Here is a 57,671-nt window from a genome sequence, read left to right as displayed (position 1 = left end):
GCCGCGCGCCCTTGCTGGTCGAGGGTGACCAGCACGAAGGCGGTGCCGGGCAGGCCCGCTTCCTTTTCGTCCACCAGCATCACGTAGCGTGCGATCAGCCCGCGATCTTCCAGCAGCTTGACCCGGCGCAGGCAGGCCGAGGGCGACAGGTTGATCTGGGCGGCCAGCTCCAGGTTGGTCAGCCGGCCGTCGTCCTGGAGCAGGCGGAGAATGGCCCGGTCGCGGTCATCGAGGATTGGATCGTGGCTTGGCATGAAATTTCAGCAACCCGGGATTTTTTCGCCAGAGATTCGAAGATGCATCATAAAGCATCGGCAAATCGGCGACCTATTGCACGAAGCTTCAATCATACTTCGCCGCCAGCCCCCTTCCCCCGGGGCAGTCCAACCTCAGCTAGAGAGAATCGCCATGCGCATCGGTGTGCCGAAAGAAATCAAGAACCACGAGTACCGCGTGGGCCTCATCCCCTCGTCCGTGCAGGAACTCGTGCATCACGGCCACCAGGTGCTGGTGCAGGCCAGCGCCGGTATCGGCGCAGGCATCACCGATGAAGACTACAAGGCCGCCGGCGCCACCATCGTCGAGGGCGCCGACCAGGTCTTCGCCGAAGCCGACATGATCGTGAAGGTGAAGGAGCCCCTGGCCGTCGAACGCAAGAAGCTGCGCAAGGGCCAGATCCTGTTCACCTACCTGCACCTGGCCCCGGACCTGGAGCAGACGAAGGACCTGATCGACTCGGGCGCCGTCTGCATCGCCTATGAAACCGTCACCTCGCCGAACGGCTCGCTGCCGCTGCTGACCCCGATGTCCGAGGTCGCCGGCCGTCTCGCCCCGCAGGTGGGTGCGCATTCGCTCGAGAAGGCCCAGGGTGGCCGCGGCGTACTGCTGGGTGGCGTCCCGGGCGTGCCGGCTGCCGAAGTCGTGATCCTGGGTGGCGGCGTGTCCGGCACCCACGCGGCCACCATCGCCGTGGGCATGGGCGCCAAGGTCACCGTGGTAGACCGCTCGGCTGACGCGCTGAAGCGCCTCGCCACGCAGTTCGGCACCTCGATCTCCACCGTGTTCTCCACGCGCTCGGCCATCGAAGAGCTGGTGCGTCGTGCCGACCTGCTGATCGGCACCGTGCTGGTCCCGGGTGCCGCCGCGCCGAAGCTCGTCACCCATGACATGGTGCGCACCATGAAGCCGGGTTCGGTCATCGTCGACGTTGCCATCGACCAGGGCGGCTGCGTGGAAACCTCGCACGCCACCACCCATGCCGACCCGACCTACGTCGTCGACGGCGTGGTGCACTACTGCGTGGCCAACATGCCGGGCGCCGTCGCCCGCACGTCCACCTTCGCGCTGAACAACGTGACCCTGCCCTACACCCTCGCCCTGGCCAACCACGGCTGGAAGAAGGCGCTGGCCCAGGACGGTCACCTGCGCAACGGCCTGAACGTCTGCGAGGGCCAGGTCACCTGCGAACCGGTCGCCCAGGCACACAACCTGCCGTACGTGAAGGCCGAGAGCTTCCTCGCGCAGTAAGCCGCAACACCATCGCCCGGGCGCAATGCCCGGGCGATGCCAACATGCCGAAACATCCAGCATAACGACCATCGTGACCATCCCTCACGTCGTTCCTGCGAAAGCAGGAACCCAGGGCGGTACGATCGGTTTTAGCGAGAGGGCGCCTGCACACGAGCCGATGAGACATGCTCGTGTTGACTGGCGAACCGGGGCGCTGGATTCCAGCCTTCGCTGGAATGACGGGTAGACAGGTGGCGGGGATTGTCCAGCCACGGTCAGAAAGCTGACGCGCCTGCGGCATGCTGCTGAAACGCCCTCGCGGTGTCGTATGACGACATCCAGCAGGGAGATTGGCATGAGCAGCATCGACGACGTCAAGCGACGCAGGTTTCTCAAGATGACAGCCGCCTCGGCAGGCGGACTGGCCGTATCCGTGCTGCCTCCGGCGATCCGGCAGGCGCTGGCGACACCGGCGGCGACGGTCACCGGCAGCATCCAGGACGTGCAGCACGTGGTGATCTTCATGCAGGAGAACCGCGCCTTCGATCATTACTTCGGCAGCCTCGCCGGCGTGCGCGGCTTCGGCGATCGCGTGCCCGCTCCCCTGCCCGGCGGCACCGCCAACGTATGGCAGCAGCCCTACGGCCAGGGCCGCATGCTGCCCTTTCACATGGATACGAAAACCACCAGCGGCATCTGCATCAATGCACCCGCCATGAGTTATCCGGTGGACACCGCCATATGGAACAACGGCCGCTTCGATGCGTGGAACACCGCACGCTCGCCGGGCCTTGGCATGGGCTACTTCACGCGCGACGACCTGCCGTTCTACTACGCCCTCGCCGATCAGTTCACCATTTGCGACCAGTATTTCTGCTCCACGCTCACCCAGACCAACCCGAACCGGCTGCATCTGTTCTCCGGCAGCAACGGGCTCTCCGTGGGACAGACCGCCGTGCTGGACAATACCGAGCCCGCGGCCGGATTCAGCTGGATGACGTATGCCGAGCGTCTTCAGCAGGCCAACATCAGCTGGAAGGTCTACCAGCAGAGCAACAACTTCGACGACAACGCGCTTGCGTGGTTCGCATCGTTCAAGAAGGCCAAGTCCGGACAGCCGCTCTACGATCGCGGCATCGCCGTGAGCACCGACCTGGTGAAGGCGTTCGCACAGGATGTCGCCAACGATACCTTGCCCAAGGTGTCGTGGATCGTGGCGCCGGATTACCTTTCCGAGCATGCCAACTACAAGCCGGCCTACGGCGAAGACCTGAGCGCACGCCTGCTTGCCGCGCTGGTGGCCAATCCGGCGGTCTACGCAAAGACCGTGTTCATCCTCAATTACGACGAGAACGGCGGCTTCTACGATCACGTTCCCCCGCCGACACCGCCTTCGTCGTCGGCCAATGGCTTGTCCACGGTAAGCACCAAGGGCGAGATCCAGGACGACAAGCCGATCGGCCTGGGTTTCCGTGTGCCGATGACCATCGTCTCGCCATGGACGCGCGGTGGCTGGGTCTGCTCGGAGGTGTTCGACCATACCTCGGTACTGCGATTCCTCGAGGCACGCTTCGACGTCAAGGAAGACAACATCAGTCCATGGCGCCGGGCCGTCTGTGGCGACCTCACCTCTGCATTCGACTTCAGCGGCGCCAGTACGGCATGGCCTTCGTTACCCGATACCAGCGGCTACACGGCGGCTGCCGATACGCAATGCAAGAGCCTGCCATCGCCGGTGGCACCCGCCACGCCTTCGATGCCGCAGCCCGAGTCCACGCGTACCCGGCCTGCCCGTGCCCTGCCCTATGAGCTGGATATCCAGGGCCATGTAGAAGCATCGACGGGGCGTTACGTGCTGGAATTCCTCAACACGGGAAGTGCGGGCGCGGTGTTTCAGGTCTATGCAGCCAATCGCGGCGACGGGCCGTGGCGCTATACGGTCGAGGCGCGCAAGACGCTGTCCGACTACTGGAGCGCGAAGACCTATACCAAGGGCATCTACCAGCTGGAAGCACATGGCCCCAACGGCTTCCTGCGCGTTTGGAACGGCCAGGTCGCCACGGCGGCCACCATGCCGGAAATCGTTCTTGCCTATGACCCGGCAAACGGACGGTTGAAGCTGACCCTGACCAATGCGGGTGACGGTCCGTGCACGTTTACCGTCAGCAATGGTTATGTGGCGGAGGATGTGCGGATCTATCCGGTGCCCGCGCGGGGTTCGCGTGGGGACAGCTGGGATATCGCAGACAACGCGTGCTGGTACGACCTCACAGTAACGGTGGCCGAAGTGTCCGGATGGTCGCGACGCGTGGCAGGCCACATGGAAACCGGCGCCCCCAGCACCAGCGAACCCATGTAGGAGCGCGCCTTGCGCGCGACAGGATGGTGCGTTATCGCCTCATCGGGCAGTCGCGCGCGAGGCGCGCTCCTACAAAAGCATTGCGTTCACAGGTCGCCCTACACCCCGAGTAAAACCCTGTAGGAGCGCGCCTTGCGCGCGACACCTGCGGAGCCATGAGGTCATCGGCTTCGTAACGGTCGCGCGCAAGGCGCGCTCCTACAGGGGGTGTTACGTTGTGCCGCCGCCCAGGGCCTTGTAGAGGTTTACCGTGTTGGTCAATGCCGCACGACGCAGGTCCAGCAAGGACTGTTCCGCCGCGTAGCGTTGCCGCTGCGCGTCGAGCAGTTCGAGACGGCTGTCCTGCCCGGCCTCGTAGCGAAGCCCGGAGAGCTTCGCCCTGCGCGTGGCGCTATCCACCACGCGCTGCTGTGCGCCCAGCTGGTCGCCGTAGGTCGCCTGCCCGGCCAGCCCGTCGGATACCTCACGAAAGGCTACCTGCAAGGCCTTTTCATAGCTCACGATAGCGCTGGACCTGCGGATCTCGGCCAGACGAAGCTCCGCACGCAGCTTGCCGCCCTGAAAAATCGGCTGGGTGATCTGCGGCGTGAACGACCACGTCTTGCTGGCACCCTTGAACAGGCTGCTCAGCTCGCCGCTGCCAAACCCATAGGAACCTGTCAGCGTAATGCGTGGAAAGAACGCAGCACGTGCCGCGCCAATATCCGCATTGGCCGCCTTCAGCTCATGCTCGGCCTGCGCCACGTCCGGACGCCTTGCGAGCAGATCCGACGGCAACCCCGGAGGCAGACTTGCCACCACGGGCCGTGCATCCAGCGCCACGGGTGCGGGCAGATCCGCTGGCAAAGAAGCGCCGACCAGCAAGGTCAATGCATTGTCAGCCTGTGCCAGCTCGCGCTCGCGCGCACGGATATCGGCTTCGGCCTGATCCACCTGCCCTTCGGCCTGGGCGAGGTCGATGCCACCCACCTGGTCGGCACCATGCAGTGCGCGGGTGATGCGCAGGGACTCCTGCCAGTCGGACAAGGTACGCCGCGACAGTTCCAGTTGCTCGGCAGCGACACGCTGCTCTACATAGGCCTGCGCCACCCCGGATACCAGCGTGATGCGCGCCGCACGGGTGCCCTCCTCGCTTGCGAGGTAACGCTCCCATGCAGCATTTGACAGCGAACGCACGCGCCCGAACAGGTCCACCTCGTACGCGGCCAGATCCAGCGTGGCGCTCTTCTGGTCCAGTCCACCGGGCACGCCGGGTTGCAGCGACTGCTGCCCGCTGCCACCGCTGCGCTGCAACTGGCCGGTAGCGCCGAGCGACGGCAGTCGCGCAGAACGCTCCACGCGAAACTGCGAATGCACCGCCTCCGCATTCAGCACGGCAAGTTTCAGGTCGCGGTTGTTGACCAGCGCCAGGTCGACCAGCGAGCGCAGGCGCGGGTCGGGCATGACCTGCTGCCAGCCCAGCGTGGAAGCATTCTCACCGCCACCGGCCGGATGCTGCGCATACACGAGCGGCAAGGGGCTGTCGGGCCGCACGTAGTCCGGGGCCATGGAGCAGGCGGTGGCCGTGAGGGCCACCGCGAGCAGGGTCGTCAAACGGAACATAGACATCGGATCACTCTCCGGGCAGGCGTCCGGCCTGCGCCTCGGGTGTGTTGCGCTTCCTGCCAAAGCGATCGGCAAGGCGCTGGACCACCATGAAAAACACCGGCACCAGGAAGATCGCCAGCAGGGTCGCGGTGACCATGCCGCCGAACACGCCCGTGCCGATCGCATGCTGGGTCTCCTGGCTCGCGCCACGGGCCAGCATCAGCGGCACCACGCCAAGTGCAAAGGCCAGCGAGGTCATGAGGATCGGGCGCAGGCGAAGCTTCGCCGCCTCGATGGTGGCCTCGACCAGACCCTTGCCTTCACCGCGCAACTGCCGTGCAAACTCCACGATGAGGATCGCGTTCTTCGCCGAAAGACCGATCACCGTGATCATGCCCACCTTGAAGAACACATCGTTCGGCAGCCCTCGCACAAGCACGGCGGCGATTGCGCCGATGAGGCCCAGCGGTACAACCAACATCACGGAGAACGGGATCGACCAGCTCTCGTAGAGCGCGGCAAGCACCAGGAACACCACCAGCATCGACAGCAGCATCAACGCCGGGGCCTGCGCACCGGCCTGTTTCTCCTGCAACGACTGGCCCGTCCACTCCACCGCATAACCCGGTGGCAGTTCCGCCACCAGTCGCTCCATCTCCTCCATGGCCTGGCCACTGGAATATCCAGGTGCGCCAGAGCCACTGATGCGGACTGCCGGATAGCCCTTGTAGCGAATCATCTGCAAGGCCGTCTGCTTCCAGACCGGATGCACCACCTCGGACAACGGCACCATGCCACCGCGATCATTGCGCACGTAAATCTTCAGCACGTCGTCCAGCTGCATGCGGAAAGGGGCATCCGCCTGCACGATCACCTGCTGCATGCGGCCATGGTTGGGGAAGTCGTTTACATAGCTCGAACCCATGGCCGCCGACAACGCGTCACTGATGACCGTGAAGTCCACACCCATAGCCCGGGCCTTGTCACGATCGATATCCAGCGAAATGCTGGTACCCGGTGGCAGGCCCTCGGGATAGACAAACGCCAGTTTCGGGCTTTGCGCCGCCAGTTCCAGCAGCTTCGTCTGCGCCGCTTCCAGCTCGTCATTGCCACGATTGGCGCGGTCCACCAGGCGCATCGCGAAGCCGGAGGCATTGCCCAGGTCGTCGATAGCCGGAGGCATCAGGCTCATGATGGTGCCTTCCGGCGCATCGGCCATGGCCGCCTGCGCCTTGGCCACTTCCTCCTGCGCCGTCGCGCCGTCGCGTTCGCCCCAGTCCTTCATCATCGTGAAGGCCAGCGCCGCATTCGGGCCGGAACCGGCAAAGCTGAAGCCCAGCACCGACTCGTTGTTGGCGATACCCGGTTGTGCATCTACATGCTTCTCGTAGCGCTTGATGATGTCGAGGGTGCGCTCGGACGTGGCATCGGATGGCAGCTGGAAGGAGGTGATGAAATAGCCCTGGTCTTCCTCGGGCAGGAAGGCCGAAGGCAGCATGTGGAACCCGGCCACCAGCAGCGCCACGATCACCGCAAAGCCTGCCATCGCACGCCCTGCCCGTTTCAGCACACCCCCCACGATGCGGCCATAGCCCGTGGTCATGCGTTCGACACGACGATTGAACCAGCCGAAGAAGCCACGCTTCTCGTGATGACCCGGGTCGACCGGCTTGAGCAGCGTGGCGCAGAGCGCCGGCGTCAGGCTCAGCGCCAGGAAGGCCGAGAAGATGATGCTCACCGCCATGGAAATGGTGAACTGCCGGTAGATCGCACCCACCGAGCCGCTGGCAAAGGCCATGGGAATGAACACGGCCGTGAGCACCAGCGTGATACCCACGACGGCTCCGGTCAGTTCGCGCATGGCGCGCGAGGCGGCTTCCTTCGGCGACAGTCCTTCACTGGCCATCAGGCGTTCCACGCCTTCCACCACGACGATGGCATCGTCCACGATGATGCCGATGGCCAGCACCATGCCGAACATCGTCAGCACGTTGATCGAGAACCCCGCGATGAGCATCACCGTGAAGGTGCCAAGCAACGCGATCGGCGCGACGATGGCGGGAATAAGCGTGTAGCGTACGTTCTGCAGGAACAGGTACATCACCAGGAAGACCAGCACCATCGCTTCGAGCAGGGTATGCAGCACCTTCTCGATCGACACCTTCACGTAGGGCGAGGTATCGAAAGGAATCGAGGCATACATGCCCTTGGGCATCGTAGGCGCCAGTTCGGCGAGCCGCTGGCGAATCGCATCAGCCGTCTTCACGGCATTGGCACCCGGGCTCAGCTGCACGCCGGCACCCGCCGAGGGGTGACCGTGCTCGCGCACCGAGAACGTGGTGGTCTGTGCGCCAAGCTCCACGCGCGCGACATCTCCCAGCACCACCTTCGAGCCGTCGGCATTGCTGCGCAGGACGATGCGGGAGAATTCCTCCGCATTCGTCAGCTGGCCCTGGGCCAGCAGCGGCAGGGTTACGCGCTGGCCGGGCACCGTCGGGTTGTCGCCGATGCGTCCCGGGGATATCTGCACGTTCTGCTGCGCGATGGCCGCGGTGACGTCGCCCAGCGAGATCTTCAGTGCCGTGAGCTTGTTGGGATCGACCCAGATGCGCATGGCCCGTTCGGAACCGAACAGCTGCACGCGACCCACGCCATCGATGCGGCGCAGTTCTTCCACGACGTTACGCGCCATGTAATCACTGAGCGTGAGGTCGTCGATCCTGCCGCCTTCGGAGTTGAGGCTCACCACCATCAGGAAGCCCGAACCCGACGATTCCAGGTTCAGGCCGTTCTGGCGCACCGACTGCGGCAGGCGCGGCTCGATGGTCTTGATGCGGTTCTGCACGTCGACCTGGGCCAGTTCCGGATCGGTGCCGGGCTTGAAGGTCACGGCGATTTCCGCCGAGCCCGTGGTATCCACCGTCGATTCGAAGTACAGCAGGTTCTTTACGCTGGACAGCTCGCGCTCGATGAGTCCCACGACGGCATCGTTCAGCGTTTCCGGCGTGGCACCCGGATACGTGGCGTAGATGGTGACCCGTGGCGGCGCCACGGTGGGATATCGCGCGATCGGCAGCATCGGAATGGCGATGAGGCCGAACAGCACGATGAAGATCGCGATCACCCAGGCGAACACCGGGCGATTGATGAAGAATTGCGGCATGGTTCAATGCTCCGCGACAACGGCCTGGCCGCCCGCATCGGCGGGCTTCCAGGGGCTGGCGTTGACGACGACGTCGGCCTGCAGGCGATCGAAACCTTCCACCACCACGCTTTCGCCGGCAGCGAGGCCTTCCTCGATCACGTACTGGCGATCCACGAGCGGTCCGAGGCGGACCGGGCGCGGATGGGCCTTGTGCTGGGCATCGACGATCCAGAGGCTGGGATTGCCGGCGGTATCCCGCGCCACGGCTTCCTGCGGCACGCGCAGCATCGGACGTGGCGCGCCACGGGGTACACGTGCACGCACGAACATGCCGGGCAATAACAGGCCCTTGTCGTTATGCACGGCGATACGCATCACGACGTCGCCGGTCCCCTCATCCACACGCAGGTCGGAGAACAGGATCTGCCCTTCCAGAGGCATGGGTTCGTTGCCATCGCCCAGGAAATGAGCCGTGCGCGGCGTACCCTGGTCGGCCTGCGCACGCACGGCGGCGAGCATGCCGGCAGGCTGGCGCACGTCGACATACACCTCGTCCATCTGCTGCACGCGCGCCATCGGCTGGGCGTCGGACTGCGAAACCAGCGCGCCTTCGGTCACCAGCTCCTGGCCGATGCGGCCCGAGATGGGCGACCGTATGGTGGCGAAACCGAGATCGACCTTGCGCCGTGCCAGGTTGGCCTGGGCCTGCGCGACCTCGGCCGCCGCCTGGTCGCGCTGGGCGACGGCGTTGTCGTACACCTGCCGGCTGATGGCATCGGCATCCACCAGTCCGGTAAGCCGGCGTACGGTGATCTCGGCCTGCGCAAGGGCCGCCTGCGAGCGCTTCAGCGTGGCCGCCGCGCTATCCGCTTCGGCCTGGAAAGGCGCCGGATTGATCTGGAACAGGGGCTCGCCGGCCTTGACCTCGCTGCCCTGCTCGAACAGGCGGCGGGTGACGATGCCACTCACCTGGGCACGGATTTCGGCCGTGCGACCCGCGACCACACGTCCGGGCAGATCGTCGGTCACCTGCGTGACGACCGGTGCAACCGTGGTCACCGTGACCACCGGAGGTGGCACGGCAGGTGCCTCCTGCTTGCCACAGGCAACCAGCAGGGGCAGCAGTAACAGGTACGCCAGTCTCCATGGACGACGCGAAAAGGGCTTCATGCTCATTCGTGGGGTGGGATCGGGTGGAAAACCATGCATCCTAGGCGCCTGTCTTGGGCTTTCCGTGGGTAGTTCGTGGAGATACGATGGAGAACCCCGGTTTTCGTCCGTGCATTTCCGCCATGGCCGCTCCCTCTCCCACACCGGGTCATCCCGAACCGAACGACCGGCTGCGCGCTGCGCAACTCGTGCTCGTGGCGGAAGATGACCCCGACATCGCGGACATCATCCGCTCCTACCTCACGCGCGACGGTTATCGCGTGGTGCATGCGGCGGACGGACAATCCGCGCTCGACATGCATCACAGCCTGAAACCCGACCTCATCGTCCTGGACGTGGGCATGCCGCACGTCGATGGCTGGAACGTGCTGTCGGAAGTGCGTCGTCGCGGGCAGACACCAGTGATCATGCTCACGGCCTACGACCAGGACATCGACAAGCTGATGGCCCTGCGCATCGGTGCGGATGATTACGTGGTCAAGCCGTTCAATCCGGCGGAAGTCGCGGCGCGTGTCGGCGCGGTGCTACGGCGCAGCGGCCGTAGTGAATCATCAACCGTGCAGCAGCATCGCGTCGGCCCCGTCGAGATCGACCTCGAAACGCATTCGGTGTACGTGATTCAGGGCGAATCGCGCCTGTCGCTCACGCTGACGCTCACCGAATTCAAGCTGCTTGCCCGCATGGCGCGCACGCCGCAGCGCGTGTTCAGTCGTTCCGAATTGCTGGCTGCCTGCCTTCCCGAAGGTGACACGCTGGAGCGCACGGTGGACAGCCATGTCAGCAAGCTGCGCAAGAAACTGGAGGATGCCGGCGTGCCCGGCATGCCGGTGAGCGTGCGTGGCGTGGGCTATCGCCTGGAGTCGTCGGGCTGATGCAACGACGCAGTCTCAGCCGGCAGATCGTACTGTCCACGGGCGCCGTCGTACTGACGGTGATCGGCCTGTTCCTGGTCACCTCGTACGTGCTCTACGCCTTTCTGTTCGACGACATGATCGTGCCCGAGCAGACGGAAAACGACTGGCTACCCACCAATACCGAGCTGGTGTGGATGGGCACGGTCACCCTGGTGGGCCTCATCCTTGCCACGCTTTCGGCCCAGAAACTCGCACGGCGTATCCTGAAACCCCTGAATTCCGTCGCCAGCAGCATCCGGCTCGCCGCTTCCGGCGATCTCAGCGCGCGCGCCGATGCTGGCGACGAGTCCCTTGGCGAAACCGCCGAGCTCGTACGCGACTTCAACGCGCTCGCCGAGCGCCTGGAGCGTATCTCCTACGAACGCACCACCTGGAATGCCGCCATCGCGCACGAGTTGCGCACACCGGTGTCGATCCTGCGCGGCCGGCTTCAAGGTCTCGCAGAAGGCGTGTTCGAGCCGGACGAAAGCCTGTTTCGCAACCTGCTTGTCCAGGTGGAGGGGCTCTCGCGCCTCATCGACGACCTGCGCGTGATCAACCTCGCCGACAGCGGACACCTGGGCCTGCAACTCACCGACGTGCACCTGGCGGAGGAAGTCCGCATGCTCGTCGCCCTGGTGCAGCCCAGTTTTTCCGCGCGCCAGCTGGAATTCGACCTGGACCTCGACGAGGACACCATCCACTGCGATGGCGTGCGTATCCGCCAGGCCTTGCTTGCGGTGCTCGACAATACCGAGCGCTATGCGTCACCGGGAACGGTGTGCATCCGTCTGCGCATGCAGGACGACGCAGCGACGATCTGCGTGGAAGACGAGGGCCCGGGCATGCCTGCCGAACTGCGTGACCACGTCTTCGATATCTTCCGGCGTGGCGAGGAATCGCGTGGGCGCCACAGCGGTGGCAGCGGCCTGGGCCTCGCCATCGTTCAGGCCATCGTGCAGGCCCACGGCGGCTATGCGGTATGCGAAGAGGGCCGCAAGGGCGGCACCGTCTTCCGGCTCAACCTGCCTCGTGGCCCGGCGATCGAGGATGTGTTCGCGTAGCGGAGGCACGCGATACGGCGATGCGTCCGTTGGCAAAATAATCGCGCAGCAGGTGCACGGCCTCCTGTGACTCGATTTCGCCCCGGGAAAACGACAGGCACAGTTCCAGCGTATCGCTGAAGAACATGGCGCTGACCGGCACGTAATGCCCCTGCACGCTTTCACCGGCCCCGGCGTGCTCCAGCGTCGCCACGGCCTGGCCCAGCGCCGCGTACTCGGCGCGATATCTGCGCATGATCTCCAGCAGCTGGCCGTCATCCCGGTGAAAACTTGCCGCCGTGATCAGCGCCCGGGCCGGTTGCCCCCCGCGATGCAGCGCCGTGGCCAGCCGGATGTGCCGTGAGCGGCGCATGGCCCGTATCGCAAGTTTCAGGAACGACATCATGGAGTGGAAGCTTCCTCCGGGAGGGCAATGGCACCACGCTGCCAAAGGAAGCTGAGGCGGACCTTAGGAAGATAGCCGCCCCACCCCGCCACGGGAAGACCCACCCCCACCATGTAGGAGCGCGCCTCGCGCGCGACCGGTTGGAATGGTGTCGCTCCGGAGTAAAGCAGCCCTTGTGGTGTTTCGCTCCGTAGCAAGGGCTCGCCTATCGGCCTCGCGCTCGGCGCTGGTACGTGGCGTTGCAGAGGCGACGGGGGCGGCCCTTGGCGCTCCGGCCTACGGTGTCCCTCGGGAAAGGAGGAGCCGCTGCGCGGCTCAGTGTCTTATGGCTTGCGCCCCTTCGGGCACGGGGAGCGGGCGGGGTTTCCTGACTCGACATCCTGTCTCGGCAGGAAAGGCCGGCCTTCCTGGCCGGCCCCGCTACGCGGCCTTATCCGCCCACTCCCCTCACCTCCATCAGTCGCGCCAAGGGCCGCCCCCGCCGCCTCTCCCCATCGTGACCGCAGGCTGTTGTAGGAGCGCGCCTGCGCGCGACCGGTTGTCGCGAATACCTTCATCGATTCGATCCCACCGGTCGCGCGCAAGCACGCTCCTACAGGGGGCGGGTTGTAAGCAAACTTTCATCTGCCCCACAGCCGCAGCTAAGGATGCCCTGTCATCGTTGCCATACGCCCGGATGGCCGGGTGGTTCCGGATTGTCATGTCGCCTGCGATTCCGCTTGCCCGCCCTGAATCCCCCACGAAACGCGTGCCCTTTCACGGGCGCTTGCAGGCCCTTCGCCGCAAGGCCATGGGGTGGATCGTCCAGCGGATGTTCCCCAGCCAGGGCAACATCGTGGGTGCAGGCACCCTTCCCCGCCATGGCATCCAGCGCATCCTCGTCTGCCGGCCCAATCACCGGCTGGGGAACACCGTGCTGATGACGCCGCTGATGCAGGAGCTTGAGCGGCATTACCCCGGTTCCGAAGTGGATGTGCTTGCCACCGGGCAGGCCGCCCGCAGCATTTACGGCGGCTTTGCCACACTAGGCGAATTGCTTTTGCTTGATCGTCGCGCCTTGCGGCATCCGCTCAAAACGCTGAGTGTCCTGAGCCGCCTGCGCAGTCGACGCTATGATCTGGTGATCGATGCCGCCGCGGGTTCGTCATCCGGACGTATCGCGGCTGCGACGGCTCGTGCCCGCTACCAGTTGCGAATCGGTGATTTCGAAGACGGCATGCCCGTGCATTTCGCAGGACGGGCCATCCATGCGCTGCGCCGTGCATTAGGCGATGAAACCGTCACTGCGCTGCCCCGGCCCGACCTGAGGCTGAGCGACAGCGAGCGCCGCCACGGTGTCGACACGTTGCGCCGTGTTTTGCAGGGACACGATGACACCTTGCCCATCCTTGCGATCTTCCCCAATGCCACCGGTGCCAAGCGCCTGGACGAAGCATGGTGGCGCAGTTTCCTTGATACGCTGCTTGGTGAAACAGGCCCTCGGCGTATCGTGGAACTGGTGGCCGCCGACGGCATCTCACGCGTGGGCAACGCCTATCCCACGTATTTCACCAGCGATCCTCGCAAGCTTGCCGCCGTGATTGACGCGGCCGGCATGTATATCAGCGCCGATTGCGGGGTCATGCATCTTGCCGCTGCGACCAGCGCCACGACGATCGGCCTGTTCGGCGCGACGGATCCGCAGCGCTATGCGCCGTACGGCGGTGACAACATCGGTTTCACCTGTGACGATGGCTGCCCCGTGCGTACTGCGCGACGTGTTGCCGCGCATCTGTCGTCGCGAAAGCAGGCCTGATCCGAAGCAATCAGACCGGCGTCAGCGGAATCATGTAGCCGAAGCCACGCACCGTCTGGATTGCTTCGGCGCTGAGTTTGCGACGTAGCGCATGCACGAGCACTTCGAGGGCATTCGTGCCCACATCGGTTTCGCTGCCGTAGACGGAGTTCTCGATGGTTTCCCTGCGCACGATACGGCCTGCACGCTCCATGAGGATGCGCAGCAGGGCGAATTCGCGGCGGGTGAGCTCCACGCGTTCGCCGCGATAGTTCACTTCGAACGAGGCGAGATCCACGCGCAGCGCGCCGGCCTCGATGACGTTGTCGGCATGGCCCTGCGCGCGGCGTGCCAGTGAGCGGATGCGTGCCGCGAGTTCGTCGAGGTGAACAGGTTTCACGACGTAATCGTCGGCTCCGGCATCGAGACCTTCCACTTTCGATCGCACGTCGTCGCGTGCCGTCATCACGAGCACCGGCGTGCGTACGCCGAGGCGTCGTGCTTCGCGCAGTACTTCGATGCCATCCTTGCGTGGCAGGCCCAGGTCGAGCAGCACCAGGTCGGAGGCCTCCTGTCGCAGGGCTTCCAGGGCTTCCGTGCCGGTGGTGAGCCAGGTCACGTTGTAGGACAACCGCTCCAGCGCGCGTTTGATCGCTGAGCCGAGCGGCACGTCATCTTCCACGATTACGATATTCACAGGCACCTCCGTCGATTTGCATTGTGCGTGAATACGAGGCCGATGTCCTGCTTTCGCAGGAGCGTGCCTGCGCGTGGCATGGCGATGATTCACATTTTTCGGCACAACGGGTCGCGCGCGAGGCGCGCTCCTACAGGGAGGCAGCGATCAGGCAGCAGCCCCCTTGCAGGAGCGCGCCTTGCGCGCGACCAGACAGGCCAAAGCGCCGGAAATGACCATTCCAAGACAACGATCTACCCAATCGCGCCAGAACACACCCCGACACCTCCCTAGCATGGCCTCACTCCCTCAAGAGAATGCGAGCCATGCTCCCTCGAACATGGCCTGTCGCGATGCTATGCGTCGCGCTGGCCGGCTGCGCTTCACAGCCTCCCTTGCCCCCGCACACCACGGTGGCGCTCCCCGTCTCGACATCACCCGCTGCCGACACGACGCCCGATCGCTGGTGGACGCTCTATCACCTCCCTGCGCTCGACGCAGCCGTCGCCGAGGCGCTGGCAAACAATCGCGACCTTCGCGTGGCCGAAGCCAACCTGCGCGAAGCACGTGCCGCCCTGGGCCAGGCGCGCCGCGAACGACTGCCTACCACCACGCTTACCGCAGGCGCGGGATACGGCAGCGCGCTTGAAGACCAGATCGAAGCCGCCCTCAAGAACCAGCAGGCCATACGCACCGGCACACGCTATACGGCGGGCCTCGACGTGGAGTGGGAGGTTGACCTGTTCGGACGTCTTCGCCATGCCATCGGTGCTGCCCAGGCTCAGTCAGGCGCCATGGCCGCCGCCGAGGACGGTGTGCGCATCGCGGTAGCGGCCGAAACGACGCGGGCGTGGCTCGGCGCCTGCACCTACGGACATCGCCTGGAAATAGCTCGTCATTCGCTTGCCCTCGTCGAACACGGGCGCGATGTCGCGCGAAGCCGCAGGGACGCGGGCGATGGCGTGTTGCTGGACGTCGTACGCGCCGAAGCGCTGGTCGAGCGCACGCGGGCATCGCTCGCACCGCTGGACGCCGCACGACAGCGCTCCTTAGCAGAGCTGGCCACGCTGATGGGCCGCACGCCTGATCGCGTACCCGGTGAAGCCTCTGCCTGCACCGCCCTGCCCTCGACGACCCTGCCGCCTCCCGATGGCGACGCCACGGCCATGCTTCGCCGCCGCCCTGACGTGCGTGAGGCGGAATACCAGCTTGCGACATCAAGCGCCCGCCTGGGTGAGATTCGCGCGGAACTGTGGCCGAAAGTGAGCTTCGGCGCGAGCATCGCGGGCTCTGCGCATCACCCGGATGGGCTTGACGATCATGCCGCGCGGATCTGGAACATCGGGCCGCTGCTTTCCTGGCAATTTCCAAATATCGCGGTCGTCCGCGCGCGCATCACCCAGGCTGGCGAACGGGAGAACGCTGCCCTCGCCCACTTCGATGCCAGGATCCTCGATGCACTGAAGGACACACGTCAGGCCCTGCTCTCCTACGAGGCTGCGCTACACGAGCGCGAAGCGCTGGCAAGCGCAGCCGAACGCAGTGCCACGGGCCTGCATCTCGCGGAAGCCTCCCGTGCCGCCGGTGCGATCGGGGCCCTGGAGCATCTGGACGCCCAGCGTGACGACGTGTCCGCGCAGGCCGCCCTGGCCGAATCGGATGGCCGTGTGATCGACACGCAGATCGCCCTGTTCAAGGCCCTCGGCGGCGGATGGCGCGATGCGCCACCCGTCGCGCTGCCTCACCCCGAGCGGGCCACGGCCTACCTTTCTTCCGGAACCACACCATGACCGACGCCACCGTCAATGAAGCCGCGATTGATCGTCGCGCCCGCCACCGCGCCATCGCCATCTACGCCGGAGGCTTTCTTGCCGTGGCGATTCTCGCCTGGGGCGTTCACTGGTGGCGTACGGGTCGTTTCATCATTGCTACCGACGATGCCTACGCCCGGGCCGACATCGTCACCGTAGCGCCCCGGGTGCCCGGCTATCTTGTCGAGGTAGACGTGCACGACAACCAGCCGGTGAAAGCAGGCGACGTGCTGGCCCGCCTTGATGACCGCGACTACAAGGCTCGCGTGGAGCAGGCTGAAGCCGCATTGGCATCGGCAGAAGCCGAAGCGCGCGGCCAGGAAGCGCGCATTGCCAATCTCGATGCGAGGCACAGGCAGCAGCAGAGTCTCGTGGACGAAGCGGTCGCCAACCTCACCGCGGCTTCGGCCGAGCGCGAACGCGCAGCTGCCGAGGATCGCCGCCAGGCCACCCTCGTGGCGCAACAGGTCAGCAGCGAGCGCCAGCGCGAAGTAGCACTGGCCGATACACGCCGTGCAGGTGCAGGCGAGGCCTCTGCACGTGCCGCGCTGGAAGCGCGTCGGCAAGCCTTGCCCGTGCTGGATACCGAGCGGGCCAGCGCCGAAGCGGAGCACGCAAAGGCCCTCGCCGCACTGGCCGGCGCGAAGGCCCGCCTCACCCTGGCGACACTGGACCTGGAACACAGCGTGATCCGCGCCCCGCTGGATGGCACCGTCGGCCAGCGCAGCCTGCGTACCGGCCAGTACGTCGATGTGGGTACGCCCTTGCTCGCGGTCGTGCCTAACGAGCGCTATGTCATCGCCAACTTCAAGGAAACCCAGGTCGAACGCATGAAGCCCGGCCAGCCTGCACACGTGGACGTGGATGCCTATGGCGGCCTGAGCGTGCCAGGACACGTAGACAGCTTCGCCCCCGCATCCGGCGCGCAGTTCGCCCTGCTGCCACCCGACAACGCCACCGGCAACTTCACCAAGATCGTGCAGCGCATGCCGGTGCGCATCCGCCTCGATGCCTCGCGCGAAACGCTGGCCGGCATCCGCCCCGGCATGTCGGTGATCGCCACCGTGGACACCCACGATGAGTGAACAGGATCAGGAGACCGTATCGCTACGCACCTGGGTGGCCGTGCTGGGCAGCGTGGTCGGCTGTTTCATGGCGGGCATGAACGTGCACGTCACCAATGCCTCGCTGCCGGACGTGCGCGGCTCGCTCGGAGCCACGTTCGAGGAGGGCTCGTGGATCACCACCGCCTATCTCGTCGCCGAAATCGTGATCATCCCGATGACCGGCTGGCTGGTCTCGGTGTTCACGATGCGCCGCGTGCTCATGGTGGGCACGGCGGGGTTCGTGGTGTTTTCCATTGCCTGCTCGCTGGCACCCAATATCCAGACGATGATCCTCGCGCGCGCCCTGCAGGGTGCCTTCGGTGGCGTGCTCATTCCCTTGTCGTTCCAGCTGATCGTGGCAGAGCTGCCAGCGGTGAAACACCCGCTGGGCATGGCCCTTTTCGCCGTGGCGAACAATGTGGCGCAGGCCGCCGGCCCCTCGCTCGGCGGCTGGCTGACCGATGCTTACTCATGGCGCTGGATTTTCTATCTCCAGATCCCCCCGGGCCTGCTCCTGCTGGCGGCCATCGGCTGGTCCGTGCGTCCGCAGCCCACGCATGTCCATCGCCTGCGGCAGGGTGACTGGGGTGGCATCGCTGCCATGGCCATCGGGCTGTCCGCCTTGCAGATCATGCTGGAAGAAGGGGGGCGCGAGGACTGGTTTGCGTCGTCGTTCATCGTCTGGTGCACGGCCATTGCCGTGATCGGCATCATCACCTTCGTCGTGGTGGAACTACGTCGCAAGGAGCCTTTGCTCAACCTGCGTCTGCTCACCAGCTACAACTTCGGCATGGCAAGCCTCATGCAGTTCACCTTCGGCGCCGTCGTGTTCGGTGTCGTGTTCCTCGTGCCGAACTACTTCGCGGAAGTGCATGGCTATAACGCCCGGCAGATCGGCCTGCTCATGATCCCCTACGGCCTCGTCCAGTTCGTGATGTCGTTTGCCACGCCACGCCTGATGCGCCTGACCAGCCCGCGCACCGTCATCATTGCCGGCTTCGCCATGACAGCCCTGGGCTGTCTCATGAACATCCATCTCAATCCGGATGCTTCCGCCAACGTGATCGTACCGTCGCTGGTCGTTCGTGGCGTGGGCCAATCGCTGATCGTGGTAGCGCTGGGCGTGCTCGCCATCCAGGGGTTGCGCAAGGAGCAGCTGGGCTCGGCATCCGGATTGTTTTCGATGGTGCGCAACGTCGGCGGCGCCATCGGTATCGCCATCTCCAGCCAGCTCGTGGTGGAGCGCACGCGCTTCCACGCCCAGCGGATCGGTGAATCGGTAAATCCGTTCGAGCCGGCCACCCGCGAGCGCATCGCCTCGTTGTCCCACATGATGGCCAATGCCGGTGGCGAGGGGACCGCCCTGCTGCGCCAGCGTGCCCTGTGGCTGATGGATCGCCTGGTGCATCGCGACGCCACCCTGCTCGCCTATAGCGACACGTTCTATCTCGCAGGCATCGCGATGCTGGTCTGCGTCGGTGGCGGTTTCATGCTGCGGCGGCGCTAGCGATAGAACGCCGACGGCGACACGCCGAACTGGCGCTTGAACACGGCAGCGAAGGCGCTCTGGCTTTCGTAGCCGTGCTCAAGCGCCACGCGCAGCACAGGCAAGCCTTCCGCCAGTGCCTCCAGCGACCCCAGAAGGCGAGCCTGCTGGCGCCAGCGCCCGAAGGTGACGCCGGTGCCACGCAGGAACTGCCGGTGAAACGTCTTCGGACTCATGGCCAGCCGCAACGCCCAGCTACCCGCCGTGGTTTCGTCGGCCGGATGGCTGACCAGCTCCGTACAGACACGACGTATGCGCGGATCGTCAGGCCATGGCAGGTGCAGCGGCAGCAGCGGCGACACCCGTAGTTCGTCGAGCAGCAGGCGCATGACGCGACCGTCCCTGCTGTCCGCGTCGCGTACCTGCCCCGCCTCCGTGGCCGCGAGGATCAACTCGCGCAGCAGCGGCGACACCTCGATCACGCAATCGCGCACCGGCAGGCCCGGCGCGGCATGGGCATCGACGAATACGCTGCGCATGCGTGCCTGCCCGCGCATGCGCACCGAGTGCGCCACGCCTGCCTGCAACCACACGCCACGGTTGGGCGGCACCACCCAGTGCCCGGCATCGGTCACTACCACGAGCACCCCTTCCACCGCATAGACCAGTTGGGAGCGTGCGTGGCTGTGAGGCGCGATGACGTGCCCGTTGGGGTAATCGACAGCGACACCGCTGACCGGCATCGCCATGGGATCGAAATGGATGTCCATGGCACCTTATTGCAATTGCGAGTCATTCTCAACAAGGATACCATGTGGGTATCCGTCCACTACGAGGCCAGAGGATGCCTGACCGTGACCCGGACGCCACGGGGGCGCCGACGTTCGCCGCACTGCTGGAGAGCCGATACGGCGAACTGAGGCAGTTTGCCCTGCGCCGGGGCGGTTCGCCCAGCCTCGCGGATGACGTGATACAGGACGCATGGCTGCGCCTGTCCGCCGAACGCCAGTCCCGGGCCGACAGCCGTGGTGTCGGCAATCCCCTGGCCTACGTGTACCGCGTCGTGGCCAATCTTGTCATCGACCGGCAACGCCAGGGCATGCTGCACGACCGACACTTCCACGACGATGCCCCTGCCGACCAGGTGGCCACCCCGGCACCATCGCCCTTCCAGGTGGTGGCCGGCCAGCAGGAGTACGCCCTGCTGCAACAGGCTGTCCGTGAATTGCCGCCGAAGTGCCGGGAGGTGTTCCTGCTTTACCGGGCCGAGCACCTGACCATGCGCCAGATCGGCGAACGCCTGGGCATTTCGCCGAAAACGGTGGAGAACCACATCGCCCATGCCATGCTGGCCTGCCGTCGACGCGTGAAATCGGCAGGACACGGCCCATGAGGGTGGGGGAAACCTTCCGGCCCGAACGTCATTGCTCATGAAGGGTGACCTGACACCGGGCGCGATCATCGCCGACCACCCATTCCGGACCGCGGATAGGCACATGGACCAGCAACCGACCATCGACGACGACTGTTTTGCCGAAGCCGTGCGCTGGCATGCGCGACTTCGCGATGCCGACGCGGCTCTGCGCGCTTCGCATGCCAGCTGGCTCGCTGCCGACCCGCGCCACCCGCAAGCCATGGACGAGGTGGAAGCCCTTTACGGAAAACTTGAAGCTCCCGTGCTGGCGGAACTCCGCCCCCTGCGCCAACGGCATTCGGCACGTCGTCGCGGCATGGCGGGACTCGCCATAGCCGCCTGTCTCGTGCTGGCGGTCACGGCAACCATCTACTGGCCGGATACGCATGATGCCTCGACGGGCATCGGCCAGTCGAAGGACGTGATGCTGCCCGACGGCAGCAAGGTCACGCTCAACACGAACTCTGCGATCGACGTGGACATCGACGCGACGCATCGCGATATCCGCCTGGTACACGGCGAAGCGTTTTTCCACGTCGCGCACGATGCAGCCCGCCCTTTTACGGTGCACACCGAATACGGGCAGGCACGTGTGCTGGGGACCGTGTTCGACGTGCGGGTGGATGAAAGGCAGACACGGGTCGGCGTCGTGGAGGGACGGGTCGCCGTGCAGGGGGGCGGAGACGAGAGCCTGACCCTTCTGGCCGGGGACGCCGCCGCGCTGGATATGTCGGGTGCGCATGAGGCCGTCGATGGCGAAGCCGATGCCCTCGCCGCATGGACGCGTGGCCAGCTCGTTTTCTACCGGGCGCCGCTGGCCGACGTGATGACGGAGATCGACCGCTACCGGCACGGCACCACCTGGGTACGCGGCGATGTGCTGCGACGGCTGCCGGTCTCCGGTGCCTTCGACGTGCGCAACCCGGACAAGGCGCTGGACGCCGTGGTGGCATCCCTGCACCTGAAGCGCACCCGGCTGGGCCCCCTGATAACCCTGGTGTACTGAGCCGTTGTAGGAGCGCGCCTTGCGCGCGACCGTTCGTCGCGCAACACATCACTGTTTCCGCGCATCCGGTCGCGCGCAAGGCGCGCTCCTACATGTCGCGGCAGGCCCATTGCTTCGCGTCCTTCAAAAAAAATCGAAAATTCCTTGGGGGATTCGCAGGTTCCCGTACGTCTATGTGGGCAGGCAGGCAATGCGACTCATTCGCATTTCTTGCAATACCACTCAGGGACCGCACCTCACCCATGGCCTACAAGACCACGCCCCGCCGCTCGCCTGCGTCACTGCCGACGCTCCTGGCCGCCGCCATCATCCTCGCCCTCGGTACCGTGGCGACCACGCGCGCGCAGGAGGCCCCAGCCGCCGGTGAGTCCACGAAGCATGCCGTGGACATCCCCGCACAGTCGCTGCCGCGGGCACTCGCTGCGCTGTCCTCGCAGACACGGTTGCAGGTGATCTACAGCGACGAAGCGCCCTACGCCATCCAGGCACCTGCGTTGAAGGGTAATTACAGCGACACCGAAGCGCTCGACCATCTGCTGCAGGGCTCCGGCCTGCGCTGGAAACAGGTCGGCCCCGGGGTGGTGACCCTGGAGAAGGCCACTGACAGTCCGAAAGGGGATGTGGTAACCGGCACGTTATCCGTGGAATCCAGCACGCCTCGCGGCCAGGCGACGGGTGAGGCGCGTGATCGCCAGGGCTACGATGCGGTTTACGACAATGATTTTTCCAGCGTCTACAAGGGACGCCAGGAAATCGAACGCTATCGTGGAAGCAATCCGGCCGACCTGCTGAAGGGCATGGTCAACGTCTACAGCGGCGATGCGCGCAACAGCGGTGCGCTTGACCCGAACATCCGCGGTATCGAGGGCCCCGGTCGGGTGCCCGTGCTGATCGACGGCACGCAGCAGGCCATCACGGTATGGCGTGGCTACAACGGCGCGAACAACCGCGCGTATATCGATCCCTCTCTGATCGGCGGCATCCAGGTACTGAAGGGCCCCACCACCGCACGCGACGTGGATGGCGGCATCGGTGGCGCCGTGGTGGTAAAGACGCTGGACGTGGACGATGTACTGCAACCGGGCCACACGGTGGGCCTGGACATCAAGGCCGAGGGCGCGAACAACTCGACGTCGCCACGCTTCCCTTCCCTGCTCACCGGTCAGGACTATCGCAACGTGCCTGGTTTCCCCGGTACGGCAAGCGGACCGGTGGGCACGCTTCCCAATTCGCCCTACTCCGATCCGACGCTGCGCCAGCGTGTTCGTGACGACGCACAGACACTGAGCATGGGCGATCGTGCCTATCGCGTGGCCTTTGCTGCGAAGGAAGGCGACTTCGACTACCTGGCCGCCTACGCGTACCGCAAGCGCGGCAACTATTTCTCGGGAAAGAACGACGCGGGCTACTACACCCAGCAAGGGCTGGCCGCCGGTTCGAACAACATCATCCGGCAATTGGGCAATGCCTATCAGCCGGGCGACGAGGTACCGAACACGTCGAGCGAAATGCAATCGTGGATGGGAAAGATCACCTGGCATATCTCGCCCGACCAGAGCCTCCAACTGGGCGCGCGCGATACCCTGTCGCGCTATGGCGAGATCATGCCTTCGCGAATTTTCCTTAGTGGTGTGCAGGACATCGGTGCCATCCAGTGGCCAGAAAGCAAGGTGGATGCGAAAGCCTACAACCTCGAATACCGCTGGAATCCCGACAGCCCGTGGCTCGACCTGCATGCCAACGCATGGACCACGCGCACGGCCAGTCATACGTACAGCGCCGGCGGCTTCCCCAACTATGCCCAGGGCCTGGCCGATCCGATCATCCGCAATACCGCACTGGCGAACGCACAGAACAACCGCGTCGGGCTAACGCTAAGTAACCGCATGCAGTTCGGCGATCGCGTGGACTTCACCGTGGGCGGCAACTGGCAGCACGAGAAACTGTCGTCCAGCGCCGTGTGGAACGGAACCTTCGACGGCTGGCGGCAATTTCCGCGTGCCGGACGGCGCCAGGAATACGACATCCACTTCGACGTGCAGTGGCGCCCCACCGATGCACTCACCCTGGATGGTGGCATGCGTTACTCCGGCTACAAGGCGCATGACGACTTCCTGGCCGCGCAGATCCGTGCGGGCAAGGGCGATTACTTCAACAGCACCGTCTACGACAAGCGCACGCTGAGCTACCAGACGATCGAGAACACGCCGGACAAGTTCGTGGAGTCCCTCCGGCCCGGACTCGTCGAGTCCGGTCTTGCAGGCCAGGATCTCCAGGACGTCCTCGACAGCCTGCGCCAGTCCATGGAAGGACAGACGTACAACTTCGACAACACCGTGGACTGGAAGCCGGATGCGAACGGCAGGTATCACCGTGCCGACGACATCTGCGTCAATGGGTTCCTTTCCTCAGTGAAGAACCTCGCCCCCGGCACCAGCTGCGGCATCGGCCTGCAATCCGTGGCCCCTACCATCGTGAAGGCCACGGCAAAGACCCAGCGTGGTCACGGCTGGGCGCCCTGGTTCTCGGCCAGCTACCAGTTCACAGCGAACAGCCGCGCCTATGTGCGCTACGCCCAGGCCTACCGTTTTCCCAGCCTGTTCGAGAGCACCATCGGCTTCTCCGCATCGATCAATCCGCTCAACGATCTGAAGCCCGAGCATGCCTACACCTGGGAGGTGGGCTACATCCACGACCTGCGCGACCTGTTCGGTCTGGAGACCGAACACCGCGCCGACGTGAAGATCGACTGGTTCAGCAACATCACCCGCGACGTGATCGAACGAAACACCTACCTGCAGTTCACCAACATCGACAAGAAGGTGATCCGCGGCCTTGAGCTTCAGGGACGATTCGACAATGGCCGCTTCTTCACCGATTTCGGCGTCGCGAAGACGCTGACCGACAAGGCCTGCGACGAGAGCACCGCCATCCAGCTGGACCCGGCGCGTGGTCGCGTACCGAACTGCATGAACTACGGCTTCGTGAGCAGCTACCTGCTGACCCAGGCCACGCCGAAGTTCTCCGCGAACCTTACCCTCGGCGCCCGCTTCTTCAACAAGGCGCTGGAAGTCGGTACGCGCACGGTCTACTACCGTGGCTATTCCAATCCCCAGCTCGACCGCTACGTCGGCCAGGGCACCATTGGCGGTTACGGCCTGAACGTGCCGTACACGTGGGGCACCATCGTCACCTACGACGCCTATGCCGACTACAAGCTGCGCAACGGCATGACCTTCGAGCTGGCCGGCACCAATCTCGGTAACCGCTATTACGTCGATCCGCTCACCCGCTCACTGATGCCCGCCCCGGGTCGGACGCTTCGCCTCAGCGTGAATGCGCGGTTCTGACTGAACCTCATGGAGCTACAGCTGGCCCGCCATGGATGGTGGGGAATACCGCGCTCAGCCGACGCCGGCGCTTCCTCACTCAAGGAGAATTCAGATGCAAGGTTTCCCCCTCAAGGCCCTCGGCCTGCTTTCCGTCGGCGCGCTGCTGCTCGCCGGTTCCGCCCATGCCCAGGTCGTGGGTGCGGTCAGCAACAACAACATCAGCGCCGGTTCCTCCACCGTCAATGGCGGTCCGCACCATTCGGGCCTGCCCGGTATCGGCGTGCCCTCGACCGGCACCAGCAGCCTGGTGGACTTCGCCGGCCTCACCGCCTACGGCAGCACGGATGCCAAGGGCGTCACCTTCCTCAACTTCGCCAGCCCGACGCCGCCGGCCGGTTCCCCGCCGGACCACACCCAGCTGGGCTCCTTCCATTTCGCCAAGGTGAGCAACGCCAACGTCTACTACGGTGAGTGGTCGCAGACCGCCAGTGCCGCCGACGGCACCCACGCCACGTACTACGCGGGCGACACCGCCGGCACCACCGTGCCGACCACGGGCACGGCCAGCTACGCCGTGCAGGGCATCAGCGACTACGCCAGCAATGGTGCGCTCGCCGGTACCTTCCAGGCCAACTTCGCCAGCCGCCAGCTGACCGGCTCGGTGTCCAACGGCAACTACACCGTCAACATCGGTACCGCCACCATCGCCGGGGCGAACATCGTGGGTGCCGGCGGCTCGGCCAGCGTCGGTGGCGTGGGCGTGGCGTCGAACGGCTCGGTGAACGGTCGCTTCTTCGGCGCCAACGCGGCATCGGTGGCGGGCATCGTCTCGTTCGCCAATGCACGCCAGTACAACACCGCGTTCGGCGGTGCCAAGCAGTGATCCCGTGAGGATGACCCCTCGTCATCCGCCACGCGACAGGGAGCGGGGGGCCTTCACGGGGCCCCCGCTCCTCTTCGCGTTGGCGATGCTCATCGCCTGCCCTGCCCTGCGCGCCCAGACCGTGGACGATACCCGCTTGCGTCTCGACCAGACCGGCGAGCGTCGCGAAGCCGCGCGCGAGAAACGCCTGGTCGAAGATGCGGATACGTCGAGCATCGTCATCGACGGCAAGACCTATAGCGTGGGCGACACCATCAGCGACGTGGGCGAAGCGCTCTACGTCTCCCTGGAAAAGCACAGCTGGAACGACGCACGCCGCTTTCTTGCACGCTACGAGACGATGGCTGGGGCGGACCCCATGCTGCTGTACTACGCACGTGGCGGCCTTGCGCGCGAAGACGGCAACCTCGATCGCGCGGAACGCGAGTACCGCGAACTACTGGCCTTGCAGGACGACTTCCTGCCCGGGCAGCTCGAACTCGCCCGCGTGCTCTTCGAAAACCAGGAAGACAGGGACGCCGAAGCCTTGTTCCGGCGCATCGGCGAGCGCCTTTCCGCCAGCGACGAGAAGACGGCCGGTGTGCGCAAGAGCGTGGATACCTTCATCGATGCCTTGAAGCGACGTCGTGGGTGGCAGGGCTCGTTTGCCATCGGACCGTCGTACAACGACAACCTCAACCAGACCTCGGCCAGCGAGACCTGCCTGCTCGTGGGTCCGGACGGCACCTGCTTCATCAATCGCAAGGTGCCCCCGGCCATCGGCTCCCGTGGCGTGAATTTCGAGGGTAGCCTGCTCCGGCGCCTGCCGTTGTCGGGGCACAGCGGCATCTACCTGCGCTCGTTTGCCTTCGGCGACATCTACCCCGGCTATTCACGCTACAACCAGGTCACCAGCGTCACCCAGATCGGTTACGACCATCGCAGCGCCCGCGACACCTGGGCCATCGCGCCGAGCTTCGATGCCGGCACCTACGGTACCGGCCTGCTCTACACCGCGTGGGGCGGGCATGCCGAATGGATTCACGACGTCGATGCCAGCACGACGTTCAAGCTGGAGACGGATCGCAAGCAGTTCCGTTACAAGCAGCCCGGTTACAACGCCTACGATGGCGCGCTCAGCGATGCCTTCGCCACGCTGTGGTACCAGCTGCCACGGCAATGGACGGTGTTCGGTGGCCTCGACCTCGTGGATAAGAACGCGCGTGACGTCACCCAGGGTTTCCGCCAGCGTGGCGCCCGCATCGGCGTCGTACGCGCCTGGGGGAGTGCCTTCACCACCTATCTGTCGGCATCGTTTCGTTACCGCGACTACGCGGCGTATAGCGACATGCTGGAAGCACGTCGCCACGATGTCGAACGCAACATCATCTTCATCCTTGGCATGCCCAGGTTCCGCTTCATGGGGCTGACACCGAGTGTCACCGCCCAGATCAACCGCGTGCGCAGCAATGTGGGCTGGCTGTACAGCTATCAGCGGCGCCAGGTCAGTTTCCGTCTCGAACACACCTTCTGAACCGATATGACTACCATCGACATCACCTCACGTGCCCGCCGTCTCGCCGAAGCCACCCGCCCCATGCACAGCGAGCTGGACAAGCTCATCATGGCCGGGCAACCCTTCGCCTCGCGCGAGAACTACACGCGCTTCCTGCGCATGCAGTACCGGCTGCATCGCGCCGCCGATCCGCTCTTTCACCATGCGGCATACGCCGTGATGCTGCCTGACCTGCCCGAACGCCGGCGGCTTCCCGCTCTCATGGATGACATGATCGCCCTGGGCGTCGAACGCCCGGAAAAGGATGCATCTCCCTTCGCCGACGGCGTCGACCCGGCAACAGGTCTGGGCTGGCTCTACGTCATCGAGGGTTCCAACCTCGGCGCGGCCATTCTGCTCAAGCTCGCGGCGAAACTGGATATCACCCCCGGTTTTGGCGCGAGCCATCTCGCCACGCCTGAAGACGGCCGGGCCGGCCACTGGCGTGGCTTCGTGTCGGCGCTGGATGCCGCCGAACTGGACGACAACCAGGAGCGTCGCGCGGTCGAGGGCGCCAAGGCCGCCTTTGCGCACGCCCTGGTGCTCACCCGGGAATGCTTCGCATGAACACCCAGGATATGCCGGCCACCGACGCATGGTCGATGCTGGTCCACGCCAACGGCGTGGTCCAGGCCGTGATGCTGCTGCTCGCCCTCGCCTCCTTCGCCACCTGGACCATCCTGCTGGCCAAGACGTGGGAGCTGCGCGGTTTCCGCCGACGGGTGGAAGATGCCAGTGAATATCTCCAGCAATCCAGCGTACTGCCCACGGCCGCCTCCCTGCCACCGGGGGTCGTGCAGGCACTGGTCGAGGCAGCCTGGAACGAACGCCGTCATTCTGCCGGGCTGCGCGAACGCCAGGGCATCAAGGAACGTACGGCATCACGCATGGCCAGCGTCGAGCGCGCATGGGTGCGCAAGCTCCGCCACGGTACGGCGCTGCTGGCGACGATCGGCTCGACCGCCCCCTTCGTCGGCCTGTTCGGCACCGTATGGGGCATCATGAACAGCTTCACCGGCATCGCCCGTGCGCATACCACCAGCCTCGCCGTGGTGGCGCCCGGTATCGCAGAAGCCCTGATGGCGACCGCCATCGGCCTGGCCGCCGCCATTCCCGCCGTGATCATCTACAACCACTTCACCCGCTCGGTAGGCGCCTTGCGCACGGCCATTGCGGATCTGTCATCACGCGTGATGGAACTGGTATCGCGCGACCTTGACCGCCAGCACGAAGCACCGGATGCGTTCTCGCAGCGTCGCCGCGAGGCCGTGCCGTGAGCTTTCGCACCGAGGATGACAGCGAGGAACTGGAACCGGCGCATGAGATCAACGTCACGCCGTTCATCGACGTGATGCTGGTATTGCTCATCATCTTCATGGTGGCGGCACCGCTCGCCACGGTGGATGCACCCGTCGACCTGCCTGCAAGCAACGCGAGCGTGCAGCCCCGTGATGACAGTCCGCTCTATCTCACCGTTGCCGCCGACGGCGGATGGAAGCTGGACGATGAAACCGTGCAGCCGGCTACGCTTAAAGATGCACTGGACAGGCGCACGCAGGCCGATCATGAACGTCGCGTGCTGTTGCGTGGCGATCGTACCCTGTCTTACGAGCGACTCATGGATGCCATGAATGCCTTGCGCGACGCGGGCTATACACACATGGCACTGGTCGGGCTGGAGCGCGATCACGGATGAATGCCGATCGTCTGCGCTGGAGCATCAGCGCCTTCGTGGTGGCGGTGGCCTTCGCCCTGCTGATTGCCGTCGTCGCGTGGCTGGGCATGGATCGCCCGATGGTGCCGGCGGAGCTGCCGATGGAAGCCATTGCCATCGAACCGGCGCCGATGCCCTCGGCGCCCCCGGCGCCCATGACGCAACAGCAGACCGGCCCGTTGAAGGAAGCTCGTTCCAGCACTGCCTCCAGACCCACTCCCCCGCGCCATATCGCACCGCCACCTGCTCCCGTGAAGGACGTGGTTGCAGGCACGCCGGAACCCGTCGTATCCGCAGACACCGCAAAAGCCGAAAAAGCATCCGACGAAAGCAGCGCACCGCCGCATGTCGATGCGCCTGCTTCGGAGCGTTATGCGGCACCGTCTACCCAAGCGGCCGATGGTGCGTTGCTCAAGGCCGAATGGCAGAGCACCTTGCTAGCGTGGCTGAAGCGCTATCGCCGCTATCCGAGGCAATCCGAACGCCTGCACCAGGAAGGCGTCGTATGGGTGCGCTTCGCCGTGGACCGCCAGGGTCAAGTCGCCGATCCAGTCATTCAGAAGGCTTCCGGATATCCCCTGCTGGATGAAGAAGCGCTGGCCACCGTGCGCCGTTCCAGCCCGCTGCCCCCTCCACCCACCGACGTTCCAGGCGACCCCGTGATGGTGCTCGTACCAATCAACTTCTTCCTCACCCCCCTGTAGGAGCGCGCCTTGCGCGCGACCGGTATGGCGAACACATGAATGGTTTCGCGACAACCGGTCGCGCGCGAGGCGCGCTCCTACAAGGAAGAGGCGCTCGCCACGGTCCGTCGCTCCAGCCCGTTGCCCCTCCACCCGCCGACGTTCCAGGCGACCCCGTGATGGTGCTCGTACCAATCAACGTCTTCCTCACCCCCCTGTAGGAGCGCGCCTTGCGCGCGACCGGTATGGCGAACACATGGACGGTTTCGCGATAACCGGTCGCGCGCGAGGCGCGCTCCTACAAGGAAGAAGCGCTCGCCACGGTCCGTCGCTCCAGCCCGTTGCCCCTCCGCCCACCGACGTTCCCGGCAACCCCGTGATGGCGCTCGTGCCAATCAACGTCTTCCTCCCCCCCCTGTAGGAGCGCGCCTTGCGCGCGACCGGTATGGCGAACACATGAATGGTTTCGCGATAACCGGTCGCGCGCGAGGCGCGCTCCTACAGGGCCCGGGTTGCGGCTACGGGGGGGACGTTGGAGGCGCGGCGCGCGGGGACGAACACCGCGACCTGGCCAAGCAGGAGCACCACCACCACGCCGACGAATACCCAGGGCATGGACAGGCGATCCATGTCGAAGTAGTGCATCAGCACGACGTTGAGCATCACGGCCAGCACGATACCCAGGCATGCTCCACCGCCGGCGATGACCAGGTTCTCCATCTGGAAATGCCGGAGGATGTCGATCTTCCTCGCGCCCAGTGCACGCCTGACACCGATCTGCCGGTAACGCTGGCCCACCCAGAAGCTGGTGAGGCCCACGATGCCCGCCGTGGTCACGGCAAGCAGGATGACGCATACGATACCCATGATGATCGCCATGCCCACGTCTTCCTCATACGCCTTGGCGCGAATATCCGCGAATGGCGTGATGCTGTCCTCGCCGAGTACCCGCATCGGGTTGACTGCATACAACGCGGAAGGCACGGCCTTCATGGCGGCCTCAAGCCTCCCCGGCTTGGCCCGCACCGCATAGCGCGTGAAGCTGCCGTTGCCCCGCAAGGGCAGCAGTACCGTATTCCATTCGAAGTCCTTCACCCAGCTCGGCCCCTGGAGCGCATCCACGATGCCGATCACGCGCACCGGCGTGGTGGCACCATCCAGGTACAACACCTTGCCGATGGCGCTTTCACCGGGAAACAGTTTGTCCTGCAAGGCGCGCGCGATGATGGCCACGCTGGGCCGGCGAGGGTCCGTCGCCCTGACATTCACCACATCGTCGGGCTGAAAGGGCCGGCCTGCCGCGACACGCGTCCCCAGCACATCGAAGGCCTTGTCATCCATGAAGTAATAAACAACGTGTGCCGTACCTGCGCTGGCTGAATCGAGCGTGCCGTTACCCGGGCGAAGGCCGGCGGCACCCGTCCACGCCGACGAGAACAGCGGCAGCGAATTGGTGGGACTGACAGCGGCCACATCGGGCATGGCACGCAGGGCAGCCAGATCCTCCTTCTGCATGTTGTCCAGCAATTGCGCGCCCTTTGCGTCGCTTTCGCTGGGAGCACCCACCCATTGCTGCTGCACCAGGAAGAGATCGCTTTCATCGATGCCCGTAGGGCGGCCGATCGTGTCGATACGCTTGCCGATGATAAAGAGTGCATTGCAGACGATCGCCAGGGTAAAGGCGATCTGTAGGGTGATCAGGACAGCACCTGACTTGTGCTTCCGTAGCGCGGAGAGAATGGGATGCAGGCTCATGGAAATCCCCTAGTTCGACTTGAGCTGCAAGGCAGGCTGGACGCGCGAGGCGCGGAAGGTCGGATAGACACCCGCCACGAGGGCGGCAACCAGCGCCACAAGCAGGGTCCAGGCCAGCAGGCCGACATCGAGCCTGGCCAGCACGGCGATATTGCTGGGCAACACCCAGCCCACGCCCAGGACACCCACGCCGGTCAGTACGAGGCCAAGCAAGCCTCCGGCGATGCCGATCATGCCGGCCTCGGTAAGGAACTGCGCATAGATCGCCCTGCGCGGCGCACCAAGCGCACGCCGGACACCGATCTCGCCACTGCGACGCAGGAACTTCGCCAGCAGCAGACCCACCGTATTGATCAGGCACACCACCAACAACCCGACCGCCACCATCAGGGACACCTTCGTATCCCTGGGAGCCACCTGCTGCCACTCCAGCCACGCCGGGATATCGCGAAGCCGATTGTTCGGCGCCCAGGCAAAGCGACCTGCCTGTTTCTGGTTGCGCGCATAGCTGTCCAGGTAATCGCGATACGCCGAGACGGCAGTCGCATCATCGAGCTGCACCATGAACGGAATCCACGCACAGGACGAGCGTAGCAAGCCTGCAAAACCGGGCTCCTTGGCGGGCTCCATGCAGTTCGTATTGCCCGCATTGGGCAGGTTGGACTCGATGGCGCGCTCAAACGGCACGAATATCTCATCCAGCCTGCTGGTGAAGCCGCCTGTGTTCACCACATCGTAAAAGCGCGGCTGCGGGTTCCAGTCTTTCAGCACGCCCACGACGCGATAGTCCTTGCCCTCCACGCTGATCGCCATCCCGACGCTGTTCTTTCCGCCAAACAGTTTCTGGTTCAGCTTGCTGCTGATCACGGCGACCGTGGCTCGCTGGCTATCGTCGGCAGCACTCCATCCGCTACCGAACAGGAAGGGGGCATCGACCATGGGGAAGAATTCACCGAAAACGGCATGACCACTGACGTTCAACGGATGGCTGCCGCCGCCGGGCGGCACGACCGACGGCGAGATGGCATACATGGCGGACTGCGCCTGCGCACGGTGGTCCTTCATCAAGGCCATGGCATCGATATAGCCCATGGCGGTCGGTGGCTCCGTCGAGCCATCGGTCCGCGCCTGCGGGCCCCATGCGTCGATCTGCGGCACGAAGAGCCGCGACGATTTCCAGGGAATCGGATCGCCCGACACTGCACGGAAGACCGAGTACGTCGTCATCGATGCCCCCACGCCGAACGCGATGGCGATGATCATGAGCGCCGTAAGCCCCGGGCTTCGCTTGAGACTGCGCAATGCAAGATGCAGGTAATAGCCAAACATGCAGTCATTCCTTTACGTGCCGATGTTGCCCCCGCTTCCGCGGGGCCTCCCCTGACGGGCGTGCCTGCCTGTGTCTGCCCGCCCCCTGAGCGTCTAGCAAATAGCGGGCCATCGGCGTTGAGTCCTGCCATGCGCCGTTTTTCCTCGGCACGGGCCGGGGCGGGAAGCTGTCCGCGGACAACCTACGGACGGGTGACGGACAGGAACACCATCCAGGCGGGACACGGGCAACCGCGGCACCCACCAGGGCGGCAGCGCCTGCGTGGTACCATCCCGCCACCATCCTTCCCATAGAGGTACTCGTCCGATGCGCCAGTGATGCCGCCGTTATCTACGGCCAGGAAGTCCGCCCTCGCGGGCGTCTTTTCGCATCCCTGGAATTCATCGCATGACGACCCTCCTGACGCTCGACAGCGTCTCTTTTGTATTGCCAGATGGCCGCTCGCTGTTCAGCGGACTGGATCTCTCCTTCGATACCGCGCCTACCGGCCTCGTCGGACGCAACGGCGTCGGCAAGAGCGTGCTCGCGCGTCTGCTGGGTGGCCTGCTCGTGCCCACGAGCGGCTGCATCGTGGCGCACGGCGCGGTGCATTACCTCGCACAGGACATACCTCGCGACCCGGGACTCACCGTTGCGGATATCGCCGGCCAGGGCGTGATCCTGCGCGCACTGGCCCGTATCGAAGCGGGAAGCACCGACCCTGCCGACTTCGATGCCGTGGGCGATCAATGGGATGGCTTGCGTCGTCTCGATGACGAACTGGGGCGGCATGGCCTTGGCTATCTCCACGGCAGCACTCCGGCGACGTCACTCAGTGGCGGCGAAGCCACGCGCGTCGCCCTGGCCGGCGCGTTCCTGTCCGGTGCCGACATGCTGATTCTCGACGAGCCCAGCAATCATCTCGACCGGGCATCGCGCCGGGCCCTTCTTGAACGCCTTGCCGAGTGGAAACAAGGCCTGATCGTCGTCAGTCATGACCGTACCCTGCTGCGACGCATGGAGCGCATCGTCGAGTTGTCAGGGCATGGATTGCGTGTCTACGGCGGCAACTACGACGATTACGCCCAGGCCCGGGATGCAGAGCGCGACACCGCGTGGACACAGCTGACCCAGCGCAAAGCCGAGCGCCGACGCGAAGAACGATGGCTGCGCGAGCGCAACGAACGGGCCGAGCGACGTCAGGCACGCGGTGCGAAAGACGGAAAAGAAGCCAACCAGGCTCCTATCCTGCTCGGGCGACGGAAGGAGCAGGCCGAGCATTCCACCGCTCGCCTGCGTGTGCAGAACGAGCGCAGTCGTGAAGCGCTGGACCAGCGGGTGCGCGATGCGGCTGCGCGGGTGGATCAACGCCCTGCATTGCACATGACGGCAACGGTGGCGCAGAGTGGCCCGCAACGCGTCGCCGTGCTGGACGACGTGGAACTACCCTATCTTCGCGGTGCTCTGCAGCGGATCTCGCTGACGATACAGGCCGGTCAGCGTATCGGGCTGGTCGGTAGCAACGGTTCGGGCAAGTCCACCTTGCTGCGTGTGCTGGCAGGCCAGATCCGGCCAGTCAGCGGCACCTGCCACATTGCCGTGCCCATGGCGTGGCTGGACCAGCATATGGAGGGCCTTGATCCTGACAGGTCGCTCGTCGACACCGTGATGGGGGAGCAACCCGGCATGGATGAAGGCGCGCTGCGCAGTCGCCTGGCACTGATGGGGATCGATGCGCATGCTGCCACCGCACCGTCGCGGGCATTGAGTGGTGGGCAGCGGCTTGCAGCGTGTCTTGCGCGCGGCATCCTGGCTGATCCGCCGGTACGCTTACTGTTGCTGGATGAGCCGGGGAATCACCTGGACCTGCCGGCTATCGAGGCGCTGGAGGAGATGCTCCGTCAGTACGACGGGACGCTGGTCGTCGTGTCGCATGATGATGTGTTTCTTGAGCGTATCGGGTTGACGCACCGGCTTGAGCTGGGGAGTCATGGCTGCAGGGTGGTGGTGGTTTGATGTGTGGGGTCAGGCGTTATCGCGCGTGATGCGCATGGCTTCATTCGCCCGCTGCTGTCGCGCGCAGGGCGCGCTCCTACACATACGCCCTGTAGGAGCGGGCCTCGCCCGCGACCGGTCTTTGCGAGGGACTGTCGCGCGCAAGGCGCGCTCCTACAAATCTCCCTGTAGGAGCGGGCCTCGCCCGCGACCGGTTTTCGCCAGGAATGTCTTCAGTGGGTAGCGAAAATGGGATCAGTCAGACCGGCGAGATCGGCCGGCCCCCTCGCCCCCATCTCCAGCACCACCACATCGTTGTGGCCCTTGCGCAACCACTCGGCGGGAACGAACAGCGTCTGTTGCGGGCCGATGTTCCAGTAGCGCCCGAGGTGATGCCCGTTGATCCACACGTGCCCCTGCGAACCCGCACGCATGTCGAGGAAACTCCCGCCGGCAACCTTCGCCAGCTCAAAGCCACCATGCAGGAATCGCGGTCCCTTCGCGTCCGTACCCGGATGGAACGGCAGCGCCGACAGATCGTTCAACGGCAGCGGATACACCTGCCAGTTCGACAAGGTGTCCTTGCCGATGGTCACCTCGTGGCGCAGGCCCTTGTACTCATCCGGCACCGCGGAGCCGAAATTCACCCGGCCCATGTTCTCCACCAGCAGGTCGAGCGTATCGCCCGACTTCAACGGCGTGTCGAGGGTGCGCTGGTCGAGGCGACGATCCAGCGTGCCACGCGGCTCGCCATCGACCAGCACCGTCGCCAGATCGCGGACCGGGCCAAGATCGAGCTTACCCGTGACGTTCGTATCCAGGCGCTTGCGATACAGGATCAGGCCATGGTTTTGTCCAAAAGCCTCCATCGAACGCACACGCACCGATGACTGCGGCTTCGATAGGGCAGGCAGCGCATCCAGCAACGATACCGACGTGTCGAGCTTGAACGACGCAATAGCCATGGTCGGCGACGACGCCGGCAGCTTCGCCAGCGTCTCTCCCGGATTCAGGTGCGCGCCGATGAGCTTGCGCAACGCCATGTACTTCGGCGTAAGACGCCCCGCCTCGTCGATGGGCGCATCGTAGTCGTAGCTGGTGGTCACCGGCTTGTAGACGTGGTTTTCCTCGTTGGCGCCGGCCATCCAGCCGAAGTTGGTGCCACCGTCGACCATGTACAGGTTGAACGACACGTTGTTGTCGATGAACCAGCCCACGGCGCTGGTGGCTACGGCGGCCGTGCGGGTCTGGTGCGGCTCGCCCCAGCGGTCGTACCACCCCGACCAGTATTCACCGGTCATCTTCGGGTGACCGGCCAGATATGGCGCGGACTCGTCGAAGGCTTGTTTCGCATCGGCCGCATCGCCGTCGAAATTGATCACCGGCAGCAGGCCCGGCAACGTACCCGGCTCCATGCGTCCCGGGCCCGGCCCGTTCGACATGAACAGGGGCACGTCGAAGCCCGCGGCCACGATCTGTTTGTGGATGGCTTCGAGGTAGTCACGGTCTTCACCGTAGGAACCGTACTCGTTCTCCACCTGCACCATCACGATGTTGCCGCCGTGGCTGGACAACAGGGGTTCCAGTTCCTGATGCAGCCGCTTGAACCACGCATCCGTGGCCGCAAGAAAACGCGGATCGTAGCTACGCACCCGCAGGCCCGGAGTACGCAGCAACCACGCAGGGAAGCCACCGAAATCCCATTCGGCGCACACATAGGGCCCCGGGCGCAGGATCACATCGAGCCCTTCCTCTTTCGCGATGCGAATGAAAGAGGCGATGTCGCCGTCGCCCGAGAAGTCGAACTTCCCGGGCTCCGGCTCGTTGACGTTCCAGAAGGCATAGGTGGTGATCGTGTTGAGGCCCATGGCCTTCGCCTTGCGCAGGCGATCGCGCCAGGCTTCGTGCGGAATGCGCGGGTAATGCATCTCGCCCGAACGAACCAGCCAGGGCTTGCCGTCACGCACGAAATGATCGCCATCGATCGCCAGCGGCGACCCCGCCCACGACGGCACGGCCATAGCCAGCGCCATGCCAGCCAGCACGCTCACCACCCTACCCTTCATCGCTTGACTCCCCTAGTAGTCGTACGTAACCGAGAAACGGACGTAACGCGGGTCCTGCAGGACCAGCGGCGTACGGTACAACGGATTCGGCGAGGCTGTCGCGTCCAGGTAATAGTGCGGGTTGAGGTTGAACGCCACCTGGTTGTTGGTCACATTGAAGATATCGAGGTGGAAGCCGAGCTTGTTGTCCGCAAAGGCCGGCGCATACTTCACGCCCAGGTCCAGCTGGCGCTGCCAGGGCATGTTGCCGGTCGATCCCGGGGGCGCCGGACGGCCATTGCAGAAGTGGTAGTTGGAGTTGTAGCCGGACGGATCGGTGTTGTCCGGACCGAACAGGCCCAGGCACACCGCAGGGCTTCCCGAGATCAGTGACAGATTGGCGGACACCAGCCACTCTGGGGTGAACTGGTAATAGCCATACAATTTCAACTGATGCTTGTGGTTGTTGCCCTGCAAGCCGCCGCTGTACACCATGAGCGAGGCGAAGTCCCAGTCTTCCGACTGCGACGGCCCATCGGACTGCACGTTCGACTGCGTCAGGCCTTCCGTGTTGCCGTAGCTGCGCGAGAAGGTGTAATCGACGCGACCGTACCACTTGCCGTCGAAGGGATGCTCGAAGAACGTGTCCAGCGCATAGTAGTTGCGCTTCACTTTCGGGAAGCCAAGCTCATCGCGGGTCAGCTTCACGTCATGCGCCGCACCGGCCGCGTCCAGCACCACGAAGGTGTTGCCCGCCCCGCCGTTGATGAGATAGCAGCTGTTGACCGACGCCGCCTGCACACCCTGGGCGCGTGCCGCATCCTTGATCCGATCCACGTCGCAGAAGTCGTCGATGGCGGTACGCAGCACGCGACGCGAGAGCTTCGCGCCGTACACCCACTGATCGCCCACGCTCTTGCTGAAGCCGAGCATGTATTCGTCCTGGTATTCCGACTTGAGTCCCTTGGCGGTGACCGTGCGCGGGTCGGGCAGCACGCCGAAGGCGTTGTTCGCCGAGACGGGGCCGGACATCGGCGTCAGTCCCGTCGGGATGCCATCCGGCGTGATACCCGAGTAGGTGAAGTATTGCGTGGTGCTGGTATACGCACCGGCTGCGCTCAGGGCCGGCGCCAGCGGCGAGCCCAGGAAGTAGCGGCCCACGTTGCCGTACACCTTGAACGAGGCATCGCCGTTCACGTCCCAGCTGAAGCCCAGGCGCGGCGCCCATTGCGGCTTGGTCTGCGCGATATAGGCCTGCCCGTTGGCGTTGTAGTTGGTGAACTGGTCGTTGCGCAGGCCCAGCGACAACAGCAGGCGGTCGTTCACCTGCCACTGGTCTTCCAGGTATTGCGCCCGCTGCCGCGAGCGCACGCTGGCCACCGCGTACGAGACGTTCTTCATCACGTAGTAACCGCCGGCACCGTTCGGGAATGCCGAAGGTGCTCCCACGCCCAGCTTCGGCGCGAGCCCGTTACCCGGATTGGCCGTGTAGCCATATGACCAGGAGTAGCCGGGGCCGGCCGTCCTCGATCCCTGGTCCACGGCCTGGGAATCAAGGTTGTCGATGCCGGCCGTGATGGTGTGGTCACCAATGGCCCAGGCCAGCGACACGCGCAGGTTGGACGAACGGTTGCCCTGCCCGGGATCGTAGATGCTCGACGTGGTCTGGCCCATGGTACGCGGCGAGCCACCGGTATACAGCGGGTTCTGGTTCTGCGTGCCGCTGATATAGGTCAGCCCCGGGTTGTAGCCCACGGGCTGCACGAAGTTCGTCGTGCGCATCTTGCCGTACTGCGCGGACAGCGTGAGCGAATCGGTGAGATAACCGGTGTATTTCGCGGTCCACAGCGTACCGCCGCGCTTGGTTTCGTCCGACTCGCCCAGCAGGTCGCCACGACGCAAGGCGTTGTAGTCGTAGCGGTAGATATCGCCGCTGGTCTGGCGTTTGTTGGCGGCGCCGGTGAGTTCGAGGATGTTGTTATCGTCGATGTTCCAGTCGAGCTTGCCGTACCACTTGGGCATCTTGTACGTGTACGACGTATAGGGGCTGGTGGAGGTCACGTCGCCCAGTCGGGTGCCTTCGCTCTTCGCCATTTCCGCGCTGGCGAAAAAGAACAGCTTGTCCTTGATGAGGGGGCCGCCCACGTAGGCGTCGTATACCGTGTTCCAGGTGCTGTTACGGCTGCGCGGCACATACAGCGAGCCTGCCACCGGCACAGGCGGCAGACCGTTCTGGTAATACGTGTTGTTGTAGGACGCACGCAGCGAGGCCGGGTCCCAGCTCAGCTTGCCGCCGAAATGCCACTCGTTGCTGCCGCGCTTGCCCACCATGTTCAGCACGCCGCCGTCCGAGCGACCGTACTGCGCACTGTAGCCGCCGGTATACACCTGCTCCTGCTCGATGGAGCCATACGGAAGCGTGAGGCCGCCGGCCGACTGCAAGGGATCGGTCGTGTTGAAACCATTGATGTAATACGCGTTCTCGTTGGCCGCCGATCCGCCGAAGCTGATCAGCGAATTGCCCGTGTCACTGGTGAAGCCACCGGCATTGCCGACGACACCCGGTGCAAGCCGCGCCACCGATTCGGCGGAAAAGCCCAGCGGCAGGCGTGCCATCTGCTGCGAAGTGATGACCGTGCGCGAATCCACGCTGGTCACGTCGATGGGCGGCGTGGCATTGGCGGATACCGCCACGCCTTCGAGGTTCTGCGCGGCTTGCGCCTGGAAGGACACATCCGTGGCAACACCCACGCGCAGGCTCACGTTGCCCCGTGACTGCACGGCGTTGCCACCCTTGCGCAGCGTCACGGTGTAGCTGCCCAGCGGCAGCTGTGGAATGGCATAACGCCCACGGGCATCGACCGGCACGTCGCGCTGGAATCCCGTGTCGCTTTCGATATGTACGCTGTCGCCGGCTCCCGGCGCCACCTGGCCGCCAATGCTGCCGGTGGTGGACTGTGCAAAGGCGCCCCCCGCGCCCAACCCCATCGCGATCATCAGCGCGAGCCTACACTTGCGGTACCTCATCGTTTGTCTCCCCAGTGTGGTTGCCCCGGTCGCCCTGGCCGGATCGAGGCAAAAGCCGGCCCACCGCGGCGTCTCCCCCGCGTTGCGATGAGCCAGCGATGGATGCGCTCCCGGAACCGGGAGCGCGGTGCTACGGCGTCAGTTCCAGCGTGAGTACCTGGAACGGTTGGAGCGTGATCGTCTGTGGCTTGTCGGCATCCAGCGCCAGCGCGGGCTGGCCGGCATCGGCCTTCCACGGGCTGTGCGCCTGGAACCGGCGCTTCGCGCCGGGCGGCAGTTCCAGCTGGCGGTCGAGGTCGATCACGGCCAGCTGCGGCTTGTCGGAAGGATTACGCAAGGTGAGGATGGCCTTGGCCGGCGTCCACGACGCCCAGCCGTAGACGTCGAGGCGTCCGGGATCACCGCCGACCCAGTGCGTATCGCGCAGCACACCGGCGTTGTCGCGCGACCAGCGCGCGGCTTCGGCCAGCGTGTCCCAGTCCTGCGGCGTGAGCAGGTCGGGGGTGATGTAAAGCTCCTGCAAGGCCGTGCCGCTGCCGAAGTACGAATGCACTTCGTTGGCGAAGTCATGCCCCGGATCGGCATTGAGCTTGCGATTCTCGCGGGCGTAGATGATTCCGTGCAGCATCAGCGAATTCAGAGGAAACAGCGGGCCTTTCTCCACGATGTTGTGGAAAGTCTCGCGATCCCGGTAGGTGATCCAGCGCTCGCGCTTGCTGCCGACGCCGGTCAGCTCGTCATCCTCGCCATCGCGCCAGATCGAGTCGGCATAGAGCAGCCAGAACGGCGAGGCCAGCGTACCGGTGGTGAGGTTGATGAAGAGGTCGGGCTTTGCCGCACGCAGGTCGTCGATGAGGTGGATCGCGGCATCGAAGTCGCTGTCGAACACGCTGCCCGGGAACACCTTGTTGGCGTTGCCGGTGCCGTCGAATTTGAACTGGTTGATGCCCTGCTCTTTCACGAGGTTCATCGTGACGTCGTGGAAACGCTGGTAGTACTTCGGCCCCGACAAGGCCATGCCGTGGTCCACGATCTCGTAGCCAGCGTCACCCGCACGCTTCGCGCGCTCCTTCGCCGGCGGACCATAGCCACCCCAGGGCGACAGCCACATGCCGGGCGCTGCGCCGTACTTTTTCGCCGCTTCGGCCAGCGGATGGAAGCCGTTCGGGAAGTCCTTGCTGAAGGACCAGCTGCCGCTGCGATCGTCCCAGCCATCGTCGAACAGGAAGGAATCGATCTTCACGCCACGCTTCGTCACCAGTTCGTTGCCGAAGGTGTTGATGCGTTCCACCGCCTGGTCGGCCGTGTACGGCGTGAAGTAGCCTATGTCGTACCAGGAGTTGTAATGCAGGAAGGTGCGATACGGATGGGCGCGTTCGCGCTCGATATAGGTGAGGAAGTCACGGCGCAACTGGTTGTCGTGGGTGGCACCCACGGCTGCCGAATACGTCACGGACTGACCCTTGCGCAAGGGCAGTTCGCGCTCGACCCAGAGCTGCACCTGCGTACCGCCGCGTACCTGGCTCTTCGACAACGGGTTCTCGAAACCGAACCAGTCGTGGCCCGAGACCACCGGGGAGCCGTCCACCGAACCCAGTACTTCGGAGTCGGTCACCTTCGCACCGAGCAGGTCGACGCGACGGATCGGCTCGTCGGCGCGCAGCGCCGTGATGGTGACGATCTCGCGCAGATAGTCGGAACCGTCGCGCTGCACCCATGACAGGTCGATGCGGAAGCGCCCTTCGGCGTCGGTGAAGCTGGCCCTGGCGACCTTGCCCGGCAGGCGTTCCGCTGCGCGGGAGGCTTTCGGGTCGGCACGCAGGGTGCTTTCGACGATCCTGCCGTCCAGATGGAAATCCTTCGGACCAAGCACCTTGTCGTCGGCCAGCGTGATCTGGAACGGCAGCGTGACCGGCAGTTCGCGCGCGTTGATCCGGTCGGTGACCACCACATCGCCCAGATGTCCGTCATCGAGCGTCCAGCGCACCGACATGCCGCCCTTGCCGAAGTCCTCCGCACCCGCCGTGGATGCCAGCGCCATGGCGCAGGCCGCCACCAGCAAACGCAGCCCCTGACTTGCCTTCCCCATCGTGTCTTCTCCCGCTGTGGTTCTATCGATCGATGCGACGGATACGCACGCGCGGCAACAGCTCGCGCACCGTATCCATCTTCACGTATCCCGTTTCGTCGCCCAGCGCGTTTGCCGCGCCGCAGGCCACTGCAAGGCGCAGTGCATCGTCCATCCCTTCGCCACGCATCAGCGCGACAACCATGCCGGCCAGGAAGCAATCGCCCGAACCGACCGCATTGCGCACGCCATCCACATCCAGACGCGCATGCCATATGCCACTGCCGTCGCCACCCACGGCGCCCTGCCCGCCCAGCGTCACGACCGGATGTCTGACGCCACGATCCCTGAGGTCGCGAACGACGTTGGCCGCTGCGTCGCCATCGCCTACGGGACGGCCGACCAGTTCGCCGGCTTCCTGCGCATTGGGTTTGAGCAGGAAGGGCGATGCATTCGCCGCTGCACGAAGCGCCGCACCGCTGGCATCAACAAAGCAAGGCACTACGGCGTCACGCGCCAGGGCAGCGTAGTAATCGGTGCAATAACCTTGTGGCAGGCTGCCGGTGCACACCAGCGCCATGGCCTCGGCCAGCCAGTGACGCAAGGTCTGGTCGAGCACGAGACGCACATCTTCGCCCGGATCATGACCGGCTTCGAGGATTTCGGTCATGCGACCATCCGCCTCGCGAAGGGCGAGACACTGGCGCAGCGCCGTGGTCGTATGCACGCCACGAAAACGTACGCCACGAATGGCAAGCCATTCCTCGAACCATCGTGCATTCGCAGTATCGCAAAGACCCACCAGGGTGCAGGGAACGCCAAGGGCGGCAATGGTCTGCGCCACATGCACGCCCTTGCCGCCGGGGCGCGCCACCGCATCACGGGCACGCTGCACTTCGCCGGGCCGCAACGCATCCAGGTCGATCGTGCGATCGATGGCGCTGTTGAACCCCGCGACCGTGATCATGCCGTCACACCAGCGAGCATCGAGCGCACCTCGGCCTCATCGGCCTGACCTGGCGTGCCGCCCAGTGCGCGCGTGGACAGGGCACCGCAGGCCGCACCCCAGCGCATGCATTCGTCGAGGGGGCGACTGTTGAGCCACGCGTGCAGGAAACCGGCGTCGAAGCTATCGCCCGCCCCCGTGGTATCCATTGCCTTGACGGTGAAGGCAGACACACGATGGATTTCGCCATCCTCGTCAATGCCGATACACCCCTTGGCACCGGTTTTCACGACAACCGTCGGGCACAACGCCGCCAGTTCACGCAATGCGGTCTCTACGTCAGCGGCACCCGTGATCGCCAGCGCCTCCACCTCGTTGGGCAGGAAGATATCGACCAGGGGCAACACATCGCGGATGCCCGCCTGCCAGAGGCCTTCGGGGTCGTAACCCGGATCGAGCGAAACGCTCAGGCCCGCCAGTCGCGCACGGGCGATCAGGTGGGCAAGCCCTTCACGCAAGCGACGCTGAAGAAAATACGACGACACGTGCAGGTGCGAGGCATCCTGCAACGAAGCGTCGGTAACATCTTCCGCCTTCAATGCCGCGATCGCACCGGGATAGGTCACCAGCGCGCGGTCGCGCGCCGACGACAACGCTATGGTGAGACCGGTTTCAAGCCACGGATCGATAATCACGCCCGAGGCATCGATGCCTGCACGTCCCAGGGCTTCGGTGCAATAACGTCCGCGCTCGTCGCCGCCCACGCGGCCCACGAAGCGCACCGGAGCACCCAGCCGTGCCAGCCCCATCGCGCAGATCATCGACGAGCTGCCGGGCGTCTGGCACAGGCCGCTGGCCAGGATCTCTCCGCCGAATACCGGCGGGCTGTCCATGCCCGTCAGGATCAGGTCGACGTTGAGTTCGCCGGCAACGAGGACGGGCTTCACGCGTCCGCCTCCGGAATATGCAGCGCGAATTCGCCCACCACGCGCGTCAGCACGCCTTCGGACGGCGTATCCGGCTTGTGGCCGAGTTGGAGACAGCGGAAGAAGGCCAGCCACTGGCCCACGAAGGTATGCACGAGCAACTGCTGTGCAGGCGGCAGGTCGTAGAGGCCCGGCAGATCGATCGCAAGACCGGACGCGCCGACGAGTTCGGGGTCGATGTCCTGTCCCACCACGACACGCGTGGCGCCCAGGTTCTTGGCGTTGAGTTCGCGCAGCAGGTCGCTTTCGTAGGCGCGCGTCGCGACATCTCCCGACAGGAAGGCCACAAGCAGACCCTTGCGGTTGAGCCACGCCATGGGGCCATGGCGGAAGCCGAGGAAGGTTTCGGCGAGAGTCACGGTGTCGCCGCCACTCATTTCCAGCATCTTCAGCGCCGCTTCGCGCGCAGCACCGAATGCGCCGGCACTGCCGAGATACACGGCGGTGTCGCGCCCGCTGGAGGCCATGGACGCCAGGGCGTCGGCATAGATATCGACCACGCGCTCGGCCAGTGCCGCCACGCCGTCGGCCGGGGCGGCGGCACCCGGCGCCACTTCACTGGCGGCCAGCAGCATGTTGGTGAAACTGCTGGTCATCACCAGGCTGCGGTCGTTGGTGCGCTCGTCGAGCACGATGGCATCCACGCGCCGGTCGTCGGTGTAGCGGGTAGCCAGGGCCCCGTCTGCGTTGCAGGTGATGGCAAGGTGGTGCCATGCCGGCGCATGGGTAAGCACCGCATCCACGGCGCCGACGCTTTCGGGACTATTACCCGAGCGGGCGATGGACACGAGCAGGCCACGCCCCTCGGCCAGCACGCCCACGCGGTGCGTGAGCAGGTCGCCGGCCGGGATGGCACGCACGGGCACGCCAAGCTCGGCCTGGAGCACGGGGGCCACCGCCTCGCCGACATACACCGAGCTGCCCGAGCCGGTGATGACCACGTGCTCGGGGCGGAACGCCAGCACGCGCTCGATCAGCTCACGGTGCGCGACGGCCTGCGAACCGGCCGTCACCCGCCATGTGGCAGGCTGCTGGAGAATCTCGCGCAGGGTGTCGGCATAGCCCAGCTCACGCTGGCGGGCCTCGGGCGCAGCACGCAGCGCGGCGAGTTCGGGAACCACATGTTGAGGTTGGACTGTCATTTGGGCTTGACTTCGGTACGCTTAAAAACGAAAGATAACGAAACTTACGATTGCAGGGTATATCCGAGGAAAACCGACATGCAAGCCTTTTCGACCGAAACCCCCACGCTCGCGAACCTCGACCTGCCCCCCGGCAAGCGGACCCGCCTGCAACGCATTCTCTACGGCCATGGCCCGGGCAACGGCACCCTTCTGGTGCTGCCACTGGACCAGGGCCTGGAGCATGGTCCCACCGATTTCTTCCCCCATCCGCCCGCCCTCGACCCGACCTACCAGTTCCGCCTGGCCGAGGCCGGTGGCTTTTCCGCCATCGCGCTGGGCATCGGCCTGGCTACCAAGTACATGGGCCAGCATGCCGGCCGCGTGCCGCTCATCCTGAAGCTCAACGGCAAGACCAATATCGCCGGTGACGGCGATGCAACCTCGCCGCAGTTCGCCTCGGTGGAAGACGCCGTGCGCCTGGGCGCCGATGCCGTGGGCTATACGCTCTACGTGGGCTCGCCCCGTCAGCACGACGAACTGCGCCAGCTGCGTCAGGTACGCGAAGACTGCGACCGCTACGGCATGCCGCTGGTGCTGTGGTCGTATCCGCGCGGCTCGGCCATCGACGCGAAGGGCGGCAAGGGTTCGCTCTATGCACAGGATTACGCTGCGCGCGTGGCCCTGGAAGTAGGTGCCGACATCGTGAAGCTGCACGAGCCGGACGATCGTCGTGACGGCGCTCCTGCGCCCTACGACACGCTGGTCGAAGACGCAGCCGCACGTACGTCGCGCGTGGTCCGCTCGGCGGGCCGCACCATCGTGCTGTTCTCCGGTGGCGAGAAGAACGACGACGACGCGGCCGTGCTGCGCAAGGTGGAGTTCTACATGCAGTCGGGTGCCACGGGCGTGATGTTCGGCCGCAACATGTGGCTGCGTCCGTTCGAGCAGGCCGTGGCGCTCACCCGCCAGGTGCATGAGATCATGAAGCGTTATCCGCGATAGGAACCGGCCAGTGACCGACGAGCGCCACGACGAAGCCTGGGCCGGCTGCCTGTGCTGCTCCCCGCCTGCGTCCAAAGCACAGGCGGAGGCGGCACGGGCCTCCGGAAAGAACCCGCTCGAAACGGCGCCCGTCGCCGCCGACCTGCGACTGGTGGATTTCGCCCCTCGCAGCATGCTCGGCGGCACGGCCACTCGCGTGGAGGTGCCACGCTTCCCCGTGATCGACGTGCATACCCATCTCACATGGATGCGCAACACGCGCGGCGGCGTGTCGCTTGGCGAAGACATGCTGCAATTCGCCGACCCGGCCGCGCTGCTGCCCCTGATGGACCGCAAGCACATCCGCTGCATGGTGAACCTCACCGGCGGCGTAGGCCGGGGGCTGGAAGACTCCATCGCCCGCTTCAACCATGCCGCACCGGGGCGCTTCCTCACCATGACGGAACCGTCGTTCCATCTGTTCGGCGAGGGCAACTACCCTGCCCTTCAAGCCGATGCACTGGAACATGCCGCGCTGGCAGGTGCCTGCGGACTGAAGCTCCTGAAGACACTCGGCCTGTATCTGCGCGAAGGCATCGACAGCGGCGCGCTGGTGGGCCTCGACGATCACCGCTTCGATCCCATGTGGGAAACCTGCGCAGCCTTCGGCCTGCCCGTGTTCCTGCACACGGCCGATCCGCTGGCGTTCTTCACACCCACCGACCGGCACAACGAACGCTACGAGGAACTGGCCCAGCATCCGGACTGGTCGTTCTACGGCGCCGACTATCCCAGCCATGCCCAGCTCATGGCCGCGCGCGACCGCGTGATCGAACGCCATCCACGCACCACCTTCGTGCTGTTGCACGTGGGCAACCAGGGTGAACGGCTGGATGACCTGGAAGCCACCCTGGCCCGCTATCCGAACACCATGGTGGACATCAGCGCGCGCATCGGTGAACTGGGACGCCAGCCCAGGCGCAGCCGTGCCTTCATCGAGCGCTACCAGGATCGCGTGCTTTTCGGCACGGATGCGGTGCCGCCGCCTTATGGCGATTCGGTGCCGCAGCAGCTGCTCTGCGACGAGCTTTACGAGATCTACTACCGCTTCCTCGAAACCGAAGACGAGTATTTCGACTACGCGCCATCGGCCTCGCCGCCCCAGGGGCGTTGGTCGATCTACGGCCTGGGCCTGTCTTCGGCTATCCTGCGCAAGGTGTACCACGACAACGCCGCGCGCCTGCTGCGCCTGGACTGAAACCACGACATGACCGAACGACGCGGAACGACGCGCCCCACCAAGCTGCTGATCGAGGAACGGCGACGCGCCATCGTCGACCGGGTACGCCAGGAAGGCCGGGTCACCGTCGATGACCTCGTCAGCCGCTATGGCGTATCTGCCGTGACGGTACGCGGTGATCTCGAAGCCCTGGAACTGGCCGGCCTGCTCAAGCGTTCGCACGGCGGCGCCGTGCCGCAGGACGCTTCCCAGCAGGACACGCCGCTTCCGATCAAGGAAACCCGCCGGCTGGCAGAGAAGCGCCGTATCGGTGAAGCCGCCGCGCGGATGATCGGCGATGGCGAGACGATCATCCTCGACTCGGGTTCCACCACGGTGGAGATCGCGCGCTGCATCCGCCAGCGCAAGTGGGGCTCGCTCACGGTCATCACCAATGCGCTCAATATCGCACTGGAACTGAGCGGCCTGCCCAGCGTCCGCGTGATGATGCTGGGCGGCATGTTGCGGCAAACTTCATATTCACTCGTGGGGTTGGACGCCGAACGCGCCCTCTCGCGCCTCTCGGCCGACCGCCTGTTCCTCGGCGTAGACGGGCTCGACGCCACCGTCGGCGTCACCACACCCGATCCACAGGAAGCCTCCCTCAACGCGATGATGGTCAAGGCCTCACGCGAGGTGGTGGCCGTCTGCGACTCCAGCAAGCTCGGCCAGCGCAGCCTCGCGGTGATCGCCCCCATCGCCGACCTGGACGTCATCATCACCGACACCAGCGCCAGCAAGACCCACGTAGCCTCCCTCCGCGACCAACACGTAGAAGTCGTCCTCGTGTAGGAGCGCGCCTGCGCGCGACCGTTTGATACGCTGAGTCACTGAAATAAAGCTGCCTCCCTACCGAAGGTGTGGGAGCTGATCGTCGAGTGACGTGTCTGCCATACCGGTCGCGCGCGAGGCGTGCTCCTACACAGGTGAGGCGTTGGACGTGGTGTCGCGTCAGAAATGCGAACCCGATCACCGCGCAATGGTTCATGCCGAATTTGCGGCCAAGTTCTCTTTTCCCCATTCAATCCAGACTCGTAAGATCTTGCCCTTTTCAGGGAGATCGCCATGCACGGATCGCTACCTCGGGTTCATCCGCGTCTTGTCCGCCTGGGAACCCTGGCGCTTTCCGTCGCCGCCGCGCTCGGATCGTTGCCTGTCGATGCCCAGGAACTGCCCGCCCGCTTCGCCTCAATCGACGACGGTGCGCTGATTCCCTATCTGGACGCCGACGGCCAGCGCCAGACCTTCTACGCGCCCGCGGACAAGATCGAGCTATCGCTTCCGCCGGCGATCGATCTGTTCTGCAGCACCTACGTCAAGCAAGGCTGGAAGTGCGACTACCTGTCGTCGCGTCAAGAAAAATTGACGGATAGCGATGGCATCGGCAGCTATACGCGGCTGATCGCGACGCTGAAGATCACGCCGTCCGATCCGAATCGCCCGCCAGTGATGCAGGAGTCCACGCTCGACGTGGTGATGGTGCGGTCGTGCCCGTCCGGTTCGTTACTGACGAACAGCGGGACCCCGACGACCATGGACAATTACGCCCGCGAATCGGGCCTGGGGCCGACGGTCTGCCAGAGGGTCGACGACATTCCCACCGAGAAGGCGCTGGGCGCACCGGCAGGATCCGTCGGCCTGGTGTGCCCCATCCCCACCTCGCCGTTGCTGGGTAACCCGATCAACCCCTCGACCCTGAGCAAGATCGAGGTGGTGACGGATATCGAGGCACCCGAAGGATCGCCGCTGTCGTTTGTGCGTACCTACCAGAGCGGCGCGTTCCCGCTTTCATCGAACAGGCCCTCGACCGCCGTGTTCTATCCCGCGCCGGCGAACCTCGGCGCACGCTGGCGCCACAACTTCGATCGCCAGCTGGTGCCGCGCCGTGCCTACGATGCCGCGAACCATCGCTACGTTTCCACGGTGTACCTGGTCAGCGAAGACGGGCGGGAAATCCGTTTCATGCCCGCTGGCGGCGGCCGCTACAGCAGTGAGTCGGACGAGCGCGGCAACCTCACCGTCGATGGTGCCGGATGGGCCTACACGATGCCCGACGGCACCGTGGAGCGCTATGACGGCAAGGGGTATCTGGTGTCCAGGCGCGATCCGACTGGTCGCACGCTGAGCCTGGCCTATCGCGATGGTCCACAAGCCGGCTCGGAGCTACTGGTCAAGGTGACGGACTGGCAAGGGCGTGCGCTGGGCATGGATTACGACGGCGCCGGCCGCCTGATCAAGGTGGTGGGTCCGGATGGCGGCCAGGTTACTTATGGCTACGACGAAAAACTCGCCTCGGGCCTGAATGCTGATCTGGTGAAGGCTACCTATCCCGACGGTCGATTCGTCCAGTACCTCTACGACGAACCCGCCATGGGTGGCACGCCCTCCCACAAGCTGACCGGCATCGTGCGCGAGGATGGCGTCCGTTACGCCACCTTCCGCTATGACCAGTCCAATCGCGCCGTATCCACCGAGCATGGTGGTGGGCTGGAATCCACGCGCCTCTTCTCCTATGGCGGTGGCATCATTAGCCGAAAGACGCTCGACGGACTGGAAGAAGGCCTTTTCTTCAAGACCATTTACGGTGTGCCACGCATCGTCAAGCGTGACGAGTCGTTCAATCTTCAGACCATCGACACCAAGACCAACTACCTGGCCGACGGCCGGGTCGATACGGTCACAGATTACCTGGGCGTTCCCACCGCCTATCGCTACGACGCGTCGACCGGCATGGAGTCGGAGCGCGTCGATGCGCAGGGCACACCCGTGGCGCGGACGACGCGTACCACCTGGCATCCGGTGTTCGACCTTCCCGTGCGAATCGATCGCGGCACGGCCTGGACGACGTTTGCCTACGACAGCACGGGTCGTCTGATCGAGCGCACGGAGGGCGGCGTCGCTGATCAGGAGCATCCGACCACAGGCGAGTCGGTGAGCCGAACGACACGCTACGCCTACGGCTCCGATGGCTTGCTGTCATCCATCGATGGCCCCGCCGCAGGCACCCAGGACACCCTGCGTATCACCCGCTATGCCACGAACGCGCCCGAGTGCGCTTCGTCGCCCGCCACCTGCCCCTGGCGAGTCGGTGACGTCAGCCGCATCACGGACGCGATGGGGCTGGTCACGGACTTCCTCGCCTATGACGGTGCAGGGCGTCTGTTGAAGAGTCGCGACGCCAATGGCGTCATCAGCGAGCGCAGCTACGACACGCGCGGGCGCCTGGTCAGTACGACCGTCCGGGCACAGGCCGATGGAGCACCCTCGGCCGCCGATATCGTCCATCGCGTCGAGTACAACGCCAACGGCCTGGTCCAGAAACGCACGGATGCGGACGGAGTCGCCATCACCACAGACTACGACGCGGCCCATCGACCGACGGTGGAGGTCGATGCGCAGGGGCGTCGCCATGAACTGACGCTCAACGGCGTCGGCTTGCCCGTCAAGGAGGTACTCCGCGACGAGGCGGGCGCTGTCGAAAAAGATGTGACGCGAACCTTCGATTCGCGAGGTGAACTCACCCGTGAGAAATCCGCGAACGCGGACCGCTCGTACGTCTATGACGCCAATGGCCGCCTGACGGAACGAAAGTTCGATGTGGGGGCCGAGAAGTACACGCTCGATGCGCTGGGCCGTGTCGCCGTGCTCGCCTACGCTCCCATCCACACCACGATCACGGCCGCCTTCCAGTACGGGGTGTCCGACGATCTGCTGGTGGTCACCGATCCGAAGACGCTGCCAACGAGCTACGCGCGTAACGGCGTGGGTGACGCCATCCGCCAGTCCAGCCCGGATACCGGCCTGACGCAGCGGACCTTCGACGAAGCCGGGAGGTTGATACGTGCCATCGATGCCGACGGTCGAGAGCGTGTGACCGCCTACGACGCGTCGGGCCGCGCATCGACCGTTACCTACGGCGACGGTCGCGTGGAGCGATACACCTACGACATAGCTTCAGACGACTGCGGATCGAACGAGCGGTTTGCCAGGGGACGCCTGTCCTCCATCACCTCGCCGGAGGGAAGCACCACCTATTGCTACGACTTCGGCGGTCGCGTCTCTCGCAAGGTCCAGACGATCAAGGGCATCCGCCTACCGCTGGCCTATACCTACACCCCGGCAGGCCGACTGGCGTCGATGACGCTGCCGGACAGGACGGTGATCGCCTACCAGCGCGACGCCGTCGGCGACGTGCAGTCGATCCGTCGCACCACCGCGTCGGGTACGGCGGATACCGTGGCCGACAACCTGCGATGGACGTCCTTTGGTGCGCTGAAGGAATGGACGGCCGGCGCGCGACGCGTGACCCGTAGCTACGACACGGGCGGGCGCATGATCGCCCAGAACGATGCAGTGGCGGATGGTTTGTCCTACACCCTGTCCTGGAACAGTTCGGACATCATCAACGGCCTCACCGTGGGGTCGAGCAGCGGCACGTACTACTACGATACGCTAGGCCACCTGACCTCGGCGTTTGCGGGTGCGTCGTTCGCGATGTACGAATACGATGCCACCGGCAACCGCACCAAGAGCCAGGTCCTGGGCGGCGGCGGCATGAAGGACACCCTCTACACCTATGCCCCGGACAGTCACCGACTGATGGCCGTCGGCCAGCAACCCCGGACCTACGACGCCGCCGGCAACACCACGAAGATGGGCACGCGCGAGTTTGCCTACGACGGCAGCGGCCGCATGACCCAGGTCAAGGTCAACGGCGTGGCGGAAATGAACTACGCCTACAACCCGCAAGGCCAGCAAGTCGCCCGCTACATCGCCGGACAAACCACGGTCGCGCTCTACGATGAAGCTGGCCACTGGATCGGCGACTACGACGCCGCAGGCCAGCCGTTGCGCCAGATCGTCTGGCTCGGCGACCAGCCCATGGCGGCCCTCGATGGCAACGCGATCAACGATATCCAGGCCGACCACCTCGGCACGCCGCGTGCCGTCGTCGACCGTTCGCGCAACAAGGTCATCTGGCGCTGGAACATCATGGGCGAGGTCTTCGGCGCTGATGCACCGCAGGAAGATCCGGACAAGGATGGGCAGTCGTATGTGCTCGACATGCGTTTCCCGGGGCAGCGGTATGATCGTTATACCGGGCTTTTCCAGAACGGGTATAGGGATTATGACCCTGCTTCGGGGCGGTATGTGCAGAGTGATCAACTGGGGTTGTCGGCTGGCTTAAATACTTATGCTTATGTGGGTGCTAACCCGCTGAGCTACGTTGATCCCTTTGGATTGGAACAAGGGATTGCGTTCCAGGCAATTTTTCAAGCCGACGGTGGGGTCCCGCAAACTTCGGGTTTGGGGAATCATTACTACAACTTGTGGATTCCGTTATGTGCTGGCAGTTGTACGCCTGCTGACGCCTTTAATGCCATGAAGAATTTCTCAGCTCCTGGTGCGCCACCCGCACAAGACGGAAGTCGTGATCTCATGCTAATAGGACTGACAAGTGGAAATCCGATCAATCAAACCGTTGATCCTTGCAAGATGACCATCACAAATGTGACCAAACCCGGCCACCTATTTGGTGGGTCGGTCAACATCTCCATTCAAACGAGAAACGGAGTGGTGGGTGCGCAAGTTGTTGGAACTGGCCTTGGACCGAATCCCATTATGAATCAGCTCATGGGGCCGGTGATCTTTGAAGCTCTTGGATTTGGAGCAAGAGAGTCTCTGGGAGGGCCTGGCCTATGAACATGGCTGCAAAAGGATCGAAACGCCGACTAGCATTTGTTCTGCTTTTGGTGGTTTGGCTATTGAAGTTCATTTTTGGGCTCACCGCTTCCATTGGGCAGCGCACTCCTAACTATCCCGATGCTGTTAGAGGCTTTCCTGTTCAATACATAGGGGATGTGGGGTTTTATGTCGTAGTTCCGGCGGCGTTTGTGCTTCTCAACTTTTTCATGCTTGTGTTCGCGAATAAGTTTCCGAAGTGGATATCGATTATCGTCGCAACACTACAACTCCTCTTACTTCTAGTACTTCTATTATTTAGCACCGGCGGAATTTGAATATGGCGTGCATACCTCTATACACGCGGCAATCCTCTGGCAAGAGTGGACCCTATGGGTCTTCGTGATTCTTGGGGCACTGTTGTCTGTGATGGCCAAGGTGGATTTAAGATCATCAATAAAGATCCGACTTCAACGGCTTCTTGTACACAAAGGCATGAAGAGAGTCACATAGAAGACTTCAAGCGATGGGCGCCAAATATCTGTAAAGGTGCAGAAGAGGGCTATGCACCGGGTCCAGAGCTGGATCGTCGTTCAAGAGACCCCTATTACAACGTACCAAGCTATCCGCTGCAGAGATCTGAATGCAAAGCATATAGAGTTTCGCTTGATTGAGACGCGAAATGCAGTAATTCAGAAGAACAGGTTAAGCGAGATAGAGATCAACTCGACTATTGTCCATGCGATGAAAAGGGGTGGTGATGCTGACTCTTATTTTTGCTTCTTTTTTAGTGATCGGTGAAGCGGATGCAACTCCGAATGAAGAAGGCTGCAGAAAAATGGATTCCAAATTTTACGGGGATCATATTGATGAGGTCAGAAAATTTTTCTTTGAAAATAAACCATCATGGGTAGGTCGAGTGAACGAATCTCCGGGATCAGTTTGTTCCAAGGAGGCACATATCTATGTAGAGGCAAAGCCCGAGTTCAACAACGTAGGGCTCCACTGGATTATCTATATCGATATGAAGAGCGGTGAAATGTCGATAGTGGATGGATTGTAGATTCCTTGCTTTTTACAGTACTGGCTATCGGTTGGCACCGATCATTGGGTAGTGAAGATGAACTGTGCCCACAAGTCGCGTTCTACGACCAAGCCGGCCACTGGATCGGCGACTACAACGCCGCAAGCCAGCCGTTGCGCCAGCATGCCGGCCCTGGATGGCAACGCGATCAACGATATCCAGGCGGACCACCTCGGCACGCCGCGTGCCGTCGTCGACCGTTCGCGTAACAAGGTCATCTGGCGCTGGAACATCATGGGCGAGGTCTTCGGCGCCGATGCTCCGCAGGAAGATCCGGACAAGGATGGGCAATCGTATGTGCTCGACATGCGCTTCCCGGGGCAGCGGTATGATCGTTACACCGGGCTTTTCCAGAACGGGTTCAGGGACTATGACCCTGTTTCGGGGCGGTATGTGCAGAGTGATCCGATTGGGTTACTTGGTGGAGTGTCCACTTATTCGTATGTGGGCGGCAATCCATTGCGCTACATTGATCCAATTGGGTTGGAATGGCAGGCATCTATTGGTTTTGGAGCGACCGGCGCATTTCTATTTGGCGGCCTCGGCGGCGGACTGAACATTAGCGTTACTTCAAATGGCCAAATTTCGTTCTCAGCGACCGGTCAAGCACAGGTCGGGCTAGGCGCCTATCTTGGGGCTGGATTCACTGGCGGTGTCAGTCATACCAAATGCAATGGCATCGCAGGATCTTCAAGTAGCACCACGTTGATAGCGGAAGCTGATGCCGGATATGGACCATCCATAGGCGGCTCTATTACGTATGGTGGACGGCAGGACGCCGGCGCCTCAACTGGGCTTGGAAAGTATGGAGTGGGAGGAGGGGTATGGGCAGGAGTTGGCGCTTCTCGCACGTATACATATACAACACCAACAATTTCTCAAATGAAGACATCAGTACAAAATTGGTTTCGATCATGGTAGTAGTCGGCATACGCTCCCGGTGTTTGTCATCGTGAGTCCGCGCCATTTTTAAAAATTATTTGTAGCACCCTAGGTGAGTAAAATGAGCGCACAGTCCGTACCGGGTTTCAGGGAGGCCATGGAAAAGCACTGGCGCTCCTTTGTTCCTGCGTGGTTGTTCCCGATAGCTTTCTTTTATGGCGGAAAGCTCGCCGATCAGATGGATCACCCAGTCTTGTTCTTTTTCGTTGTTGCCATGCCGCTATTTTTTTGGAGTTATAGTCGAGCTTCTGGTACGTGGAGAAGACAGGAAATTAGTTATAGACACGCAGTGCTCATGGGACTGGTCGTACCATTCGCCATCTGGGTCACTGTGATTCTGATTCAATCGGAGATCATTAGCTCTCGAGGCCCATAGTCAGTCACTTTGGATGGAAACGCGATCAACGACATCCAGGCCGACCACCTCGGCACGCCGCGTGCCGTCGTCGACCGTTCGCGCAACAAGGTCATCTGGCGCTGGAACATCATGGGCGAGGTCTTCGGCGCTGATGCACCGCAGGAAGATCCCGACAAGGATGGGCAGGCGTACGTGCTCGACATGCGTTTCCCTGGGCAGCGGTATGATCGTTATACGGGGTTGTTCCAGAACTGGTATAGGGACTATGACCCTGCTTCGGGTCGGTATGTGCAGAGTGATCCGATTGGGTTGATGGCAGGTGTTTCCACCTACAGTTATGCACACTCATCATCATTGTCTACTTCTGATCGCCTAGGTCTTGATGACAGTCAATGCATGTTCAACCGAGAAGCTTGTGGATGGCCTTCACCCGTGCAAAAGCACACCAATGCCTCTTTTGGAATCGGTGAAACCGGAGCAGCTGCCCTTGCTATCCAATCAAGCGAATTTGGCATTGCATTTGACTCAACTCCAAACATGTGTTTTTACGCAACGGTATGTGGTTCAGTTGGGACTGGCATTGGAGCTGGTGGTGCCGTGGGTATTACCGCTTCTTTAGGAACAGGGGCACTGAGTTCTGGTCAAAACGATACCGCCCAATTTGGGTTCGATACTGGCGATGTAGCTGTGGGTGGAGCGACAGTCCAATATGATCCTATGGGTAAGCAAATCGCGGTTGCCAGAGGGTTCGCGGGTGTCGGTGCTGGCGTATGGGCCGGCGCTATGACGTGCACAAGTCACTATTACTGTGCCAGACAAGATTCATCGTCGAACTGCAAATGAGGCCTTATATGAAGGATGTCAATGTAGTAAATATAGTTCGCCGCGATCCAAGAATGCTCGGTCTTCGAATCGGGCTGCTTGGCATTTCTATCGGATTTGTCGGATTTCTTTTTGTGATAGCCGGATTAATGTACGTCGGCGCATCAATTGCTGTGATTGCACTTGTAATAGTGTTCATCGGGTTTGCAGTGCATTTTTCTAAGATGCGCTATCGCAGATAGGCTGAGGTGTGTTCGGAAGCACGAACTATGATAATCGTTTTGGTCATGGCGGCTTCGGATACTATTGACGCCCTTCTCCGAGCGGCAGGTAGAGAATGTCATGACACCTGAACTTTGGCGTATGACGGCTGGCGCGTGTCTTGTGATAGTAGATATTTACATTTACGTCCGGAGCAGACATTCAAGCGCAGTGGTCGGTCAACTGGTCAAATGGGCATGTGTCGTCGCTTTTTTCGCGTTTGCTCTTTGCGCAGGATCGTTGATGGTTATTTTTACTCAGGCGTGGATTTCTCCCAAGCCTAACTTATCACTGGTGATCTATCAGATCACGGCGGTCGCTTATTTACTGTCCAGCGGCGTTGCGATTTTTTCCTGGTTGGTGAATAAATTTCGCTGAAGCCATGAACAAGCGCTTGATTGCTCGACTCATGCAGAAGCACGCACCCGGAATCAAGTACTCAGGAGTATATTTCTTTTGCGGAGCATACGATCACGTCCTTCAAGGAGTTGTTCTCGAGTACGTGCCACGAGGGCTCTATGTGTGGCGCTTTCGATTCCCTCTATTTGATTTCGCCGGTCCAAATCTGGCTTACAGCGACCGCCTTGCCGAAGGGGCATTCATTGGTAAGGGAGAGATGTCTGAGGAGTCTATCGTTGAGTACGTAATGTCGTCCCCTGAGGGAAGGGACGCATTCGGAAAGCAGCGACGTCCCCCCAGATTTGAGTAGTGCCCCGGTTTCGAGTCCAATTCCCCACGAGAAGGAGATTGGACGTGAAGAAGCGCTTTTCCGAAGAACAGATCATCGGCTTCCTGCGTGAGGTCGAAGCCGGCATGCCGGTCAAAGACTTATGCCGCAAACACGGCTTCAGCGAGGCCTCGTATTACCTGTGGCGGAGCAAGTTCGGCGGCATGAGCGTGCCCGAGGCCAAACGGTTGAAGGACCTGGAGGCGGAGAACAGCCGCCTGAAGAAGTTGCTCGCCGAGCAGCTTCTGGAAAACGAGGTCATCAAGGACGCTCTGCGAAAAAAATGGTGAGCGCACCGGATCGGCGTGAGCTGGTGCGTTACTTGGTCGGCCGGGAACTAAGCGAGCGCCGTTCGCTGGCGATTGCCGACATGAGCGCAAGCGCCTATCGCTACGAGCCGCGCCCCGACCGCAACGTCGAACTGCGCGAGATGATCTGCGCGCTGGCGAATCGCCATAAACGCTATGGCGTAGGCATGATCTATCTGAAGCTTCGCCAAGCCGGACACACGGTCAATTACAAGCGGGTCGAGCGCCTGTATCAGGAAGCTAACCTCCAGGTGCGGAAGCGCAGGCGAAAGAAAATCCCGCCGACCCAAAGGCAGCCGCTGCTGCGCCCGGCGGCTGCAAACGAGGTCTGGTCGATGGATTTCGTGTTCGATCGTACTGCCGAGGGCCGCGTCATCAAATGCCTGACGATCGTCGATGATGCGACGCATGAGGCCGTCGCCATCGAAATCGAGCGGGCCA

Annotated in this window: 42 protein-coding genes and 1 pseudogene (1 of these 43 running past the window's edge); 28 read left to right on the top strand and 15 right to left on the bottom strand. The window is 63.8% G+C overall.

Annotated features, from left to right (window positions below):
* Positions 1 to 254, bottom strand: partial view of an Lrp/AsnC family transcriptional regulator gene (locus HBF25_RS13700; RefSeq protein WP_166949312.1) — the 5' portion only. 220 nt of this gene lie to the left of the window's left edge; the window shows 254 of its 474 coding nt (coding positions 1-254); its start codon is at positions 252 to 254; its stop codon lies beyond the left edge, outside the window.
* 154 nt (positions 255 to 408) lie between these two features.
* Here HBF25_RS13700 and ald point away from each other — a divergent pair, with 154 nt between their 5' ends.
* Together ald and HBF25_RS13690 are read left to right on the top strand one after the other, a co-directional pair.
* Positions 409 to 1,527 (top strand): alanine dehydrogenase, encoded by a 1,119-nt coding sequence (gene ald, locus HBF25_RS13695; RefSeq protein ID WP_166949310.1) that lies wholly within the window; start codon positions 409 to 411, stop codon positions 1,525 to 1,527.
* A gap of 337 nt (positions 1,528 to 1,864) precedes the next feature.
* Positions 1,865 to 3,868 carry a phosphocholine-specific phospholipase C gene (locus tag HBF25_RS13690; protein WP_208392578.1) on the top strand — a complete coding sequence of 668 codons (2,004 nt, stop codon included), beginning with the start codon at positions 1,865 to 1,867 and terminating at the stop codon, positions 3,866 to 3,868.
* 210 nt (positions 3,869 to 4,078) lie between these two features.
* Here the strand turns inward: HBF25_RS13690 and HBF25_RS13685 are convergent, their stop codons facing one another.
* From HBF25_RS13685 to HBF25_RS13675, 3 genes are read right to left on the bottom strand one after another with little or no spacing between them, the layout of a single operon-like run.
* Complete coding sequence (locus HBF25_RS13685) at positions 4,079 to 5,476, bottom strand: efflux transporter outer membrane subunit (protein ID WP_208392577.1); 1,398 nt, start codon at positions 5,474 to 5,476, stop codon at positions 4,079 to 4,081.
* 4 nt (positions 5,477 to 5,480) lie between these two features.
* A complete protein-coding gene (locus HBF25_RS13680; RefSeq protein ID WP_166949308.1) occupies positions 5,481 to 8,618 on the bottom strand; it encodes an efflux RND transporter permease subunit in 3,138 nt (1,045 codons plus the stop codon).
* A gap of 3 nt (positions 8,619 to 8,621) precedes the next feature.
* Positions 8,622 to 9,770 carry an efflux RND transporter periplasmic adaptor subunit gene (locus HBF25_RS13675; protein ID WP_166949306.1) on the bottom strand — a complete coding sequence of 383 codons (1,149 nt, stop codon included), beginning with the start codon at positions 9,768 to 9,770 and terminating at the stop codon, positions 8,622 to 8,624.
* A gap of 122 nt (positions 9,771 to 9,892) precedes the next feature.
* Between HBF25_RS13675 and HBF25_RS13670 the strand changes: the two genes are divergently transcribed.
* Positions 9,893 to 10,642 carry a response regulator gene (locus tag HBF25_RS13670; RefSeq protein ID WP_166949640.1) on the top strand — a complete coding sequence of 250 codons (750 nt, stop codon included), beginning with the start codon at positions 9,893 to 9,895 and terminating at the stop codon, positions 10,640 to 10,642.
* On the top strand, positions 10,642 to 11,727 hold the full coding sequence (locus tag HBF25_RS13665; RefSeq protein ID WP_166949304.1) for an ATP-binding protein: 1,086 nt from the start codon (positions 10,642 to 10,644) through the stop codon (positions 11,725 to 11,727). The genes HBF25_RS13670 and HBF25_RS13665 overlap by 1 nt, the downstream gene beginning before the upstream one ends.
* On the opposite strand, the gene HBF25_RS13660 is transcribed toward HBF25_RS13665, so the two are convergent.
* Positions 11,684 to 12,112, bottom strand: a complete 429-nt coding sequence (locus tag HBF25_RS13660; RefSeq protein WP_166949302.1) for a hypothetical protein — start codon at positions 12,110 to 12,112, stop codon at positions 11,684 to 11,686. The genes HBF25_RS13665 and HBF25_RS13660 overlap by 44 nt on opposite strands.
* A gap of 700 nt (positions 12,113 to 12,812) precedes the next feature.
* On the opposite strand from HBF25_RS13660, the gene HBF25_RS13655 reads away from it, so the two are divergent.
* The gene (locus tag HBF25_RS13655) at positions 12,813 to 13,907 is read left to right on the top strand and encodes a glycosyltransferase family 9 protein (protein WP_166949300.1); all 1,095 of its coding nucleotides are present in this window, start codon (positions 12,813 to 12,815) and stop codon (positions 13,905 to 13,907) included.
* Between the two features lie 10 nt (positions 13,908 to 13,917).
* Here the strand turns inward: HBF25_RS13655 and HBF25_RS13650 are convergent, their stop codons facing one another.
* Positions 13,918 to 14,583, bottom strand: a complete 666-nt coding sequence (locus HBF25_RS13650) for a response regulator (RefSeq protein WP_166949298.1) — start codon at positions 14,581 to 14,583, stop codon at positions 13,918 to 13,920.
* A gap of 305 nt (positions 14,584 to 14,888) precedes the next feature.
* Between HBF25_RS13650 and HBF25_RS13645 the strand changes: the two genes are divergently transcribed.
* The 3 genes from HBF25_RS13645 to HBF25_RS13635 are packed head-to-tail and all read left to right on the top strand — an operon-like array spanning position 14,889 to position 18,986.
* Positions 14,889 to 16,352 carry an efflux transporter outer membrane subunit gene (locus HBF25_RS13645; RefSeq protein WP_166949296.1) on the top strand — a complete coding sequence of 488 codons (1,464 nt, stop codon included), beginning with the start codon at positions 14,889 to 14,891 and terminating at the stop codon, positions 16,350 to 16,352.
* Positions 16,349 to 17,458, top strand: coding sequence for an HlyD family secretion protein (locus tag HBF25_RS13640; protein ID WP_166949294.1), 1,110 nt, complete (start codon positions 16,349 to 16,351; stop codon positions 17,456 to 17,458). The genes HBF25_RS13645 and HBF25_RS13640 overlap by 4 nt, the downstream gene beginning before the upstream one ends.
* Complete coding sequence (locus HBF25_RS13635; RefSeq protein WP_166949292.1) at positions 17,451 to 18,986, top strand: DHA2 family efflux MFS transporter permease subunit; 1,536 nt, start codon at positions 17,451 to 17,453, stop codon at positions 18,984 to 18,986. The genes HBF25_RS13640 and HBF25_RS13635 overlap by 8 nt, the downstream gene beginning before the upstream one ends.
* On the opposite strand, the gene HBF25_RS13630 is transcribed toward HBF25_RS13635, so the two are convergent.
* Complete coding sequence (locus HBF25_RS13630; RefSeq protein ID WP_166949290.1) at positions 18,983 to 19,735, bottom strand: AraC family transcriptional regulator; 753 nt, start codon at positions 19,733 to 19,735, stop codon at positions 18,983 to 18,985. The genes HBF25_RS13635 and HBF25_RS13630 overlap by 4 nt on opposite strands.
* Before the next feature lie 74 nt (positions 19,736 to 19,809).
* Between HBF25_RS13630 and HBF25_RS13625 the strand changes: the two genes are divergently transcribed.
* The 9 genes from HBF25_RS13625 (at position 19,810) to HBF25_RS13585 (ending at position 29,552) form a co-directional block, all read left to right on the top strand.
* Complete coding sequence (locus tag HBF25_RS13625; protein ID WP_166949288.1) at positions 19,810 to 20,358, top strand: RNA polymerase sigma factor; 549 nt, start codon at positions 19,810 to 19,812, stop codon at positions 20,356 to 20,358.
* A 103-nt stretch (positions 20,359 to 20,461) separates the two neighbouring features.
* Positions 20,462 to 21,385, top strand: coding sequence for a FecR family protein (locus HBF25_RS13620; RefSeq protein ID WP_166949286.1), 924 nt, complete (start codon positions 20,462 to 20,464; stop codon positions 21,383 to 21,385).
* Positions 21,386 to 21,627: 242 nt separating this feature from the next.
* Positions 21,628 to 24,735, top strand: coding sequence for a TonB-dependent receptor (locus tag HBF25_RS13615; RefSeq protein ID WP_166949284.1), 3,108 nt, complete (start codon positions 21,628 to 21,630; stop codon positions 24,733 to 24,735).
* 94 nt (positions 24,736 to 24,829) lie between these two features.
* A complete protein-coding gene (locus HBF25_RS13610) occupies positions 24,830 to 25,600 on the top strand; it encodes a Slam-dependent surface lipoprotein (RefSeq protein ID WP_166949282.1) in 771 nt (256 codons plus the stop codon).
* 85 nt (positions 25,601 to 25,685) lie between these two features.
* Positions 25,686 to 27,113, top strand: coding sequence for a surface lipoprotein assembly modifier (locus HBF25_RS13605; RefSeq protein WP_166949281.1), 1,428 nt, complete (start codon positions 25,686 to 25,688; stop codon positions 27,111 to 27,113).
* Between the two features lie 6 nt (positions 27,114 to 27,119).
* Positions 27,120 to 27,701: a biliverdin-producing heme oxygenase gene (locus HBF25_RS13600; protein ID WP_166949279.1), complete on the top strand. Its 582-nt coding sequence runs from the start codon at positions 27,120 to 27,122 to the stop codon at positions 27,699 to 27,701.
* Positions 27,698 to 28,411, top strand: coding sequence for a tonB-system energizer ExbB (gene exbB / locus HBF25_RS13595; protein WP_243853231.1), 714 nt, complete (start codon positions 27,698 to 27,700; stop codon positions 28,409 to 28,411). Before HBF25_RS13600 ends, exbB begins: the two co-directional genes overlap by 4 nt.
* Positions 28,408 to 28,830 carry a TonB system transport protein ExbD gene (gene exbD / locus HBF25_RS13590; RefSeq protein ID WP_166949276.1) on the top strand — a complete coding sequence of 141 codons (423 nt, stop codon included), beginning with the start codon at positions 28,408 to 28,410 and terminating at the stop codon, positions 28,828 to 28,830. The genes exbB and exbD overlap by 4 nt, the downstream gene beginning before the upstream one ends.
* Positions 28,827 to 29,552, top strand: coding sequence for an energy transducer TonB (locus tag HBF25_RS13585; protein WP_166949275.1), 726 nt, complete (start codon positions 28,827 to 28,829; stop codon positions 29,550 to 29,552). Before exbD ends, HBF25_RS13585 begins: the two co-directional genes overlap by 4 nt.
* A 477-nt stretch (positions 29,553 to 30,029) precedes the next feature.
* Here the strand turns inward: HBF25_RS13585 and HBF25_RS13580 are convergent, their stop codons facing one another.
* Together HBF25_RS13580 and HBF25_RS13575 are read right to left on the bottom strand one after the other, a co-directional pair.
* Positions 30,030 to 31,286 carry an ABC transporter permease gene (locus HBF25_RS13580; protein WP_166949274.1) on the bottom strand — a complete coding sequence of 419 codons (1,257 nt, stop codon included), beginning with the start codon at positions 31,284 to 31,286 and terminating at the stop codon, positions 30,030 to 30,032.
* Positions 31,287 to 31,295: 9 nt separating this feature from the next.
* Positions 31,296 to 32,615, bottom strand: coding sequence for an ABC transporter permease (locus HBF25_RS13575; RefSeq protein ID WP_166949272.1), 1,320 nt, complete (start codon positions 32,613 to 32,615; stop codon positions 31,296 to 31,298).
* Positions 32,616 to 33,003: 388 nt separating this feature from the next.
* Between HBF25_RS13575 and HBF25_RS13570 the strand changes: the two genes are divergently transcribed.
* Positions 33,004 to 34,611 carry an ABC-F family ATP-binding cassette domain-containing protein gene (locus HBF25_RS13570; RefSeq protein WP_166949271.1) on the top strand — a complete coding sequence of 536 codons (1,608 nt, stop codon included), beginning with the start codon at positions 33,004 to 33,006 and terminating at the stop codon, positions 34,609 to 34,611.
* Positions 34,612 to 34,823: 212 nt separating this feature from the next.
* On the opposite strand, the gene HBF25_RS13565 is transcribed toward HBF25_RS13570, so the two are convergent.
* The 6 genes from HBF25_RS13565 to HBF25_RS13540 form a co-directional block, all read right to left on the bottom strand.
* Positions 34,824 to 36,656, bottom strand: a complete 1,833-nt coding sequence (locus tag HBF25_RS13565; protein ID WP_166949269.1) for a glycoside hydrolase family 35 protein — start codon at positions 36,654 to 36,656, stop codon at positions 34,824 to 34,826.
* Positions 36,657 to 36,668: 12 nt separating this feature from the next.
* Complete coding sequence (locus HBF25_RS13560) at positions 36,669 to 39,662, bottom strand: TonB-dependent receptor domain-containing protein (protein WP_243853230.1); 2,994 nt, start codon at positions 39,660 to 39,662, stop codon at positions 36,669 to 36,671.
* A 130-nt stretch (positions 39,663 to 39,792) separates the two neighbouring features.
* Complete coding sequence (locus tag HBF25_RS13555) at positions 39,793 to 41,751, bottom strand: enterotoxin (protein WP_208392576.1); 1,959 nt, start codon at positions 41,749 to 41,751, stop codon at positions 39,793 to 39,795.
* A 22-nt stretch (positions 41,752 to 41,773) separates the two neighbouring features.
* Positions 41,774 to 42,697, bottom strand: a complete 924-nt coding sequence (locus HBF25_RS13550; RefSeq protein WP_166949268.1) for a 1-phosphofructokinase family hexose kinase — start codon at positions 42,695 to 42,697, stop codon at positions 41,774 to 41,776.
* A complete protein-coding gene (locus HBF25_RS13545) occupies positions 42,694 to 43,623 on the bottom strand; it encodes a PfkB family carbohydrate kinase (protein ID WP_166949266.1) in 930 nt (309 codons plus the stop codon). The genes HBF25_RS13550 and HBF25_RS13545 overlap by 4 nt, the downstream gene beginning before the upstream one ends.
* Positions 43,620 to 44,804: an SIS domain-containing protein gene (locus tag HBF25_RS13540; protein WP_166949265.1), complete on the bottom strand. Its 1,185-nt coding sequence runs from the start codon at positions 44,802 to 44,804 to the stop codon at positions 43,620 to 43,622. The genes HBF25_RS13545 and HBF25_RS13540 overlap by 4 nt, the downstream gene beginning before the upstream one ends.
* Before the next feature lie 78 nt (positions 44,805 to 44,882).
* Between HBF25_RS13540 and HBF25_RS13535 the strand changes: the two genes are divergently transcribed.
* The 10 genes and pseudogenes from HBF25_RS13535 to HBF25_RS13490 all read left to right on the top strand — a co-directional run.
* Positions 44,883 to 45,788: a class I fructose-bisphosphate aldolase gene (locus tag HBF25_RS13535; protein WP_166949264.1), complete on the top strand. Its 906-nt coding sequence runs from the start codon at positions 44,883 to 44,885 to the stop codon at positions 45,786 to 45,788.
* A 10-nt stretch (positions 45,789 to 45,798) separates the two neighbouring features.
* Complete coding sequence (locus tag HBF25_RS13530; RefSeq protein WP_341778080.1) at positions 45,799 to 47,025, top strand: amidohydrolase family protein; 1,227 nt, start codon at positions 45,799 to 45,801, stop codon at positions 47,023 to 47,025.
* A 9-nt stretch (positions 47,026 to 47,034) separates the two neighbouring features.
* Positions 47,035 to 47,838: a transcriptional repressor AgaR gene (gene agaR / locus HBF25_RS13525; protein WP_166949262.1), complete on the top strand. Its 804-nt coding sequence runs from the start codon at positions 47,035 to 47,037 to the stop codon at positions 47,836 to 47,838.
* A gap of 273 nt (positions 47,839 to 48,111) precedes the next feature.
* Entirely contained in the window at positions 48,112 to 52,749 is a 4,638-nt protein-coding gene (locus tag HBF25_RS13520) for an RHS repeat-associated core domain-containing protein (RefSeq protein ID WP_166949261.1), read from the top strand.
* 739 nt (positions 52,750 to 53,488) lie between these two features.
* Positions 53,489 to 53,791 carry a hypothetical protein gene (locus HBF25_RS13515; protein ID WP_166949259.1) on the top strand — a complete coding sequence of 101 codons (303 nt, stop codon included), beginning with the start codon at positions 53,489 to 53,491 and terminating at the stop codon, positions 53,789 to 53,791.
* A 144-nt stretch (positions 53,792 to 53,935) separates the two neighbouring features.
* Positions 53,936 to 54,733 carry an RHS repeat-associated core domain-containing protein gene (locus tag HBF25_RS13510; protein WP_243853229.1) on the top strand — a complete coding sequence of 266 codons (798 nt, stop codon included), beginning with the start codon at positions 53,936 to 53,938 and terminating at the stop codon, positions 54,731 to 54,733.
* Between the two features lie 508 nt (positions 54,734 to 55,241).
* Positions 55,242 to 55,955: an RHS repeat-associated core domain-containing protein gene (locus HBF25_RS13505; protein WP_166949257.1), complete on the top strand. Its 714-nt coding sequence runs from the start codon at positions 55,242 to 55,244 to the stop codon at positions 55,953 to 55,955.
* Between the two features lie 8 nt (positions 55,956 to 55,963).
* Complete coding sequence (locus HBF25_RS13500) at positions 55,964 to 56,176, top strand: hypothetical protein (RefSeq protein ID WP_166949255.1); 213 nt, start codon at positions 55,964 to 55,966, stop codon at positions 56,174 to 56,176.
* A 100-nt stretch (positions 56,177 to 56,276) separates the two neighbouring features.
* The gene (locus tag HBF25_RS13495; RefSeq protein WP_166949254.1) at positions 56,277 to 56,573 is read left to right on the top strand and encodes a hypothetical protein; all 297 of its coding nucleotides are present in this window, start codon (positions 56,277 to 56,279) and stop codon (positions 56,571 to 56,573) included.
* A 435-nt stretch (positions 56,574 to 57,008) separates the two neighbouring features.
* Positions 57,009 to 57,671: pseudogene (locus HBF25_RS13490) on the top strand (transposase); the annotation flags it as partial.

Source organism: Luteibacter anthropi (genome assembly GCF_011759365.1).
Lineage (GTDB): Bacteria > Pseudomonadota > Gammaproteobacteria > Xanthomonadales > Rhodanobacteraceae > Luteibacter > Luteibacter anthropi.
The sequence above is the reverse complement of the archived record's forward strand: the minus strand, read 5'-3'. Positions and strand labels throughout refer to the sequence as shown.

What these genes read in the sequence shown, in the direction of transcription:
- HBF25_RS13615 (WP_166949284.1), top strand. Translation starts at nt 21,628, where the DNA reads ATGGCCTACAAGACCACGCCCCGCCGCTCGCCTGCGTCACTGCCGACG.
- HBF25_RS13520 (WP_166949261.1), top strand. Translation starts at nt 48,112, where the DNA reads ATGCACGGATCGCTACCTCGGGTTCATCCGCGTCTTGTCCGCCTGGGA.
- HBF25_RS13640 (WP_166949294.1), top strand. Translation starts at nt 16,349, where the DNA reads ATGACCGACGCCACCGTCAATGAAGCCGCGATTGATCGTCGCGCCCGC.
- HBF25_RS13550 (WP_166949268.1), bottom strand. Translation starts at nt 42,697, where the DNA reads ATGATCACGGTCGCGGGGTTCAACAGCGCCATCGATCGCACGATCGAC.
- HBF25_RS13580 (WP_166949274.1), bottom strand. Translation starts at nt 31,286, where the DNA reads ATGAGCCTGCATCCCATTCTCTCCGCGCTACGGAAGCACAAGTCAGGT.
- HBF25_RS13625 (WP_166949288.1), top strand. Translation starts at nt 19,810, where the DNA reads ATGCCTGACCGTGACCCGGACGCCACGGGGGCGCCGACGTTCGCCGCA.
- HBF25_RS13660 (WP_166949302.1), bottom strand. Translation starts at nt 12,112, where the DNA reads ATGATGTCGTTCCTGAAACTTGCGATACGGGCCATGCGCCGCTCACGG.
- HBF25_RS13655 (WP_166949300.1), top strand. Translation starts at nt 12,813, where the DNA reads ATGTCGCCTGCGATTCCGCTTGCCCGCCCTGAATCCCCCACGAAACGC.
- HBF25_RS13680 (WP_166949308.1), bottom strand. Translation starts at nt 8,618, where the DNA reads ATGCCGCAATTCTTCATCAATCGCCCGGTGTTCGCCTGGGTGATCGCG.
- ald (WP_166949310.1), top strand. Translation starts at nt 409, where the DNA reads ATGCGCATCGGTGTGCCGAAAGAAATCAAGAACCACGAGTACCGCGTG.
- HBF25_RS13585 (WP_166949275.1), top strand. Translation starts at nt 28,827, where the DNA reads ATGAATGCCGATCGTCTGCGCTGGAGCATCAGCGCCTTCGTGGTGGCG.
- HBF25_RS13505 (WP_166949257.1), top strand. Translation starts at nt 55,242, where the DNA reads ATGGGCGAGGTCTTCGGCGCTGATGCACCGCAGGAAGATCCCGACAAG.
- HBF25_RS13645 (WP_166949296.1), top strand. Translation starts at nt 14,889, where the DNA reads ATGCTCCCTCGAACATGGCCTGTCGCGATGCTATGCGTCGCGCTGGCC.
- HBF25_RS13500 (WP_166949255.1), top strand. Translation starts at nt 55,964, where the DNA reads ATGAAGGATGTCAATGTAGTAAATATAGTTCGCCGCGATCCAAGAATG.
- HBF25_RS13605 (WP_166949281.1), top strand. Translation starts at nt 25,686, where the DNA reads ATGCTCATCGCCTGCCCTGCCCTGCGCGCCCAGACCGTGGACGATACC.
- HBF25_RS13535 (WP_166949264.1), top strand. Translation starts at nt 44,883, where the DNA reads ATGCAAGCCTTTTCGACCGAAACCCCCACGCTCGCGAACCTCGACCTG.
- agaR (WP_166949262.1), top strand. Translation starts at nt 47,035, where the DNA reads ATGACCGAACGACGCGGAACGACGCGCCCCACCAAGCTGCTGATCGAG.
- HBF25_RS13670 (WP_166949640.1), top strand. Translation starts at nt 9,893, where the DNA reads ATGGCCGCTCCCTCTCCCACACCGGGTCATCCCGAACCGAACGACCGG.
- HBF25_RS13570 (WP_166949271.1), top strand. Translation starts at nt 33,004, where the DNA reads ATGACGACCCTCCTGACGCTCGACAGCGTCTCTTTTGTATTGCCAGAT.
- HBF25_RS13665 (WP_166949304.1), top strand. Translation starts at nt 10,642, where the DNA reads ATGCAACGACGCAGTCTCAGCCGGCAGATCGTACTGTCCACGGGCGCC.
- HBF25_RS13685 (WP_208392577.1), bottom strand. Translation starts at nt 5,476, where the DNA reads ATGTCTATGTTCCGTTTGACGACCCTGCTCGCGGTGGCCCTCACGGCC.
- HBF25_RS13690 (WP_208392578.1), top strand. Translation starts at nt 1,865, where the DNA reads ATGAGCAGCATCGACGACGTCAAGCGACGCAGGTTTCTCAAGATGACA.
- HBF25_RS13630 (WP_166949290.1), bottom strand. Translation starts at nt 19,735, where the DNA reads ATGGACATCCATTTCGATCCCATGGCGATGCCGGTCAGCGGTGTCGCT.
- exbB (WP_243853231.1), top strand. Translation starts at nt 27,698, where the DNA reads ATGAACACCCAGGATATGCCGGCCACCGACGCATGGTCGATGCTGGTC.
- HBF25_RS13635 (WP_166949292.1), top strand. Translation starts at nt 17,451, where the DNA reads ATGAGTGAACAGGATCAGGAGACCGTATCGCTACGCACCTGGGTGGCC.
- HBF25_RS13610 (WP_166949282.1), top strand. Translation starts at nt 24,830, where the DNA reads ATGCAAGGTTTCCCCCTCAAGGCCCTCGGCCTGCTTTCCGTCGGCGCG.
- HBF25_RS13495 (WP_166949254.1), top strand. Translation starts at nt 56,277, where the DNA reads ATGACACCTGAACTTTGGCGTATGACGGCTGGCGCGTGTCTTGTGATA.
- HBF25_RS13620 (WP_166949286.1), top strand. Translation starts at nt 20,462, where the DNA reads ATGGACCAGCAACCGACCATCGACGACGACTGTTTTGCCGAAGCCGTG.
- HBF25_RS13560 (WP_243853230.1), bottom strand. Translation starts at nt 39,662, where the DNA reads ATGAGGTACCGCAAGTGTAGGCTCGCGCTGATGATCGCGATGGGGTTG.
- HBF25_RS13600 (WP_166949279.1), top strand. Translation starts at nt 27,120, where the DNA reads ATGACTACCATCGACATCACCTCACGTGCCCGCCGTCTCGCCGAAGCC.
- HBF25_RS13565 (WP_166949269.1), bottom strand. Translation starts at nt 36,656, where the DNA reads ATGAAGGGTAGGGTGGTGAGCGTGCTGGCTGGCATGGCGCTGGCTATG.
- HBF25_RS13675 (WP_166949306.1), bottom strand. Translation starts at nt 9,770, where the DNA reads ATGAAGCCCTTTTCGCGTCGTCCATGGAGACTGGCGTACCTGTTACTG.
- HBF25_RS13555 (WP_208392576.1), bottom strand. Translation starts at nt 41,751, where the DNA reads ATGGGGAAGGCAAGTCAGGGGCTGCGTTTGCTGGTGGCGGCCTGCGCC.
- HBF25_RS13540 (WP_166949265.1), bottom strand. Translation starts at nt 44,804, where the DNA reads ATGACAGTCCAACCTCAACATGTGGTTCCCGAACTCGCCGCGCTGCGT.
- HBF25_RS13510 (WP_243853229.1), top strand. Translation starts at nt 53,936, where the DNA reads ATGCCGGCCCTGGATGGCAACGCGATCAACGATATCCAGGCGGACCAC.
- HBF25_RS13575 (WP_166949272.1), bottom strand. Translation starts at nt 32,615, where the DNA reads ATGTTTGGCTATTACCTGCATCTTGCATTGCGCAGTCTCAAGCGAAGC.
- HBF25_RS13515 (WP_166949259.1), top strand. Translation starts at nt 53,489, where the DNA reads ATGCTGACTCTTATTTTTGCTTCTTTTTTAGTGATCGGTGAAGCGGAT.